Source organism: Roseateles violae (genome assembly GCF_030410485.1).
Lineage (GTDB): Bacteria > Pseudomonadota > Gammaproteobacteria > Burkholderiales > Burkholderiaceae_C > Roseateles_D > Roseateles_D violae.
Genome location: NZ_JAUHHC010000006.1, coordinates 166907 through 222140, shown reverse-complemented (window position 1 = coordinate 222140; position 55234 = coordinate 166907). Strand labels below are relative to the sequence as shown.

At 68.6% G+C, this 55234-nt stretch carries 55 protein-coding genes (2 of these 55 cut by a window edge); 11 read left to right on the top strand and 44 right to left on the bottom strand.

What is annotated here, in order from left to right; translation table 11 throughout:
* The 11 genes from QWJ38_RS21610 to QWJ38_RS21560 all read right to left on the bottom strand — a co-directional run.
* Nucleotides 1-518 carry the 5' portion of a DUF3313 family protein gene (locus tag QWJ38_RS21610; RefSeq protein WP_290361209.1) on the bottom strand. Its footprint begins 187 nt before the window's first position, so the window shows 518 of its 705 coding nt (coding positions 1-518); its start codon is at nucleotides 516-518; its stop codon lies beyond the left edge, outside the window.
* A 158-nt stretch (nucleotides 519-676) separates the two neighbouring features.
* Nucleotides 677-2329, bottom strand: coding sequence for an isovaleryl-CoA dehydrogenase (locus QWJ38_RS21605; RefSeq protein WP_290361208.1), 1653 nt, complete (start codon nucleotides 2327-2329; stop codon nucleotides 677-679).
* Nucleotides 2330-2406: 77 nt separating this feature from the next.
* The gene (locus QWJ38_RS21600) at nucleotides 2407-4809 is read right to left on the bottom strand and encodes a TonB-dependent receptor (protein WP_290361207.1); all 2403 of its coding nucleotides are present in this window, start codon (nucleotides 4807-4809) and stop codon (nucleotides 2407-2409) included.
* A 28-nt stretch (nucleotides 4810-4837) separates the two neighbouring features.
* Nucleotides 4838-5992: an SO2930 family diheme c-type cytochrome gene (locus QWJ38_RS21595; protein WP_290361206.1), complete on the bottom strand. Its 1155-nt coding sequence runs from the start codon at nucleotides 5990-5992 to the stop codon at nucleotides 4838-4840.
* Nucleotides 5993-6008: 16 nt separating this feature from the next.
* On the bottom strand, nucleotides 6009-7268 hold the full coding sequence (locus tag QWJ38_RS21590; RefSeq protein ID WP_290361205.1) for a parallel beta-helix domain-containing protein: 1260 nt from the start codon (nucleotides 7266-7268) through the stop codon (nucleotides 6009-6011).
* Nucleotides 7269-7534: 266 nt separating this feature from the next.
* Complete coding sequence (locus QWJ38_RS21585) at nucleotides 7535-8815, bottom strand: TIGR03862 family flavoprotein (RefSeq protein WP_290361204.1); 1281 nt, start codon at nucleotides 8813-8815, stop codon at nucleotides 7535-7537.
* A 41-nt stretch (nucleotides 8816-8856) separates the two neighbouring features.
* Complete coding sequence (locus QWJ38_RS21580) at nucleotides 8857-10566, bottom strand: ATP-binding protein (RefSeq protein WP_290361203.1); 1710 nt, start codon at nucleotides 10564-10566, stop codon at nucleotides 8857-8859.
* Nucleotides 10567-10597: 31 nt separating this feature from the next.
* The gene (locus QWJ38_RS21575) at nucleotides 10598-11497 is read right to left on the bottom strand and encodes an SDR family oxidoreductase (protein ID WP_290361202.1); all 900 of its coding nucleotides are present in this window, start codon (nucleotides 11495-11497) and stop codon (nucleotides 10598-10600) included.
* On the bottom strand, nucleotides 11494-12444 hold the full coding sequence (locus tag QWJ38_RS21570; RefSeq protein WP_290361201.1) for a glutathione S-transferase family protein: 951 nt from the start codon (nucleotides 12442-12444) through the stop codon (nucleotides 11494-11496). The genes QWJ38_RS21575 and QWJ38_RS21570 overlap by 4 nt, the downstream gene beginning before the upstream one ends.
* Entirely contained in the window at nucleotides 12441-12917 is a 477-nt protein-coding gene (locus QWJ38_RS21565; protein ID WP_290361200.1) for a GNAT family N-acetyltransferase, read from the bottom strand. Before QWJ38_RS21565 ends, QWJ38_RS21570 begins: the two co-directional genes overlap by 4 nt.
* 12 nt (nucleotides 12918-12929) lie before the next feature.
* Nucleotides 12930-13946: an NADP-dependent oxidoreductase gene (locus tag QWJ38_RS21560; RefSeq protein ID WP_290361199.1), complete on the bottom strand. Its 1017-nt coding sequence runs from the start codon at nucleotides 13944-13946 to the stop codon at nucleotides 12930-12932.
* A gap of 138 nt (nucleotides 13947-14084) precedes the next feature.
* Here QWJ38_RS21560 and QWJ38_RS21555 point away from each other — a divergent pair, with 138 nt between their 5' ends.
* Nucleotides 14085-14900 (top strand): acyl-CoA thioesterase, encoded by an 816-nt coding sequence (locus tag QWJ38_RS21555; protein ID WP_290361198.1) that lies wholly within the window; start codon nucleotides 14085-14087, stop codon nucleotides 14898-14900.
* Here the strand turns inward: QWJ38_RS21555 and QWJ38_RS21550 are convergent.
* The 15 genes from QWJ38_RS21550 to QWJ38_RS21480 form a co-directional block, all read right to left on the bottom strand.
* Complete coding sequence (locus tag QWJ38_RS21550; protein WP_290361197.1) at nucleotides 14885-15361, bottom strand: PaaI family thioesterase; 477 nt, start codon at nucleotides 15359-15361, stop codon at nucleotides 14885-14887. The genes QWJ38_RS21555 and QWJ38_RS21550 overlap by 16 nt on opposite strands.
* A 2-nt stretch (nucleotides 15362-15363) precedes the next feature.
* Nucleotides 15364-16158 (bottom strand): SDR family oxidoreductase, encoded by a 795-nt coding sequence (locus tag QWJ38_RS21545; RefSeq protein ID WP_290361196.1) that lies wholly within the window; start codon nucleotides 16156-16158, stop codon nucleotides 15364-15366.
* Nucleotides 16159-16177: 19 nt separating this feature from the next.
* Entirely contained in the window at nucleotides 16178-16405 is a 228-nt protein-coding gene (locus QWJ38_RS21540) for a hypothetical protein (RefSeq protein ID WP_290361195.1), read from the bottom strand.
* Nucleotides 16392-18197, bottom strand: coding sequence for an acyl-CoA dehydrogenase (locus QWJ38_RS21535; RefSeq protein ID WP_290361194.1), 1806 nt, complete (start codon nucleotides 18195-18197; stop codon nucleotides 16392-16394). The genes QWJ38_RS21540 and QWJ38_RS21535 overlap by 14 nt, the downstream gene beginning before the upstream one ends.
* 16 nt (nucleotides 18198-18213) lie before the next feature.
* Nucleotides 18214-18645: a PaaI family thioesterase gene (locus tag QWJ38_RS21530; RefSeq protein ID WP_290361193.1), complete on the bottom strand. Its 432-nt coding sequence runs from the start codon at nucleotides 18643-18645 to the stop codon at nucleotides 18214-18216.
* 10 nt (nucleotides 18646-18655) lie between these two features.
* The gene (locus QWJ38_RS21525) at nucleotides 18656-19501 is read right to left on the bottom strand and encodes an SEL1-like repeat protein (RefSeq protein WP_290361192.1); all 846 of its coding nucleotides are present in this window, start codon (nucleotides 19499-19501) and stop codon (nucleotides 18656-18658) included.
* A complete protein-coding gene (locus QWJ38_RS21520; protein WP_290361191.1) occupies nucleotides 19498-20673 on the bottom strand; it encodes an acetyl-CoA C-acyltransferase in 1176 nt (391 codons plus the stop codon). The genes QWJ38_RS21525 and QWJ38_RS21520 overlap by 4 nt, the downstream gene beginning before the upstream one ends.
* Before the next feature lie 29 nt (nucleotides 20674-20702).
* Nucleotides 20703-22796: a 3-hydroxyacyl-CoA dehydrogenase NAD-binding domain-containing protein gene (locus QWJ38_RS21515; RefSeq protein ID WP_290361190.1), complete on the bottom strand. Its 2094-nt coding sequence runs from the start codon at nucleotides 22794-22796 to the stop codon at nucleotides 20703-20705.
* Between the two features lie 244 nt (nucleotides 22797-23040).
* Complete coding sequence (locus QWJ38_RS21510; RefSeq protein WP_290361189.1) at nucleotides 23041-23436, bottom strand: hypothetical protein; 396 nt, start codon at nucleotides 23434-23436, stop codon at nucleotides 23041-23043.
* Between the two features lie 108 nt (nucleotides 23437-23544).
* Nucleotides 23545-24240: an ABC transporter ATP-binding protein gene (locus QWJ38_RS21505; protein WP_290361310.1), complete on the bottom strand. Its 696-nt coding sequence runs from the start codon at nucleotides 24238-24240 to the stop codon at nucleotides 23545-23547.
* An 11-nt stretch (nucleotides 24241-24251) separates the two neighbouring features.
* Nucleotides 24252-25013, bottom strand: a complete 762-nt coding sequence (locus QWJ38_RS21500; protein WP_290361188.1) for an ABC transporter ATP-binding protein — start codon at nucleotides 25011-25013, stop codon at nucleotides 24252-24254.
* Nucleotides 25010-26311 (bottom strand): branched-chain amino acid ABC transporter permease, encoded by a 1302-nt coding sequence (locus QWJ38_RS21495; RefSeq protein WP_290361187.1) that lies wholly within the window; start codon nucleotides 26309-26311, stop codon nucleotides 25010-25012. Before QWJ38_RS21495 ends, QWJ38_RS21500 begins: the two co-directional genes overlap by 4 nt.
* A gap of 4 nt (nucleotides 26312-26315) precedes the next feature.
* Nucleotides 26316-27275, bottom strand: coding sequence for a branched-chain amino acid ABC transporter permease (locus tag QWJ38_RS21490; RefSeq protein WP_434064018.1), 960 nt, complete (start codon nucleotides 27273-27275; stop codon nucleotides 26316-26318).
* A 166-nt stretch (nucleotides 27276-27441) separates the two neighbouring features.
* Entirely contained in the window at nucleotides 27442-28680 is a 1239-nt protein-coding gene (locus tag QWJ38_RS21485) for a branched-chain amino acid ABC transporter substrate-binding protein (RefSeq protein WP_290361185.1), read from the bottom strand.
* Between the two features lie 119 nt (nucleotides 28681-28799).
* On the bottom strand, nucleotides 28800-30446 hold the full coding sequence (locus QWJ38_RS21480; protein WP_290361184.1) for a 3-(methylthio)propionyl-CoA ligase: 1647 nt from the start codon (nucleotides 30444-30446) through the stop codon (nucleotides 28800-28802).
* 247 nt (nucleotides 30447-30693) lie between these two features.
* On the opposite strand from QWJ38_RS21480, the gene QWJ38_RS21475 reads away from it, so the two are divergent.
* The 5 genes from QWJ38_RS21475 (at nucleotide 30694) to QWJ38_RS21455 (ending at nucleotide 34399) form a co-directional block, all read left to right on the top strand.
* Entirely contained in the window at nucleotides 30694-32178 is a 1485-nt protein-coding gene (locus QWJ38_RS21475) for a protein adenylyltransferase SelO (RefSeq protein WP_290361183.1), read from the top strand.
* Nucleotides 32175-32591: a peptide-methionine (R)-S-oxide reductase MsrB gene (msrB, locus tag QWJ38_RS21470; protein ID WP_290361182.1), complete on the top strand. Its 417-nt coding sequence runs from the start codon at nucleotides 32175-32177 to the stop codon at nucleotides 32589-32591. The genes QWJ38_RS21475 and msrB overlap by 4 nt, the downstream gene beginning before the upstream one ends.
* A 10-nt stretch (nucleotides 32592-32601) precedes the next feature.
* The gene (locus tag QWJ38_RS21465) at nucleotides 32602-33255 is read left to right on the top strand and encodes a septation protein A (protein WP_290361181.1); all 654 of its coding nucleotides are present in this window, start codon (nucleotides 32602-32604) and stop codon (nucleotides 33253-33255) included.
* Complete coding sequence (locus QWJ38_RS21460; RefSeq protein WP_290361180.1) at nucleotides 33252-33515, top strand: BolA family protein; 264 nt, start codon at nucleotides 33252-33254, stop codon at nucleotides 33513-33515. Before QWJ38_RS21465 ends, QWJ38_RS21460 begins: the two co-directional genes overlap by 4 nt.
* Before the next feature lie 74 nt (nucleotides 33516-33589).
* Nucleotides 33590-34399 (top strand): peptidylprolyl isomerase, encoded by an 810-nt coding sequence (locus QWJ38_RS21455; protein ID WP_290361179.1) that lies wholly within the window; start codon nucleotides 33590-33592, stop codon nucleotides 34397-34399.
* A 309-nt stretch (nucleotides 34400-34708) separates the two neighbouring features.
* On the opposite strand, the gene QWJ38_RS21450 is transcribed toward QWJ38_RS21455, so the two are convergent.
* Both QWJ38_RS21450 and QWJ38_RS21445 read right to left on the bottom strand, forming a co-directional pair.
* Complete coding sequence (locus QWJ38_RS21450; protein WP_290361178.1) at nucleotides 34709-35101, bottom strand: hypothetical protein; 393 nt, start codon at nucleotides 35099-35101, stop codon at nucleotides 34709-34711.
* Nucleotides 35098-35775 (bottom strand): ABC transporter ATP-binding protein, encoded by a 678-nt coding sequence (locus QWJ38_RS21445; RefSeq protein ID WP_290361177.1) that lies wholly within the window; start codon nucleotides 35773-35775, stop codon nucleotides 35098-35100. The genes QWJ38_RS21450 and QWJ38_RS21445 overlap by 4 nt, the downstream gene beginning before the upstream one ends.
* Before the next feature lie 13 nt (nucleotides 35776-35788).
* Between QWJ38_RS21445 and QWJ38_RS21440 the strand changes: the two genes are divergently transcribed.
* Nucleotides 35789-36481, top strand: a complete 693-nt coding sequence (locus tag QWJ38_RS21440; RefSeq protein WP_290361176.1) for an arylesterase — start codon at nucleotides 35789-35791, stop codon at nucleotides 36479-36481.
* Between the two features lie 28 nt (nucleotides 36482-36509).
* Here QWJ38_RS21440 and QWJ38_RS21435 read toward each other — a convergent pair whose 3' ends face one another.
* Both QWJ38_RS21435 and def read right to left on the bottom strand, forming a co-directional pair.
* Nucleotides 36510-38660, bottom strand: coding sequence for a DUF6600 domain-containing protein (locus QWJ38_RS21435; protein WP_290361175.1), 2151 nt, complete (start codon nucleotides 38658-38660; stop codon nucleotides 36510-36512).
* Nucleotides 38661-38769: 109 nt separating this feature from the next.
* Entirely contained in the window at nucleotides 38770-39312 is a 543-nt protein-coding gene (gene def / locus QWJ38_RS21430) for a peptide deformylase (RefSeq protein ID WP_290361174.1), read from the bottom strand.
* Nucleotides 39313-39368: 56 nt separating this feature from the next.
* Between def and QWJ38_RS21425 the strand changes: the two genes are divergently transcribed.
* A complete protein-coding gene (locus QWJ38_RS21425; protein ID WP_290361173.1) occupies nucleotides 39369-40304 on the top strand; it encodes an MBL fold metallo-hydrolase in 936 nt (311 codons plus the stop codon).
* A gap of 30 nt (nucleotides 40305-40334) precedes the next feature.
* The gene (locus tag QWJ38_RS21420) at nucleotides 40335-40853 is read left to right on the top strand and encodes a hypothetical protein (protein ID WP_290361172.1); all 519 of its coding nucleotides are present in this window, start codon (nucleotides 40335-40337) and stop codon (nucleotides 40851-40853) included.
* A gap of 325 nt (nucleotides 40854-41178) precedes the next feature.
* Here the strand turns inward: QWJ38_RS21420 and QWJ38_RS21415 are convergent, their stop codons facing one another.
* The 11 genes from QWJ38_RS21415 to QWJ38_RS21365 form a co-directional block, all read right to left on the bottom strand.
* Nucleotides 41179-41640 (bottom strand): GNAT family N-acetyltransferase, encoded by a 462-nt coding sequence (locus QWJ38_RS21415; RefSeq protein WP_290361171.1) that lies wholly within the window; start codon nucleotides 41638-41640, stop codon nucleotides 41179-41181.
* Nucleotides 41641-41780: 140 nt separating this feature from the next.
* Complete coding sequence (gene ntrC / locus QWJ38_RS21410; RefSeq protein ID WP_290361170.1) at nucleotides 41781-43271, bottom strand: nitrogen regulation protein NR(I); 1491 nt, start codon at nucleotides 43269-43271, stop codon at nucleotides 41781-41783.
* A 33-nt stretch (nucleotides 43272-43304) separates the two neighbouring features.
* Nucleotides 43305-44411, bottom strand: coding sequence for a nitrogen regulation protein NR(II) (gene glnL / locus QWJ38_RS21405; RefSeq protein ID WP_290361169.1), 1107 nt, complete (start codon nucleotides 44409-44411; stop codon nucleotides 43305-43307).
* Nucleotides 44412-44453: 42 nt separating this feature from the next.
* Nucleotides 44454-44975, bottom strand: a complete 522-nt coding sequence (locus tag QWJ38_RS21400; RefSeq protein WP_290361168.1) for a hypothetical protein — start codon at nucleotides 44973-44975, stop codon at nucleotides 44454-44456.
* 123 nt (nucleotides 44976-45098) lie between these two features.
* Nucleotides 45099-46514, bottom strand: coding sequence for a type I glutamate--ammonia ligase (glnA, locus tag QWJ38_RS21395; protein WP_290361167.1), 1416 nt, complete (start codon nucleotides 46512-46514; stop codon nucleotides 45099-45101).
* Nucleotides 46515-46736: 222 nt separating this feature from the next.
* The gene (locus QWJ38_RS21390; protein WP_290361166.1) at nucleotides 46737-47528 is read right to left on the bottom strand and encodes a competence/damage-inducible protein A; all 792 of its coding nucleotides are present in this window, start codon (nucleotides 47526-47528) and stop codon (nucleotides 46737-46739) included.
* Nucleotides 47529-47539: 11 nt separating this feature from the next.
* On the bottom strand, nucleotides 47540-48445 hold the full coding sequence (locus QWJ38_RS21385; RefSeq protein ID WP_290361165.1) for an EI24 domain-containing protein: 906 nt from the start codon (nucleotides 48443-48445) through the stop codon (nucleotides 47540-47542).
* A gap of 1 nt (nucleotide 48446) precedes the next feature.
* Nucleotides 48447-49418, bottom strand: a complete 972-nt coding sequence (locus QWJ38_RS21380; protein ID WP_290361164.1) for a sterol desaturase family protein — start codon at nucleotides 49416-49418, stop codon at nucleotides 48447-48449.
* The gene (locus tag QWJ38_RS21375) at nucleotides 49418-50230 is read right to left on the bottom strand and encodes a polysaccharide deacetylase family protein (RefSeq protein WP_434064014.1); all 813 of its coding nucleotides are present in this window, start codon (nucleotides 50228-50230) and stop codon (nucleotides 49418-49420) included. The genes QWJ38_RS21380 and QWJ38_RS21375 overlap by 1 nt, the downstream gene beginning before the upstream one ends.
* 11 nt (nucleotides 50231-50241) lie before the next feature.
* Complete coding sequence (locus QWJ38_RS21370) at nucleotides 50242-51246, bottom strand: YncE family protein (protein ID WP_290361163.1); 1005 nt, start codon at nucleotides 51244-51246, stop codon at nucleotides 50242-50244.
* Between the two features lie 68 nt (nucleotides 51247-51314).
* Nucleotides 51315-52130 (bottom strand): TIGR00266 family protein, encoded by an 816-nt coding sequence (locus QWJ38_RS21365; protein ID WP_290361162.1) that lies wholly within the window; start codon nucleotides 52128-52130, stop codon nucleotides 51315-51317.
* A gap of 73 nt (nucleotides 52131-52203) precedes the next feature.
* On the opposite strand from QWJ38_RS21365, the gene QWJ38_RS21360 reads away from it, so the two are divergent.
* Nucleotides 52204-53004: an IclR family transcriptional regulator gene (locus tag QWJ38_RS21360; RefSeq protein WP_290361161.1), complete on the top strand. Its 801-nt coding sequence runs from the start codon at nucleotides 52204-52206 to the stop codon at nucleotides 53002-53004.
* Nucleotides 53005-53014: 10 nt separating this feature from the next.
* Complete coding sequence (locus tag QWJ38_RS21355) at nucleotides 53015-53794, top strand: crotonase/enoyl-CoA hydratase family protein (protein ID WP_290361160.1); 780 nt, start codon at nucleotides 53015-53017, stop codon at nucleotides 53792-53794.
* Here the strand turns inward: QWJ38_RS21355 and QWJ38_RS21350 are convergent.
* The 3 genes from QWJ38_RS21350 to QWJ38_RS21340 all read right to left on the bottom strand — a co-directional run.
* On the bottom strand, nucleotides 53791-54249 hold the full coding sequence (locus QWJ38_RS21350) for a cupin domain-containing protein (protein WP_290361159.1): 459 nt from the start codon (nucleotides 54247-54249) through the stop codon (nucleotides 53791-53793). The genes QWJ38_RS21355 and QWJ38_RS21350 overlap by 4 nt on opposite strands.
* A gap of 97 nt (nucleotides 54250-54346) precedes the next feature.
* A complete protein-coding gene (gene phbB / locus QWJ38_RS21345; protein WP_290361158.1) occupies nucleotides 54347-55087 on the bottom strand; it encodes an acetoacetyl-CoA reductase in 741 nt (246 codons plus the stop codon).
* 143 nt (nucleotides 55088-55230) lie between these two features.
* Nucleotides 55231-55234, bottom strand: the 3' portion of a protein-coding gene (locus QWJ38_RS21340; protein WP_290361157.1) for an acetyl-CoA C-acetyltransferase. 1175 nt of this gene lie beyond the right edge of the window; only the last 4 of its 1179 coding nucleotides appear in the window; the start codon falls outside the window, past its right edge; the stop codon is at nucleotides 55231-55233.

The following is a 55234-nucleotide window of genomic DNA, read 5'->3' as shown; positions in this document are numbered from 1 at the left end:
ACCTCCAGCACCAGCGTCATCTCGCCGGCCGAGTCGGTGTAGGAACGGCTGCGCGGCGGCATGCCGACGTCGGGCGCGTTGATGTAGAGATTGGCGATGACGATGCGCAGCAGCAGCGCGTCGGGCGCCGGCTGGTCGACGACCGGGTAGCCGTCCTTGGCCCCCAGCGTTTCGACAAAGGCCTCGCGCACCCGCTGCGCGACGCCGCTGCGGATCTCCTCCCGCTCCGAGCTGCTGATCTTGAGATTGCTGCCGACGCGCTTCGGGTCCCAGCTCTTCGAGAAGGCCACCTCGACCGGGTTGATGATCACCTTGTTGTAGGCGGCCAGCGAGGCGCCCGGACGGGCGTAGAGCACGCCAACCGCCTTGGTGTCCACCTTCTTCAGGCCGTCGTGGCTGAGGATCTCGTCGGCCGAGCGGCCGCCGCCTTCGGCGGCATGGACGACCGGGGCGGCCACGCCCAGGGCCAGGAACAGGGCGGCGACCATTGCGCTGCGGATGCGGAAGCTGCTACTCATCGAATGACTCCTCGTTGCCATTGATCGGAGATAGTTCTGCTGCGCCTGCGCCGGCGCACCGCGATCGGGCGCAGGGTCAGGTGATGACGATTCTGGCGCTATCGGCGGCGCAGCGCCAGCCCGTGTGGTGCCCGGCCACCGCTACCCGCGTTTGCGGTTCAGCCGGGAAAGGCGCGCTGCAGCAGTGCATCGACCCGCAGCCCGCGCGTGTCCAGGCCGCCGGCCACATGGCCCCAGCGGCTGTCGAAGCGGCTGGCGATGAAGGCCTCGGCGACAAGATCCGGCGCGTCGCGGCGCAGCAGCGCGGCCTGGGCCAGCAGCACCAGGCGCTCGGCCAGCCGGCGGCCCAGGCCCTCCAGCTGCGCCGGCGGCGTGGCCAGCAGCGCACGCAGCTCGGCCAGCTCGGCACGCAGCAGCGGCTCCTCGCCGGCCTGCTCGCCCAGTTCGTCGAGCAGGGCCATGAAGGCCTGCGGCTCGCGCGCGATGGCGCGCAGCAGGTCCAGGCACATCACATTGCCCGAGCCTTCCCAGATCGAGTTGACCGGCGCCTCGCGGAACAGGCGCGCCATGATGCCGTCGTCGATATAGCCGTTGCCGCCCAGCACCTCCATCGCCTCGCCGGTCAGCTCGACCGCCCGCTTGCAGACCCAGAACTTCGCCGCCGGCGTCATCATGCGCACCCAGGCACGCTCGCCGGCGTCCTCATGCTGGCGCTCGAAGGCACGCGCCAGCCGCATCATCAGCGCCACGGCGGCCTCGCTCTCCAGGGCCAGATCGGCCAGCACCGCGCGCATCAGCGGCTGTTCGACCAACAGGCGGCCGAAGGCCTGGCGATGGCGCGCGTAATGCAGCGCCTGCACCAGCGCCTGGCGCAGCATCGCCGCGCTGCCGACCACGCAGTTCAGCCGCGTGGTGGTGGCCATCTCGATGATGGTGGGGATGCCGCGGCCCTCCTCGCCCATCAGGATGCCGTAGGCGTCCTGGAACTCGACTTCGGAGCTCGAGTTGCTGCGGTTGCCGAGCTTGTTCTTCAGGCGCTGGATCTGCACCGGGTTCTTTGTGCCGTCGGGCCGCCAGCGCGGCACGAAGAAGCAGCTGGGCGCCCCGTCGGCCGTCTTGGCGACGACCAGGTGCGCGTCGCACATCGGCGCCGAGAAGAACCATTTGTGGCCGCGCAGCCGGTATTCGCCGCCACGCCCGCCGGCGCCGGTCGGCGTGGCCGCCGTCGTGTTGGCGCGCACGTCCGAGCCGCCCTGCTTCTCGGTCATGCCCATGCCCAGCCAGATCGAGCGCTTCTGCACCAGCGGCAGGTCGCGCGGGTCGTAGTCCTTCGACAGCAGCTGATCCCGCAGCTGCGCCCACAGCGCCGGTTCCTTTTGCAGCACCGGAATCGCCGCCTGCGTCATCGTTGCCGGACACAGGGTGCCGGCCTCGATCTGGCCATGCAGATAGAAGCCCGCCGCCCAGGCCGACCAGCGCCCCGGCCGCGCATCGGCAAAGGGCAGCGCGACCAGGCCCTGGCGGCGGTACAGCGCCAGCAACTGATGCCAGCTCGGATGGAAGTCGACGCGGTCGATGCGCCGGCCGCGCTTGTCGAAGCTGTTCAGCTCCGGCGTCAGCCGGTTCGCCGTCTCGGCCAGCGCATAGCTCTCGGCGCGGCCCAGTTCGGCGCCATAGGCCGCCAGCCCCGGCTCGAAGGCCTGCGCCCCGGCATGCGCGAGCGCCTCGCGCAGCGGCAGGTCGGTGTCGAGCAGCCGGTAGTCGCTCAGCTCGTCGACCTGGTTGCCGATTTCATGGGTTTGCCAGTTCATCGCCATCTCCTTGCCGAAGTCTAGGCAAAAAAAAGGCGCCGGGCAGCAGCTGCCCGGCGCCCCTGGACCCCGCCCGCTCAGAGCTTGGCGCTGATCTCGATGCTGATCTGCCGCGGCGGTGTCACCGACGCATAGGGCGCGCCGAAGGGGGCGCCGGTCGTGCTGGCCGCGCTGACGTACTGCTTGTCGGTCAGGTTGTTGATCAGCAGGGCCACGCCCCAGCGCTGCTGCGGCGCCTCCCAGCCGATGCGGGCGTCGACGCGCAGGCGGGCCTCGCCGATGTCCAGCGTCGCCGTCTTGATGCAACCGCCCTGCGCCTGCGAGTCGTCGTTGCAGCGCTGGGCGCCGCTGTAGGCCCAGTTGAGGTTGAAGCGCGCCCGGCCCTGGGCCAGCGGCACGACCGCCTCGCCGCCCAGGGTGGCCGTCCACTTCGGCGTGCCCACCGGCTGGCCGGCGAGGTTCTTGCCGCCGCCCGGCGTGCTGAAGTGCTTGTAGGTCTGGTCGATGTACTCGGCCGCGCCGTTGATGCGCCAGGTCTTGTCGATCTGCCACTGGGCTTCCAGGTCCAGGCCGATCGCGGTCTGGTCGCTGACGGTGACCTGGTAGGAGGGCACGCCCGCCGGCGTGCTGGCCGGCACCAGGGTCAGGCTTTGCAGATTGGTGAAGTCGTAGTGGAACAGCGAGCTGGTGTAGAACAGGCCCGTGCCCTCGACGCGGCCCTTGGCGCCGATCTCGTAGTTGGTGACGCGCTCGGGCTCGTACTGGCCGCCGACGCTCAGCGCGTTGAAGCCGCCGGCCTGGTAGCCGCGCGTCACCGATCCGAACAGCATGGTGTTCTTGTCCAGATGGTGGTCCAGCACCAGGCGCGGGCTGACGTCGTTCCAGGAGGTCTTGGTCTTCAGCGGGGTGCTGGCCGAGCGCGGGTCGTTGAACTCCAGATTGCTCGTCATCAGGTACTGCAGCGCACCGGCCTCCTCGGGGCTCATCGCGCCCATCGCCACCAGGCCGGGGAAGAAGCCGGCCTTGTCCAGCGCGGCCAGCTGGGCGTCCAGCCCCGGCGCGATGCGGTTCGGGCTCAGCCAGGAGAATTCCTTCTCGTCGCGGGTGAAGCGGATGCCGCCGGTCAGATTGGTCGCGTCGCCGAGCTTCCAGATCACGTCGCCATAGGCGGCAACCGCCTTGTAGACGCCCTGCGCATTCATGTTCTCCTGCCAGGTCTGGCCCAGCAGATTGACGCCCGGGATGCCCAGCATCTGCGTGATGCCGGTCACCGTCGCGTAGGGCGCCAGGCCGGCGGCCGGGTTGTGCAGCAGCAGGGTGTCCAGCGAGTCGGTGTAGGCATTGACCTGGCTGGTCTGCTTGGCCTTCTCGTAATAGGCCGACACGCCGGCCACCCAGTTCAGCTTGTCGGTCTTGCCGTTCAGGCGGAACTCCTGCTGCCAGGTGGTGTTCTGCTCGACATTGCCCGTCATCAGGTAATGCGCGCGCAGGGCCGTGCCGTCGTTGTCCTGGAAGTTGTGGGCATCGAAATGGCGCCAGGCGGTCAGGCTGGTCAGCTCGCCGATCGGCGTCGTGTGCTCGATCTTCAGCGTCACGCCGTCGAACTTGCGCGCCTCCGAGTTCGGCTGCGGGTCATTGGCCAGGGTCTTGCCGCGCGGATCCTGCCAGTTGGACGGGTCGACCGGGAAGCTCGGCTGCGCAGGCAGCAGGAAGACCGGACGCGCCGGCTGGTCGAGCTTCTCATGCTCCCAGCTGAGCAGCACCGAGGTCTCCTCGCCGGCCCAGCGCAGCGCCATGCGCGTGCCCCAGTCGTCGGCGCCGCCCATCTTCTTGCCGTCGAAGCTGTTGGTCAGCCAGCCGTCCTGGTGGTGGCCGACGGCGCTGATGCGAAAGGCCGTGCTGTCGTTGATGGCGTTGTTGTACAGCGCCTCGATATGGCGCGTGCCCCGGTCGCCCAGGCGCAGCGTGCCGCTGGCCTCCTGGCGGTTGGCCGGGTCGTTGTTGACGATGGAGATCGCGCCGCCAGCGGCATTGCGGCCGAACAGCGTGCCCTGCGGGCCGCGCAGCACCTCGATGCGCTTGACGTCGTTGAAGTTCAGGAGCGCGCCGCCGGTCTTGCCGGTGTAGACGCCGTTCAGATAGACGCCCACCGGCGCGTCGGTGCCGATGCCGAAGTCGCCGGTGCCGATGCCGCGCATCGAGTAGCTGGGCTGGGTCGGCTGGGTGGCGCTGACGCTCAGGCCGGGCACATAGCCGTCGAGCTGGCCGATGTTGACGGCGCCCAGCGACTTCACCTTGTCGGCGCCGACCACGCTCATCGTGATCGGCACGTCCTGCAGCTGCTGGACGCGGCTCTGGCCGGTCACCTCGACGACGCCCAGATTGTTGACGGGCGCGCTGTCCTGCGCATGAGCCACGCCGGCCAGCAGGGCGGCAGCGCAGGCCAGGGCGACGGGCGTCGGGCTCGGTCTCTTCTTCATCGCTCTTGTCTCCTCGTGATCGTTCCAGTCAGTGGGTGGCTTCGTTGCAGCGGCCGGGCAAGGCCGCGATCCACTCGCGTATCAGCTGCATGCCCTCTTCATGCACGGTGCTGCGGCCCAGCTCGGGCATCATCACGCCGCCTTCCTGGGAGGCCAGGCGGAAGCTCATGATCGATTCGTCCGGCTTGCCGGGCACGATGCCGAACAGGCGGTCGCCGGTGCCCTTGCCGGCCGCCACCGGCGGCTTGCACAGGCCCAGATGACGGTCCGGCGCCAGGAAGGGCTCCAGGTTCAGCGCCGTGTTGCTGGCCGGGCCGCGCGGGTTGTGGCAATGCGCGCAGTTGATGTCCAGGTAGGCGCGTGCGCGGGCCTCCAGTGGCTGGGTCTTGTCCAGCCAGTTGGCGGCCTTCTGCACGCCGGCCAGGTCCTCGGGCAGGCCGCCCAGGTAGCCCGCCTTGACCATATGGGCAAGCTGGTTCTCGCTGCTGCCTTGATAAACGAAGTCGCGGTTCAGATGGCGCGCCTTGAGGCCGATCGGCTGCACTTCCTTGCTCTTGAGCTTGACCATATGGCAGCTCGCGCACTGGTTCTCGTTCGGCACCACATAGGGGAAGCTCTGGCGCTTGCCGGCCGCGTCCTGCAGCGTCAGCTGGAGCTGATCGCCGGTGCGGGCGAGCTCGGCCTCGGTCTGCTCGGCGTTCCAGACATAGGGCAAGGCGGCCCAGCCATCCGCGCGCCGCACCAGGATGCGCGTCTCGACCAGGCGCACCCGGCTCAGATCCAGCGCGCCGTCCTTCAGCTCGGCGCTGCTGTCCGAATGCGTCTGCAGCAGGGTCTGGCCCTCGCCCTTCGGGTAGTAGAAGGTCTTGGAGATGATGGTGCCGACGGGCAAGTCGAACACCTCCAGCTCGGAGAACTTGGCCCGCTGACCCTGCGGCATCCAGACCGTGCGCAGCTTGTGCGCATGGTCGGAGAACAGCGGCGTGTTCAGCTCGTAGGGCATCACGCCGGTGTTGAGCTTGAGCTTGCCGCCATCGGCACGCAGCACATGCCAGTCGCTCAGCTTGGCCGGACGGCCCTCGGCGATGAAGGCGACCGGCTCGGGGGGCTTGCTGCAGGCGGCCAGGCCGGACAGCGCCAGCGCACCCAGCAGGGAGCGCCAGCCATACAAAGACTTCAACATCGGAAACGGATTTGACTCAGCTGCGGCCGGCCAGCACGACCGGGTTCAGACGCGGCAATTCGCAGTCATGCGGCTTGCTCGCATCGATCTGCGGGTTCTTGTACTTGTTCGGGCCGTCGGCATTGAGCACCTGCGACTCGCCGTTGCGCACGCAGATGCGCTCCTCCGGCTTGCCGGCGCTCTTGGCATCGGCATAGCCGTCCCACAGCACATCGGGGAAGCGGCCGTTGATGCCGAACATCACCGTCTTCAGGGTCTTCAGGTCCAGGCCGTCCGGCGAGTCGCCGCCACCGCTGAAGCGGTTGCCCGTGACCAGGATGGCGCGCGGATAGGGGTCGTAGCTGGGCTCCACGCCCTCCTTGGAGAAATAGCCGGTCGAGTAGTAGCTCGAGATGATCACATTGCCGGTCTGGTTGTCGGCAATGTCGTTGTCGAAGATCTCGACCTTGGAGTTCGAGTTGATGACGATGCCGGAGCCGGCCGGCACGCTGGCGACCGCCGTGCCCTTGGCGCCGAAGTTGGCGCGGTTGTTCTTCACCGCCTTGTTCTTGTAGACCCGGGTGCTGTGGCCGGGCTGCGAGAGATTGGGCATGTTGAAGACCAGGATGCCGCCGGTGTTGTCGGTCGCCAGGTTGTCGTAGACATCGGCGTTGACGGTGTTCTCGATCTCGATGCCGGCGACGTTCTGCTCGGCGCGGTTGCGGCGCACGATCACGCCGGTCGACTGGCCGACATAGATGCCGGCGTCCGAGGCGCCATAGGCCTCGCAGTCCTCGATCAGCACATTGCGGGTCTTGACCGGGTAGATGCCGTAGGCACCGTTGCTGGTCTTGGCCTCGCCGCTCCAGCGCACGCGCACCTTGCGCACGGTGATGTTCTCGCCGTCGTTGATCTTGACCGCATCGCCCTTGCTGTCCTCGATCGTCAGGCCTTCCAGCGTGAAGTCGTTGGCGTAGACGATCAGCCCTTCGGGGCCGCTGGTCTGGCCCTTGAAGGAGATGATGGTCTTGTCGATGCCGGCGCCGCGGATGGTCACGCCATTGCCGCGCAGCGAGAGGCCGCGGTCGAAATGGAAATTGCCGGCCGGGATCTCGACGACGCTGCCGGGCTTGGCATCGAGCAGCTGCTCCTGGATCTTCTTCTGCAGCTCGGCATCGACCTTGGCCTCGCCCAGCGGCGTGGCCGTCTTCGAACAGGCGCACAGGGCGGCGGCCGCGAGCAGGGTGAACAGGAGTTTTCCGCACGCCAGCGGGCGCGGGAAATCGTGGGGTCGCATCAGCTCGGTCTCCTCAGAATCTTCTTCTTGCGCGCGCTTGCCGCGGAACGCAGGGGGCGAATGTACGCAAGGCGGGAGCGCGCCCTGCCCCGGGTTTGCCCAGCTCCGCGCCAAGCAATCGTCAGGTCTGCGGCCATCGTCGATTGGTTCCTTCGCGCTGCGCCTCGATGCGGCCGACTGTAGGGCCGGCTCCGTGCGCGACGGGGGGTGCAATGCGGCCTGAATGCGGGTGGCGCAAGGCCAGCCTCGCCCCTGGTTTTCCCCAGTCAGCGCCGCGCGAGGCAATGGGCCGCGGCGCCCTCGCCGGCCACGCGGCCGCTGGCCATCGAAGCCGTCAGCAGATAGCCGCCGGTCGGCGCCTCCCAGTCCAGCATCTCGCCGGCGCAGAACACGCCGGGCAGCGCCTTCAGCTGCAGCTCCGGCGTCAGCGCCTCGAAGCGCACGCCGCCGGCCGTGCTGATCGCCTCGGCCACCGGGCGCGCGGCCAGCAGGGTCAGCGGCAGGCGCTTCAGCGTCGCGGCCAGCCGCGCCGGATCCTGGTAGGCGCTCTTGTCCAGCACCTCGTGCAAGAGGCCGGCCTTGAGGCCCTCAATGCCCAGCCGGCTCTTCAGATGGGTGGACATCGAGCGCGTGCCGCGCGGCCGCGCGACCTCGGCGGCGACGAAGTCGGCCGTGCGATCGGGCAGCAGGTCCAGCTGCACCGTCGCCGAACCGAACTCGGCGATCTCCTCGCGGATCAGGCTCGCGGCCGCATAGACCAGCGAGCCCTCGATGCCGGTCGCGGTGATGACGAACTCGCCGCGGCGCTCGAAACGCCGGCCGCCCCGCCCTTGCAAATGCAGGGCGACCGGCTTGACCGGCTGGCCGGCAAAGCGCTCGGCGAAGACGGTGCTCCAGCCCGGCGCCGCGGCCTCGGCCCGCGTCGCGCCAAGGTCGAAGCCGCAGTTAGCCGCGCGCAGCGGCGCGATCTCGACACCGCGCGCCGCCAGCCTGTCGACCCAGGCACCGTCGGAGCCCAGCTGCGGCCAGGAGGCGCCGCCCAGGGCCAGCACGGTGGCGGCCGGCCGCAGGCGCAGCTCGCCCTCGGGGCCGGTCAGGCGCAAGGCGCCATCGGCATCCCAGTCCAGCCAGCGCCTGCGCATATGAAAGCGCACGCCCGCCTCGCGCAGCCGGTGCAGCCAGGCGCGGAGCAGCGGCGCCGCCTTCATATCGCTCGGGAACACGCGGCCCGAAGTGCCGACGAAGGTGCTGACGCCCAGGCCCGCGGCCCAGTCGCGCAGGCCCGGGCCGTCGAGCCGGCGCAGCAGCGGCTCGATCTGGGCCGCGCGCTCGCCGAAGCGGCCGAGGAAGGGCTCGAAGGCTTCCGAATGGGTCAGGTTCAGCCCGCCCTTGCCGGCCAGCAGGAACTTGCGGCCCACCGAGGCCATCGCGTCATAGACCTCGACCTGCAGCCCGGCCTCGGCCAGGGTCTCGGCCGCCATCAGGCCGGCCGGGCCGCCGCCGATGACGGCGACCTGGGGGGCGGAGGGGGCGGGAGCAGCGGACATGGCGGACGGCGATTCGAAGGGAGCGGCAGTGTGCCAGAAGCTCAGACCGCCGCCGCGGCCTGCAGCTCCAGCGTGAAGCGGCTGCCCTCGCCGGCCTCGCTGTGCACCCGGATGCGGCCGCCCATGCGCTCCGTCAGCTGCTTGCAGATGACCAGGCCGATGCCGGTGCCCTCGGTGGTCGCGCCGCGGCCCAGGCGGTTGAAGGGCTGGAACAGCTGCGACTGCTGCTCGGCGCTGAGGCCCAGGCCGCCATCGGCGACCTCGATGCAGAACAGCGCCGGCTCGCGCGGCCCGGCGCTGACGCTGACCCAGCTGCCGCGCCGGTTGTACTTGATCGCATTGGACAGCAGGTTGTGCAGCACCTGCTCCAGCCGCACCGGATCGGCCAGCGCCATCCGCTGCTGCGTGTCGGGCGCATAGCGCAGCGCGATGCCGGCCGCCTGCGCCGCCGGCATCGCCAGCTCGACGCAGCGCTGCACGACCGGGCCGGCATCCAGCGGCCGCGGCTCGACGGCCAGGCTGCCCGACTCCAGCCGCGAGAAGCTCATCATGTCCTCGATCAGCACCAGCAGGTGGCGGGCGGCGCTCTCGATGTGCGCGATGCGCTGGCGCTGGGTCGCGTCCAGCGGCCGCGCCGCGTCGTTCTCCAGCAGTTGCGCAAAGCCCAGCACCGCGTTCAGCGGCGTGCGCAGCTCATGGCTGGCCTGCGACATGAACTCGGTCTTGGCGCGGTTGGCCAGCTCGGCCACCGCGCGCGCATGGTCGGCGTCCTGCAGGCGCCGGCGCTCGGCCAGCTCCTGGCGCAATTGCTCGGTGCGCGCGACGACCTGGCGGCGCAGCGCGCGGTTCCACGCATAGAGCAGGCCGACGGCGGCCAGGCCCAGGGCCAGCACGCCGGTGGCGGCGATGACGACCTCGCGCCGCAGGCCGGCACTGTCGCGGTCCAGCGGGATCCAGCGGTCGGCGATTTTCTGGCGTTCGTCGGCACCGATCTGGTCCAGGCCCTTCTGCAGGATGCGGCCCAGCATCGGCCAGTCGCGCCGGTAGCCGATGCCCAGGTCGTAGGCAAAGCCGATGTCCGCGACGACACGCACATTGCCGATGCCGTCGCTGCGCATCAGAAAGGTCGCGCTGGCCAGGTCGGCAACGCCGGCCCCGATCTCGCCGCCGGCCAGGCGGCGCAGCAGATTGCGGTCGTCGCTCTCGATCTGCAGCGGATTGCCGGGGAAGCGCTCGGCCAGGAAGCCACCGACCGCATAGCCGCGGCTGACCGAGACCGGCTCGCCGGGCGCGAGCTCGCCGGCCTCGGCGCCCGCCGCGCCGGCGACGCGGCGGCGCAGCAGCACTGCCGGCACCGAGATATAGGGCCGCGTGAAGGCGAGGAACTCGCGCCGCTCGGGCGCGTCGCGCAGCGACATCATCATGTCCAGCCGACCGCCCCTGAGCGCCTGCATGGAGTCGGCGAACGGCGCCGGCGGCATCAGCTGCAGTTGCAGCCCGGTCAGCTGCTGCAGCCGGGTCGCATAGTCGATCGAGAGCCCGCGCACCGCGCCGCCGGCATCGACGAAGGTGAAGGGCCCGTAGCTCCTCGAGCTGGCGACGCGCAGGACCGGGTGCTCGGCGATCCAGGCGCGCTCCTCGGCGCTCAGCGCCAGGCCGTTGGCGCGCGCGGCGCTGGCCAGCAGAAGCAGGGCAAGACCCGGGCACCAGAGACCAAACCGGCGAATCGAGCGGATGAGGATGCGGATCACCCCCCGATTGTGCCCCCGCGGGGGGCGGGTCTCAGCCCTCGCGCAGCGCCGCCTTCAGCTTCGCGCCGATCTCGGGGCGATCCTTGAATGGATCGGTCGGATTGCGCAAGAGCATCACATCCTCCAGCCGCGTCTGCACGCCGGCCAGCGCATGCGGGTGGCTGAACACATAGAAGCGCTCTTCGTCCATCGCGGCGAAGACCATGGCCGCGACCTCGGCCGCCGTCAGCTTGCCGGAGGACACCGCCTTGTCGCTCATGGCCTGGCCGATCAGCTGGCTCTTGGTGGGCTTGGCGGCCGGCGCGTCGGCGGGCCGGTTGCGATGGCTTTGCGAGATGCCGGTCGGCACGAAGAAGGGGCACAGCACCGAGGCCCGGATCTGCTCGGTGACCAGGGCCAGGTCTTGATGAAGCGTCTCGCTCAGCGAGACCACCGCATGCTTGGAGACGTTGTAGACCCCCATATTCGGCGCGTTGAGCATGCCGGCCATGGAGGCGGTGTTGACGATATGCCCCTCGTAGCCGGGATCGGCGGCGGCCGCCTCCAGCATCATCGGCGTGAACAGGCGCACGCCGTGGACCACGCCCATCAGATTGACGCCCAGCACCCATTCCCAGTCGGCCAGCGTGTTCTCCCAGATCAGGCCGCCCGAGCCGACGCCGGCATTGTTGAAGACGACGTGCGGGGCGCCGAAGCGGGCCTTGACCGCCGCAGCCAGCGCCTCCATCTCGGCGGCCTTGGCCACGTCGACCTTACGCGCCAGCACGGGCACGCGGCCCTCGAACTCGGCCGCGGCCTTGTCCAGTGCATCGCTCTGCACATCGCAGAGCACCAGGTTCATGCCGCGCGCGGCGGCGATGCGGGCGACCTCGAGGCCGAAGCCCGAGCCGGCGCCGGTGATGACGGCGGTCCTGCCTTGGTAGTTCTTCATGCTTGCTTGCTTTCCTGTTCTGCCTTGCGCAAGGCATAGCCGATGCGCGGGAAATGGACGTGGACGATGCCGGCACGCTCGTCGCGGCGGCGCAGGGTGACGCTGTCGTTCGTCAGGCCGACCAGCTCGCCGGCCACCGGATCGAAGGCGTAGTCGAGCGGCGTGACGGTCAGCGCCTGGCCGGGCTCGAAGCCCAGGCCGGGCATCACCTCGACCTCGGCGTGCCGGTTCGCCGCGGCGGCCAGCGCGATCGCCTCCTCGCTGCTCATTGCCGTGCTCTGGCCATGGCCGAAGGCGCGCACGCGCTCGTACCAGGCGGCCAGGCGCTCGTGCGGCGCCATGATGGCGGCCAGCGGGCCGGCGCGGCGGATGAACCAGAGGCAGTGGACGACGGCGAAGTCGGCAATGCTGGGCAGGCCGCCGCAAAGGAAGTCCCGGCCATCGGCCAGCATCTGTTCCAGCCAGAGCAGATAGCTTGTCAGCGCCGCCGTCGCATCGGCCAGCGGCGCACGCCTGACGCCGGCCGACATGGCCATGCGGTCAGCGCCAAAGGCCTTGATCACCTCGGGCGGCACGCCGGCAAAGACGGTCGCGATGCCGGCCGGCTGCATCGTGTAGGGCGCGGCGGCCCAGAACAGATCGGTGTCGGCCCATTGCGCGATCAGCGCGGCCGTGCCGCCGGCCTCGCGCGGGTAAAGCGTCGGCGTCGGCGCGAGCCGGTCGATGCGCTGGCACATCAGCGCCGTGTCGCAATAGATGTCGGCGCCGATCTGCAGAAAAGGCGTGCGGCGGTAGCCGCCGGTCAGCGCGAGCACATCGGGCTTGGGCAGGATCACCGGCACGGTGACGCTGCGCCAGGCCAGGCCCTTGTAGCCCAGCACCAGGCGCACCTTCTCCGAGAACGGCGAGCCGGCGTAATGGTGCAGGATCAATGCTGGATCGCTCATGCGGCGGGTCTCCTCATATCCAGATGCGGGATGCCGTCCTCGTCGTAGAGCGCCGAGAGCGGCTCGAAGCCGAGGCTGGCGTAGAAGCGCTGCAGATAAGCCTGGGCGCCGATGTCGATCGGCAGGCCCGGCCAGCGCCGCGTGCATTCGGCGATCGCGCGCTCCATCAGCCGCCGGCCCAGGCCCTGCCCGCGCGCCGCCGGCGCATTGACGACGCGGCTGATCATCGGGTGGACCTGCCGCGCGCCCTTGATGCCCGGCGCCAAGAGCCGCGCGCAGACCATCAGGTCGCCCTGCCCGTCATGGCCCAGCAACTGCCAGGCGCCTGGCCGCAGATCCAGGCCATCGGGGTCAAGGAACACGCAGTGCTGCTCGACGACGAAGACCTGCGCGCGCAGCGCCAGCGCCTGGTACAGCGCGCTCGTGCTCAGCTCGGCCGCCGGCGCGCAGGTCCAGCGCAGCGGATCAGTCATTGCCGATCCGGCTCAGATCAGCTTGACCAATTGCTTGCCGAAGTTCTTGCCCTTGAGCAAGCCCAGGAAGGCCTCCGGCGCGCTGGCGATGCCGTCCGCCACCGTCTCGCGGTACTTGAACTTGCCGGTGGCAACCAGGGTGCCGAGTTCCTTCAGCGCCTCGGGCCAGACCTCCATGTGCTCGCTGACGATGAAGCCCTCGATCTTCATCCGGTTGGAGAGGATCAGCTGCGGGTACTGCATCGGGATCGGCTCGCCGTTGTAGCCGGAAATCATGCCGCACATGGCGATGCGGCTGAAGGCATTGGCGCGCAGCATCACCGCGTCGAGGATGATGCCGCCGACGTTCTCGAAATAGCCGTCGATGCCCTTCGGGCAGGCTTCCTTCAGCGCGGTCGACAGGCTCTTCACGTCCGGGTGCTGCTTGTAGTCGATGCAGGCGTCGAAGCCCAGCTCCTCGACCACCTGGCGGCATTTGTCCGGGCCGCCGGCCAGGCCGACCGCGCGCGCGCCGCGGGCCTTGGCCAGCTGGCCGACCGCGCCGCCGACGGCGCCCGAGGCGGCGCTGACGACGACCGTCTCGCCCGGCTTCGGATCGATGATCTTCACCAGGCCGTACCAGCCGGTGACGCCGGGCATGCCGACGGCGCCCAGATAGGCCGACAGCGGGATGTGCGTCGTGTCCACCTTCTGCAGCACGCCGCGCTGGTTCGCATCGACCAACTGGTACTCCTGCCAGCCGCCCATGCCGACCACCTTGTCGCCGACCTTGAAGTGATCGTTCTTGGAGTCGACGACCTCGCCGACGGTGCCGCCGATCATCACCGCGTCCAGCGGCTGCGGCGCCGCATAGCTCTTGCCCTCGTTCATGCGGCCGCGCATATAGGGATCCAGGCTCAGGTAATGGTTGCGCACCAAGACCTGACCCTCGGTCAGCGCCGGCACGGCGGCTTCCACGAGCTTGAAGTTGGCGGCGCTGGGTTCGCCCTGGGGGCGCGAGACGAGGTGGATCTGGCGATTGACGGTCATCGGAGTCTCCTGCGTGATGTTCGAGAGGAATGCCGCATTGAAGCATGGCATGCCCGGCAGGGGGAGTCTCGTCGGCGACAGAAAAGCACGGTCGTTCTTTTTTAGACTGAGGCCCCGCCGTCCATCGAATCCCGAGCCATGCAACATCCTTTCGACGCCGCCATCGCACTCACGCCCCTGCCCGGCGACGCCGGCCATCGCGGCGCCACCAGCCCCGCCTACGCCAATATGGTCGGCCCCTTCGGCGGCGTCACCGCCGCCACCCTGCTGCAGGCGGCGCTGGTCCATCCGGCGCGGCTCGGCGAGCCGATCGCGCTGACGGTGAACTTCGCCGCCGCGCTGGCCGAGGGCGGCTTCGAAGTCATCGCGCGGCCGGTGCGCAGCAACCGCTCGACCCAGCACTGGCTGATCGAGCTGAGCCAGGGCGGCGAGACGGCCGCGACGGCCAGCGCCGTGTTCGCGCTGCGGCGCGAGACCTGGTCGAGCGCCGAGGCCCAGATGCCGGCGGAGGTGCCGTCGGCCGCGAGCCTGGCACCGGCCCGCGCTCGCTTCGGCGCACCGGCCTGGGTGCAGCGCTACGACATGCGCTTTGTGGACGGCGGCATGCCCGAGGCCTTCGACGGCCGCGAGCAGCCGGCCTCGCAAAGCCGGCTCTGGCTGCGCGACGAGCCGCCGCGGCCGCTGGACTTCGCCTCGCTGGCGGCGATCTGCGACAGCTTCTTCCCGCGCATCTTCCTGCGCCGCCGCCAGCTGGCGCCCATCGGCACGGTAACGCTGACGACCTATTTCCATGCCGACGCGGCCCTGCTCGCGGCGCAAGGCGAGCGGCCGGTGCTGGGCTGCGCGCGCGGCGTGAACTTCCGCAATGGCTATTTCGACCAGAGCGCCGAGGTCTGGAGCGATGCCGGCCAGCTGCTGGCCAGCACGCACCAGATGGTCTACTTCAAGGGCTGAGCAGGATCCTCGCCCTTGTTCTGCAGCGGCTTGAGCGCCCGGTCGCGCGCCGGCAGCGCCTTGATGAACTTGAAGGTGCCGGTCGCGTGGGCGCACAAGCGCCCCTGCTCGTCGAGCACCGAGCCTTCGCAGAAGGCCATCGTCGCCGTGCGGTGCAGCAGCTTGCCCAGGCCGCGCAGCCGGCCTTCGCCGGGTCGCATGAAGCTCGTCTTCATCTCCACGGTGACGACGCCGGGCCCGTAGCCCTCGCCGCTGCGCTGCGGACTGCGCGCGGCAATCGCCATCGCCACGTCCAGCAAGGTCATCACGACGCCGCCATGGGCCACGGCCCAGGAGTTCATGTGCGCGTCGGTCAGGTTCACCGACAGCTCCGACTCACCGCCGCCGGCGGCAAGCAGCTCGAAGCCGAGCTGTTCGACGAAAGGGATATGGACCGGAAAACTCAGCGGCGGCGTGCTCAAAATCAGCCTCCAACGAGGGCGCTGACGCCGCCGTCGACGGCCAGGATCTGGCCGGTGATGTGCTTGCCGGCGCGGCTGGCGAACAGCAGCACGGCGCCCTTCAGGTCCTCGTCGTCGCCGAGCCGGTTCAGCGGCGCATGGGCCGCCATATTCTTCTCGCCGACCGCGGCCAAGAGGCCCTTGGTCATCTTGCTGGGGAAGAAGCCCGGCGCGATCGCGTTGACGGTGATGCCGTGCTGGCCCCACTCGCCGGCCAAGGCGCGCGTGAAGTTGACCGCCGCGCCCTTGCTGGTGTTGTAGGCGATCGTCTTCATCATCACCGGGTTGCCGCCCAGGCCGGCGATCGAGGCGATATTGATGATGCGGCCGCTCTTGCGCGGGATCATGCTCTGCCGCGCCACTTCCTGGGCGACGACGAAGAGGCTGCGGATGTTCAGGTTCATCACCTTGTCCCAGGCCTCGATCGTGTGCTCCTCGGCCGGCGCGCCCCAGGTGGCGCCGGCGTTGTTGACCAGGATGTCGATGCGGCCCAGGCGCTCCATCGTCTGCGTCACCAGCGCGCGCGCCTGGGCCTCATCGGACGCGTCGGTGGCAATCCAGCGTGCGTCGATGCCGCGATCCTGCAGATGGGCAACCGCCTCTTCGAGGTCGGCGGCCTTGCGCGAGCTGAGCATGATCTTGGCGCCGGCCTCGCCCAGCGCCTCGGCCATCTGCAGGCCCAGGCCGCGCGAGCCGCCGGTCACCAGGGCCACCTGGCCGCTCAGGTCGAACAGGTCTTGAACTTTCGTCGTTGTCATCGGGATGTCTCCATTGAATTCAGGGGAAGCGCGAGCGGATCCAGATCAGCACCACGCCGACGGCCGCCGCGATGCCGCCCTTGACCATCAGCACATAGCCGAGCACATGGCCCTCGGGCGCCCCCAGGCGAAGGAACAGGCCCAGCGAGGCGGCCAGCAGGCCGGCATAGATCAGGATCCAGACCAGGCGCTCGATCCACAGCAGCGCCTTGGCCGAGAGCGGCTTGCGCGCATCAGAACCAGGCATCTTGCATCTCCCGGCACAGCGGCTCGCGGCTGGCAACGACGGCCAGCCAGGCATCGATCTTGGGCAGCTCGTAGGCGAAGAAATAGCGCGCCGCCGCCTGCTTGCCGCGGGCGAAGTCGCTCTCTCCCTCCGCCGCCAGCGCCAGCTCCAGCCAGATCCAGGCCAGCACCAGATGACCGAAGGCCTGCAGATAGGGCGTGGCATTGGCCAGCGCCTCCTCGGGCGCGCCGGTGGCCCAGGCGCTCTTGGTCGCGCGGCCGATCTTGGCCAGCGCGGCGGCCAGCTCGTTGACTCGTTCGGCCAGCGCCGGCCGTGGCAAGGCCCGCTCGATCGTCGCATTGATGCGCGCGGCCAGCAGTTGCAGCGCGCGGCCGCCGTCCATCACCACCTTGCGGCCCAAGAGGTCCAGGCCCTGGATGCCGTGCGTGCCCTCGTGGATCATGTTCAGGCGGTTGTCGCGCCAGTGCTGCTCGACCGGGAAGTCGCGCGTGTAGCCATAGCCGCCCAGCACCTGGATGGCCAGCGAGTTGGCCTCCAGGCACCATTCGCTGGGCCAGCTCTTGGCGATCGGGGTCAGCACCTCCAGCAGCAGCGTCGCCTCGGCGGCCGCATCGGCGTCGCCGGTGTTGGCCTCGTCGACCAGGCGCGCGCAGAACAGCTCCAGGGCCAGGCCACCCTCGACATAGCTCTTCTGCGCCAAGAGCATGCGCTTGACGTCGGCATGCTCGATGATGGGCCGCTGCGGCTGGGCGGCGTCCTTGCCGCCGGGGCCGATCGCGCGGCCCTGCGGCCGCTGGCGCGCGTACTCGAGGCTGGCCTCGTAGCCGGCATAACCCAGCATCACCGCACCGAGGCCGACGCCGATGCGCGCCTCGTTCATCATGTGGAACATGCATTTCAGGCCTTCGCCGGGCTTGCCCACGAGATAGCCGACCGCACCCGCCTTGCCGCCCGGCTTGAAGCGGCCCTCGCCGAAGTTCAGGAGGCAGTTGGTCGTGCCGCGGTAGCCGAGCTTGTGGTTGAGGCCGGCCAGCGCAACGTCGTTGCGCTCGCCGCTGAGCTCGCCCGCGGGCGTGACCAGCTTCTTCGGCACGACGAACAGTGAGATGCCGCGCGTGCCGGGCACCAGCTTGCCGTCCGGGCCGGGGATCTTGGCCAGCACCAGATGGATGATGTTCTCGGTCATCTCGTGCTCGCCGCCCGAGATCCACATCTTGTTGCCCTTGAGCCGGTAGCGCGGGCCCAGCGGATCGGCCGCGTCCTCCGGCTCGGCGCGCGTCGCCACGTCCGAGAGGGACGAGCCGGCCTGCGGCTCGGAGAGGCACATGGTGCCGAACCAGCGGCCGGCGAACTCGTTCTTGGCGAAGACCTCGCGCTGCGCCTCGCTGCCATGCGCCATCAAGAGATTCGCATTGCCCTTGGTCAGCATCGCATAGCCGCTCATCGCGACGCTGGCCTTGCTGATGAAGGCCTTGCCGGCCATCTCGATCACGCAGGGCAGCTGCATGCCGCCGAGTTCGTAGTCCTGGCTGCCGGCCAGCAGGCCCGCGTCGACGAAGGCGCGCATCGCCTCGTGCGTGGCCTGGGGCAGATGGACCTGCTCGCCGTCGAAATGCGGCTCCTCGGTATCGGCCAGGCGGTTGAAGGGCGCAAACTTCTCGCGCGCCAGGCGCTCGCAGGTGTCCAGCACCGCGCCGAAGGTCTCGGCATTGTGGTCGGCAAAGCGCTCGCGCGCGCTGAGCTCACCAACCCGGAGCCAGTCGTTCAGCAGGAAGTCCAGGGTCTCGCGCATATCGCTACTCGCTTTGTCATTTCGCTTGGGTGACGGCCATCGTGCCCGAGGCCTTGACGACCAGTTGGCGCTGCTGCTCATCCCCCTCGCCCGAGATCGCATGGACCTCGGCCTCGGTGAACATGATCTGCCGGCCGGGCTTGAGCACCCAGGCCTCGCAGACGAGTTTGTCGCCGCGCGAGCCGCGCAGCAGATTGGTCTTGAATTCGGCGGTCAGGATCCAGTGCCCCTCGGGCGCCAGCGTCTGCGCCGCCGCGCCCATCGAGTGATCGGCCAGCGAGGCCAGCACGCCGGCATGGGCCACGCCGGTGTGCTGCAGATGCTTGCGTTCGAGCGTCAGCTCGGTCCTCACCCGCCCCGGCTCGACCGCCATCGGCCTCACACCCAGTTCGACCATGAAGGGCGCGCTGGCGAAGAAGCGGCGCAGGCTGTCGAGGTCAGCATCCATGGCCCGCTGCCTATTCCTGCTGTAGCTGGAAGGCGTAGACCTGTTCCACGCGCCAGGCCGGATCGATGCCCTCGGGGCGCGGATACCGTTTCAGCACGCCGGCGGCCACCTCGTCCAGATAGCTGCGGAAGCTGTCCTTGACCCAGCGGCTGTCGCGGTCGCGCACCGCATCGCCGTTCATCGCGCCGGTCATCTGCCGCATCTCCAGCTTCAGCGGCGTCCATTCGATCGTGCCGGCGGCCGGCTTGAAGCTCATCTGCAACTCGCCGTCGAGCGAGAACTGCACGCCCTTGCTCGGGTACTCGACCTCGCCGGCCAGGGCGGCGGTGACGCCCAGCACATAGACACAGGCGCGCAGCCGACCGGCCGGCCAGGCGCGCAAGGCCTCGACAAAGGCCTCGGGCTGGTCGACCAGAGACTTGGCCGAGGCGCATTCGGGCAGCAGGTTCTGCGGCCAATGCTTGGACGCCCACCACAGCGCCGCCGCCGGGTCGCGGCCCGGGGCGGCGTAGCCGGCGACCAGGCGCTGGGCGCCGGCATCGTGGCCGGCCTCATGGGCCATCAGGTACATGCGTGCGGCGCGGTCCCAGTCGGGCTTCAGGCACAGGCCCTGCTCGTACATGGTGCCGGCCATCAGGTAGATGCCGGCGTACTTGCGGGCCATGCCCTCGTTCAGCCGCGCGGCCGCCAGCTTGCAGTCGCGGTGCTGCAGCGCGACCAGCACATCGTCGATCGCCTGGGTTTCCAGCCGGGTGGGCGCCGGCCGCTGCTCGGCGGCCGGCGCTGCCACCGGCGCCAGCAGCAACAGGCCGCCCAGCAGCGACAGCGTCGGCCCAGCCGATCGCAGCCGCCTCACAGCACCTCGAACACGCCGGCCGCGCCCATGCCGCCGCCGATGCACATCGTGACGACCACCTTCTTGGCGCCGCGGCGACGGCCTTCGATCAGCGCATGGCCGGTCAGGCGCTGGCCCGACACGCCGTAGGGGTGGCCGACGGCGATCGCGCCGCCGTTCACGTTGAGCCGGTCCATCGGGATGCCCAGGGTGTCGGCGCAGTACAGCACCTGCACGGCGAAGGCCTCGTTCAGCTCCCACAGATCGATGTCGGCGACGGTGAGGCCCAGCTTCTTCAAGACCTTGGGCACGGCGAAGACGGGACCGATGCCCATCTCGTCGGGCTCGCAACCGGCGACTGCGAAGCCGAGGAAGCGGCCCAGCGGCTTCAGATCGTGCTTGGCCGCATAGTCCTCGCTGACGACGACGCAGGCGCCGGCGCCGTCGCTGAACTGGCTGGCATTGCCGGCCGAGATCAGGCCGCCCGGCAGCGCCGAGCGCAGGTCCTTGATGCCCTCATAGGTCGTGCCTTCGCGCAGGCCCTCGTCGGCCGAGATCGTCACTTCCTTGGTCATCAGGCCCATGACCTTGTCGGCCACGCCCATCGTCGTCGTCACCGAGATCATCTCGTCGGCGAACTTGCCCGCCGCCTGGGCGGCGCAGGCCTTCTGCTGGCTGGCGGCGCCGTACTGGTCCATGCGCTCGCGCGAGATGTTGTAGCGCTTGGCGACCTGCTCGGCCGTCTGCAGCATGCTCCAGTAGATCTCGGGCTTGTTCTTGACCAGCCAGGGGTCGGCGTACATATGGCGGTTCGCCTCGTTCTGCACGCAGGAGATGCTCTCGACGCCGCCGGCGACATAGACATCGCCCTCGCCGGCGATGACGCGCTGCGCGGCCATCGCGATCGTCTGCAGGCCCGAGGAACAGAAGCGGTTGATGGTGACGCCGCTGACCGAGATCGGCAGGCCGGCGCGCAGCGCGATCTGGCGCGCGATATTGCCGCCGGTCGCGCCCTCGGGCGTCGCGCAGCCCATCAGCACGTCCTCGATATGGCCGGCCTCGACGCCGGCGCGCTCGACCGCGGCCTTGACCGCGTGGCCACCCAGGGTCGCGCCATGGGTCATGTTGAAGGCGCCCTTCCAGCTCTTGGCCAGGGGGGTGCGGGCGGTGGAAACAATGACTGCTTTGCTCATGATGTGTGTCTCGCTAGATGTTGTCGGCTTCAGGAGAAGGACTTGCCTTCGGCAACCAGGCGCTTGATCAGCGGCGCGGGCTCCCAGAACTTGGCGTCATCGAGCGGATTCTTGGCAAAGCGCTTCATCGCCTGCACGACATTGAACAGACCCACCGTGTCGGCATAGCACATCGGGCCGCCGCGCCACAGCGGGAAGCCGTAGCCGGTCAGGTAGACCATGTCGACGTCCGAGGCGCGCTGGGCAATGCCCTCCTCCAGCAGGTGAGCGGCCTCGTTGACCAGGGCGAACACGAGGCGGTGGACGATCTCCTCGTCGCTGATCTCGCGGGCCTTGATGCCCAGATCGGCGCGGTGCTTCTCCAGCAGCTCGGCGACCACCGGTGAGGGGATCGCGTCGCGCTTGCCGGCCTGGTAGTCGTACCAGCCGGCGCCGGTCTTCTGGCCGAAGCGGCCCAGCTCGCAGAGCTTGTCGGCCGTCTTCGAGTAATGCATGTTCGGCCGCTCCTGCGCGCGGCGCTTGCGGATCGCCCAGCCGATGTCGTTGCCAGCCAGATCGCCCATGCGGAACGGCCCCATCGCGAAGCCGAACTTCTCGGCCGCCTTGTCCACCTGCTGCGGGCTGGCGCCCTCGTCGAGCAGGAAGCCGGCCTGGCGCGAGTACTGCTCGATCATGCGGTTGCCGATGAAGCCGTCGCAGACGCCCGAGACCACCGCCGTCTTCTTGATCTTCTTGGCCAACTGCATCACGGTGGCCAGCACGTCCTTGGCGGTCTTCTCGCCGCGCACGACCTCCAGCAGCTTCATCACGTTGGCCGGGCTGAAGAAGTGCAGGCCGACGACGTCCTGCGGACGCTTGGTGAAGTTCGCGATCTTGTTCAGGTCCAGCGTCGAGGTGTTGGAGGCCAGGATCGCGCCGGGCTTCATCACCTCGTCGAGCTGCTTGAACACCGACTCCTTGACACCGAGTTCCTCGAACACCGCCTCGATGACCAGATCGGCCGAGCCGATGTCGGCGTAGTTCAGCGTCGTCGACAGCAGGGCCATGCGCTGCTGGTACTTGTCTTCCTTCAGCTTGCCCTTCTTGACCTGGGCCTCGTAGTTCTTCTTGATCGTCGCGATGCCGCGGTCCAGCGCCTCCTGCTTGGTTTCCAGAATGACGACCGGGATGCCGGCGTTCAGGAAGTTCATGCTGATGCCGCCACCCATGGTGCCGGCGCCGATCACGGCGACCTTCTCGATCTTGCGCACGGGCGTGTCCTCGGGCACGTCGCCGATCTTGCTGGCGGCGCGCTCGGCGAAGAAGGCATGGCGCAGCGCCTTCGACTCGGGCGTCTGCATCAGCGCCAGGAAACCCTCGCGCTCGGCCTTCATGCCGTCCTCGAACTTCTTCGTCACCGAGGCGGCCACGGCCTCCAGGCAGCGCAGCGGCGCCGGGAAGTTCTTGCTCATGCCGCCGACCATATTGCGGGCGAACTGGAAGTAGGCATCCGGGTTTCCGTGGCGCGCCTTCAGTTCGCGCACCTTGGGCAGCGGCCGCTTGTCGGCCACGTCCTGCGCGAAGGCGATCGCGCCCTCCATCAGATCGCCGTCGACGATCTTCTGGAACAGCTGCTGGCCCGGCACCTGGGCCAGCAGTTCGCTGTTGACCGGCTCGCCGCTGACGATCATGTTCAGCGCGGGCTCGACGCCCAGCGCGCGCGGCAGGCGCTGCGTGCCGCCGGCACCGGGCAGCAGGCCCAGCTTCACCTCCGGCAGCGCGATCTTGGCGCCCGGCGACGCGACGCGGTAATGGCAGCCCAGCGCCAGCTCCAGGCCACCGCCCATGCAGACGGAGTGGATCGCGGCGACGACCGGCTTCGTGCAGTTCTCGACCACGGCGATCAGGCTGTGCAGGGTCGGCTCGGTCAGCGCCTTGGGGCTGTTGAACTCGCGGATGTCGGCGCCGCCGGAGAAGGCCTTGCCGGCGCCGGTGATGACGACGGCCTTGACGGTCGCATCGTCCTCGGCCTTGGCAATACCCTCGGCCGCGGCCTTGCGCGTTTCGAGGCCAAGGCCGTTGACCGGCGGATTGTTCAGCGTGATGACGGCGATATTGCCGCGGACTTCGTAGGTGGCTGACATGCTTGCTTACCCCTTGATGGCGGGCGGTTGAGATGCCCGGACGGTACAAACCCGCCCCGGCGCGGAATAAATAGAACGATCGTTCGATTCTAGGCAGCGGCGCCGCAGCGACGATGTCCCTGTCGTGACAAAGGACCTTGCTGTTTTGCAGAGGTCGGGCGCGGCGCGGCCTCGGCATGATCGCGTCTATCCTATCCGCAGGCTGCGGCTCGCATGGCGCCTTCGAAGGCCGCCGCCGCGCGTGTCAGTGCCGGAACTGGAACTGCTGTGTCGGCGCGAAGTCATCTCCGCGGCTCAGGGGCAGCAGCTGCGTGGCCACGAAGCCATCATCGGCCGGCTCAGCCTCGCTCGGCGGGTCGGGCTGCAAGGCGGGCGCCGCCTGCCGGACCGGTGCCTGGCCTTGGGCCGCGCGGCCGGCCGCCTGCGACCGCAGCGCGGCCAGTTCCTGCTGCACCTGCTCGAGCTGGCGGCGCGCCTGCGTGTTCTGCTGGCTCAGCAACTGGCGGGCCGCCTCGAGCTGGGCCTGGCGCCACTTGGCGCCGGCCAGCTCGCGCCCCAGTTTCCAGGCCAGCAATCCGGCGCCCAGCGCCGCCCCGATGGCCAGACCTCCCAGCCCCGCACCCAGCTGACCGATGTCCATCGCTGCACCTCCGGCGTCGTTGCGCCCATGGTGCACCGCTTCGGCCGTCTTGTGGGCGCGCACGCACACCCTGGATGAGGGAATCGCCGGCGGCCGACGCGCGCTGGATCAGACCTCCAGCCACTCCTTGCGGATATAGCTGTTCGCGCGCAGCTCGCCCGGCGCGCCCTCGAAGACGATGCGGCCATGGCCCATCACATAGCAGCGCTCGGAGATCTCCAGCGCGATCGCCAGCTTCTGCTCGACCAGCAGCACGGCGATGCCGCGGCGCTTCAGCTCCTTCAGGTACTCGGCGACCAGCTCGACGATCTTGGGCGCCAGGCCCTCGGTCGGCTCGTCGATCATGATCAGGTCCGGGTCGCCCATCAGGGTGCGGCACAGGGTCAGCATCTGCTGCTCGCCGCCCGAGAGCACGCCGGCCTCGGTGTGCTGGCGCTCCTTCAGGCGCGGGAACATGGTGTACATATCGTCGAAGCTCCAGCGCGGCCTCGATGCGCCGCGCTTCTGGCCCAGCATCAGGTTCTGGTGCACGGTCAGCTTGGGGAAGATGTCGCGGTTCTCCGGGACATAGCCGACGCCATCGTGCGCGATCTCGTAGGCCTTGCGGCCCAAGAGCGCCTTGTCGCCGAAGCTGATGCTGCCCTGCGCGTCGACCTGGCCCATGATGGTCTTCACCGTCGTCGAGCGGCCCGAGCCGTTGCGGCCCAAGAGGCTGACGATCTCGCCCGGGCGCACCTCCATCGTCACGCCATGCAGCACATGGCTCTTGCCGTAGAAAGCGTGGACGTTGTCGAGTTTGAGAATACGGTCACTCATCAGTGCGACTCCGCGAGCACAGAGCCCAGATAAGCCTCCTGCACGCGCGCATTGGCGCGCACCGCATCGGGCGTGTCGAAGGCAATCACCTCCCCATAGACCAGCACGGCGATCTTGTCGGCCAGGCCGAAGACGACGCCCATATCGTGCTCGACGGTCAAGAGCGTCTTGCCCTCGGTGACCTCACGGATCAGCTGGATGAAGCGCTTGGTCTCGCTCTTGCTCATGCCGGCGGTCGGCTCGTCCAGCAGGATCACGCTGGAGCCGCCGGCGATCGTGATGCCGATCTCCAACGCGCGCGCCTCGGCATAGGTCAGGTTCATCGCCAGCACGTCGCGCTTCTTGTCGAGCTTGATCATCTCCAGCACGGCTTCAGCCCGCTCATTGGCGTCCGTCAGGTCGGCCAGGAACTTCCAGAAGGCATAGCGGTGGCCCATCGACCAGAGCACGGCGCAGCGGATGTTCTCGAACACCGACAGGCGCGTGAACAGATTGGAGACCTGGAAGCTGCGCGACAGGCCCAGGCGGTTGATCTCGTAGGGCTTCTTGCCGTCGATGCGCGCGCCATGCAGATTGATCTGGCCGCTGGAAAGGCCGAAGCGGCCGCTGATCAGATTGAACAGGGTCGACTTGCCGGCGCCGTTGGGCCCGATGATGGCGACGCGCTCGCCGGCCTTCACCTGCAGCTGGGCGCCGCGGATGATTTCGGTCTTGCCGAAGCTCTTGCGCACGTCCAGCAATTCAAGTGCGTAGCTGCTCACAGCGACTCCCTCCGCTTGATTTCCTTTTCGATCTCTTCCTGCACCTCGCTCCACTCGCGCCGGTACTGACGCCGCGCCAGCTCGAACAGGCCCACGCCGACGAGCAGCACCAAACCGGCACCGAACCAGGCATCCAGCCCGCGCGCGTTGATCGTCGCGCCCATGAAGCTCATCTGCGGGCCCAGGGCCTCGTTGAGCTTCAGGTGGTAGAGCATCTCGACCATCGCGCCGCCGCCGAACAGGATCGTCAGCGCCGTCACGCCCAGGGCCAGGTAGGAGGTCCAGAGCTGCTTGAGCTTGCCGAAGGCGGCCACGCGCAGATTCATCATCACCAGGCTGGCGATGCCCCCCGGTGCGTACATGACCATGAACAGGAAGACCAGGCCCAGGTAGAGCAGCCAGGCCTTGGTCAGCTCCGACAGCAGCACCAGGGCCACGACCATCAGCACCGCGCCGATGATGGGGCCGAAGAAGAAGGTGGCGCCGCCGAGGAAGGTGAACAGCAGGTAGGCGCCCGAGCGCGCGGCGCCGACGACCTCGGCGGTGACGATCTCGGTGTTGATTGCGCTCAAGCCCCCCGCGATGCCGGCGAAGAAACCCGAGATCATGAAGGCCAGGTAGCGCACCCAGCGGGTGTCGTAGCCGACGAACTCGACCCGCTCCGGGTTGTCGCGCACCGCATTGAGCATGCGGCCCAGCGGCGTGCGCGTCAGCGCGAACATCGCCGCCGTACAGATGAAGCAGTAGATGGCGATCAGGTAGTAGACCTGGATCTGCGGGCCGAAGTTGATGCCCATCACCGCCTTGCCGACGACCCGGTTGCCCGAGACGCCGCCCTCGCCGCCGAAGAACTCCGGCAGCATCAGCGACATCGACCAGACCAGCTCGCCGATGCCCATCGTGATCATCGCGAAGGTGGTGCCGGCTTTCTTGGTCGACACATAGCCCAGCAGCGCGGCGAAGAAGAGCCCCGTGACGCCGCCGACCAGGGGCACCAGGCTGACCGGGATGTTCCAGCTGCCGGCCGCCGCGGCGTTCAGCGAGTGGATCGCCAGATAGGCGCCGAAGCCGCTGTAGACCGCATGGCCGAAGCTGAGCATGCCGCCCTGACCCAGCAGCATGTTGTAGGCCAGGCAGGCGATGATTCCGATGCCGATCTGCGTCAGCATGGTCTGCGCCAAACCGCTGGTCCACAGCAGCGGCGCGACGAGCAGCACCAGGGCAAACAGGCCCCAGACGAACCAGCGTCCGACGTTGTGTGGCTTGAAGTGAAAGTGATGTGCGGAGGAACTGGTCATGGCATCAGTCCTCGCGCGTACCGAAGAGGCCCTTGGGCCGGAAGATCAGGATCAGCACCATCAGCAGATAGGGCAGGATGGGCGCCACCTGGGCCAGGGTCAGGCGCAGGATGGGATAGCCCGGGGTGTCGGGCGTCACCGTCGCGCCCATATGGCCCAGCAGGCTGGCCAGCGAGCCGTCGACGGTCAGCGGCAGCGTCTGCAGCAGGCCGATCAGCAGCGAGCCGACAAAAGCGCCCAGCAGCGAGCCGAAGCCGCCGACGACGACGACGACGAAGATGATGCTGCCCACCAGCACGGCCATGGTCGGCTCGGTCACGAAGGTCATGCCGCCGATCACGCCGGCCAGGCCGGCCAGCGCGCAGCCGCTGCCGAAGACCAGCATGAAGACGGCCGGCACGTTGTGGCCCAAGGCCTCGACCATCTCCGGGTGCGTCAGCGCGGCCTGGATCACCAGGCCGATGCGGGTGCGCGTCAAGAGCAGCCACAGGGCCAGCAGCATCAAGAGGGCCACGCCCATCATGAACACGCGGGTCAGCGGGAACTTGGAGCAGGAGGCCGCCGCGCACATCTCGGCCGGCGCCGAGCCGAACACCAGCGACAGGCCGCTGCTGGGGCTCTGCACGAAGGTGAAGGCCGAGCCCTGCAAGGCTGCCGGCGGCGTGAAGGGCACCGCCGTCAGGCCGAAGACCAGCTGCACCAGCTCGAGGATCACATAGCTGAGGCCGAAGGTGATCAAGAGCTCGGGCACATGGCCGAACTTGTGCACCCGGCGCAGCGCCAGGCGCTCGAACAGCGCACCGGCCAGACCCACGAACAGCGGCGCCAGCAGCAGCGCCGGCCAGAAGCCGACCAGGCCGGTGAAGCTGTAGGCGAAATAGGCGCCCAGCATGTAGAAGCTGGCATGGGCGAAATTCAGCACGCCCATCATGCTGAAGATCAGCGTCAGGCCGGAGCTGAGCATGAACAGCAGCAGCCCGGAGGACAGGCCGTTCAGCAGATTGATCAGGATTTGGTCCACGGGGTCGTCATGAGAGAACGGCGGCGGCCGCGTGTGGAGGGAAGAGACGGCAGGATGGGCGGCAGCGCCCATCCTCCGTTCAGGCAGTATCGGGAAGCGTGCGCCTTGCTTACGAAGGCCGCTTCATCTGGCAGCTCGTCGGCGTGCTCGAGACATAGGACTCGTAGGTCTTCACCGGCACCAGGGTGGAACCGCTGTTCTCGGGCGAGTAGTTGTACTTGGCGTCGGTCTTCTGCCAGACGGTCATGTACAGCGGCTGCTGCAGCTGGTGGTCGGCCTTGCGCATCTCGACCTCGCCGTTGAAGCTCTTGAACTTCAGGCCTTCCATTGCCGCGGCCACCTTGACCGGGTCGGTGCTCTTGGCCTTGGCCATCGCCGTCGTCAGCGCCTCGTAGACGTGGATGAAGCTGCCGGTGTAGAAGTCGTCGTTGAAGCGCTTCTTGAACTCGGTCTGCCACTGCTCCATCTGGCCGCCCATGTAGTAGTTGTTGTAGGAGACCTGGAAGATGCGGCCATGGCCGTTGGCGCCCAGCGCCGCCGGCGTGCCGGTCACGCCGGTGTAGTAGGTGAAGAACTTGCCGTTGTAGCCGGCCTCGTTGGCGGCCTTGACCAGCAGGGACAGGTCCGAGCCCCAGTTGCCGGTGATCACGGTGTCGGCGCCGCTGGCCTTGATCTTGGCGATATAGGGCGCGAAGTCGCGCACCTGGGCCAGCGGGTGCAGGTCCTCGCCGGCGATCTGGATGTCCGGGCGCTTGCGGGCCAGCATCTCCTTGGCGTACTTGGCGACCTGGTGGCCGTGCGCGTAGTTCTGGTTCAGCAGGTAGACCTTCTTGACGTCGGCCTGGTCCTTCATGAAGGTCGTGATCGCCTCCATCTTCATCGAGGTGTCGGCGTCGAAGCGGAAGTGCCAGTAGCTGCACTTGCTATTGGTCAGATCGGGATCGACGGCGGCCGTGTTCAGGTAGACGACCTCCTTGCCCGGGTTGCGCTCGTTGTGCTTGGCGACCGCGTCGGACAGCGCCAGCGCGACGCTGGAGCCATTGCCCTGCACGATGTAGCGCACGTTCTGGTCGATCGCCGACTTCAGCGCGTTCAGCGACTCGGCGGGGCTGAGCTTGTTGTCGATCGTGATGATCTCGAACTTCACGCCGGCCGGATTGCTCTTGTTGAACTTCTCGGCAAAGAACTGCAGGCTCTTGACCTGGTTCTGGCCGACCGGGCCCATCAGGCCGGACAGCGGGTCGATCCAGGCGATCTTGACCGTCTCGCCCTTCTGGGCAAAGGCGGCGGCTCCGCTGACGAGCAGGGCGGCGGCCAGGGCGGTCTTCAGGGGCTTGCTGCTGTACATCGTTGTCTCCTTTTGGTTTGCAAGGCGTGTAAGCGGTGTGTGCTTGTTGGCGCCGGCCACAGTAATGGACGCCGGCGTCCGTCAGCTTGGGGATTTACCCCGAAGCGCCACGGATTCGATCAGGTGCCCGGCAGGCGGTGGCTCTTGAACTGCTCGCGCAGCCTGAGCTTCTGGATCTTGCCGGTGGCCGTGTGCGGAATCTCGGTGACGAAAACGACGTCGTCGGGGATCTGCCATTTGGCGATGCGGCCATCGAAGAAGGCCAGCATCTGCTCACGCGTCAGCTCGGCATCGGGCTTCTTGACGACCACCAGCAGCGGTCGCTCGTCCCACTTCGGATGCGGGCTGGCGATCGCCGCCGCCTCGAAGACGGCCGGGTGCGCCATCGCGATGTTCTCGAGGTCGATCGAGCTGATCCACTCGCCGCCGGACTTGATCACGTCCTTGCTGCGGTCGGTGATCTGCATGAAGCCGTACTCGTCGATCGTCGCCACATCGCCGGTCGGGAACCAGCCGGGCCGTCCGTCCAGCGCGACCAGCGGCGAATCCGTGTGGCCGAAGTAGCGCGCGATCACCCAGTGCCCGCGCACCAGCAGATTGCCGGAACTCGCACCGTCCCAGGGCAGCTCGCGGCCCTCGTCGTCGGCGACCGCCATGTCGACGCCGTAGATCACCTTGCCCTGCTTCTCCAGCGCGCGTTGCTGCTGCTCGGCGGGCAACTCGAGCTGGCGCGAGGTCAGCTTGGCCAGGGTGCCCAAAGGCGACATCTCGGTCATGCCCCAGGCATGGATGACCTCGACGCCATAGTCCTCCTGCAAGGTCTTCATCATCGCCGGGGGGCAGGCCGAGCCGCCGATCACCGTGCGCTTGAAGGTGGAGAACTTCAGGCCGTTGGCCTTGACGTAGTTCAGCAGGCCCAGCCAGACCGTCGGCACGCCGGCGCTGAAGGAGACCTTCTCGGTCTCGAACAGCTCGTACAGCGACTTGCCATCCAGGTACGGGCCCGGCATCACCAGCTTGCAGCCGACCAGGGCGCCGCTGTAGGGGATGCCCCAGGCATTGACGTGGAACATCGGCACGACCGGCAGCACGACGTCGCGCGCCGAGCAGTCCATCGCATCGGGCAGCGCCGCGGCGAAGGCATGCAGCAGGGTCGAGCGGTGGCTGTAGACGGCGCCCTTGGGGTTGCCGGTGGTGCCCGAGGTGTAGCAGATGCTGGACGCGGTGTTCTCGTCGAAATCGGGCCAGGCGTAGTTTCCGTCCTCGGCCTCGACCAGCTCCTCGTAGCAGAGCAGATTCGCGATCGAGCTCTCGGCCGGCATGTGTGCGCGGTCTGTCATCGCGATGAAGTGGCGCACGCTCTTCAGCTGCGGCGCCAGCCTCTCGACCAGGGGCAGAAACGTCAGGTCGAAGCACAGCACGCTGTCCTGCGCGTCGTTGCCTATCCAGGCGATCTGCTCGGGGAAGAGCCGCGGGTTGATCGTGTGGCAGACCAGCTCGGAGCCGGAGCTGCCGTAATAGATCTCCAGATGGCGGTAGCCGTTCCAGGCCAGGGTGCCGATGCGATCGCCGGGGCGGCAGCCGAGCCGGGCGAAGGCCTGGGCCAGCTTGCGGGCGCGCAGCTCGGCGTCGCGCCAGCCATAGCGGTGGATGTCGCCCTCGACGCGCTTGCTGACGATCTCGGTCTCGCCGGAATGCCGGGCCGCATGCTTGATCAGCGACGAGATCAACAAGGGGCTCGCCATCATCTGACCCATCAACGCCATCTGCCGTCTCCTGTTCTGTGGGCCGTCGAGCGGCCTGTCCGAACCAGTCTAATGCAGCGCTCCAGGCGCTCATAGTCACCCTCGTTACACCGCGCAGGCCACCGGGCCTAGGGTATTCACTGCAGAGCGCACCGAGATGGTGTCCTCGGCCGCCGCACGCGCTCCGGCGGATGAACGACAGCCCGGTGTAGCGCGTCGGAGAAGCCCCGCCCCGGCGCGGCCGGGAGCCGCTGGCTACACTGGTTCGATGAATGCGCCCGATCTCCGCCCGCTGCCTACGGCCTGGCTCAATCGCTTTGCCGGCCTGGGCGCGGATTTCTATACCGAGCTGGCCGCCAGCGGCATGCCGGCACCGCACTGGGTGGCACAAAGCCCGGCCTGCGCCGAGTTGCTGGGCTGGCCCGCCGACTGGGCGAGCCGGCCCGACTGGAATGCGCTCCATGTGCTCAGCGGCAACGCCAGCTGGCTCGGCATGCGGCCGCTGGCCAGCGTCTACAGCGGCCACCAGTTCGGCGTCTGGGCCGGCCAGCTGGGCGACGGCCGCGCGCTGCTGCTGGGCGAGCTCGACACGCCGAACGGCCCGCAGGAACTGCAGCTGAAGGGCGCCGGGCTGACGCCCTACTCCCGCATGGGCGACGGCCGCGCGGTGCTGCGCTCGTCGATCCGCGAATTCCTCTGCTCGGAGGCGATGGCCGCCCTGGGCATCCCGACCACGCGCGCCTTGGCCATCACCGGTTCGGCGCTGCCGGTGCGGCGTGAGACCATCGAGACGGCCGCCGTGGTCACCCGCGTCGCGCCGAGCTTCATCCGCTTCGGGCATTTCGAGCATTTCGCCCACAGCGACCAGCATGCGGCGCTGCGCCGCCTGGCCGATTTCTTCATCGAGCAGCATGCGCCGGACTGCCTGGAGGCCGAGAACCGCTACGTCGCCCTGCTCGAGAAGGTCGCGGCCCAGACGGCCGAGCTGATCGCCGCCTGGCAGGCGGTCGGCTTCTGCCATGGCGTGATGAATACCGACAATATGTCGATGCTGGGCCTGACCATCGACTACGGCCCCTTCGGCTTCCTCGACGGCTTCGATCCCGGCCATGTCTGCAACCACTCGGACCACCAGGGCCGCTACGCCTACGCACGCCAGCCGAACATCGCCTTCTGGAATCTGCATGCGCTGGCGCAGGCGATGCTGCCGCTGCTGGACGAGCCGCCCGAGGCCGCCGGCGAACGGCTGATCGCCGCGCTGGATGCCTACAAGAGCGTGTTCCCGGCCGCGCTGATGGCGCGGCTGCGCGCCAAGCTGGGCCTGGTCCAGGCGCTGGACGGCGATCAGGCGCTGATCGACGACTGGCTGAAGCTGCTGGCCGCCGGCCGCAGTGACTTCACGATCGCGCACCGGCGCCTGGCCGAGTTCGGTGCGGCGCCCGAGCCGCTGCGCGACCTCTTCCTTGACCGCGCGGCCTTCGACGCCTGGGCCGAGCGCTACCGCGCGCGGCTGGCCGCCGAGGCCAGCGTCGATGCGGAGCGCGCGCTGCGGATGAAGACCGTCAACCCGGCCGTCGTGCTGCGCAACCACCTCGCCGAGGGCGCGATCCGCGCGGCCCAGGGCGGTGATTTCGGCGAGATCGCGCGGCTGCTGAAAGTTTTGCAGCGCCCCTTCGACGAACCGGAGTTGGCATCGGACGCCGACTTCCCGCCCGACTGGGCTCAAACCCTGGAGGTCTCCTGTTCATCATGAGCGCACACGACGACAAGAAATACCCGGTCCAGAAAAGCGACGCCGAATGGCGCGCCGAGCTGGACCCCATGCAATACCAGGTGGCCCGCCACGCCGCCACCGAGCGCGCCTTCACCGGCAAGTACTGGGACCATTGGGACGCCGGCCAGTACAAATGCGTCGGTTGCGGCACGCCGCTGTTCGAGGCCGACACCAAGTTCGACGCCGGCTGCGGCTGGCCCAGCTACTGGGCGCCCGTGAACAGCGAGGTGATCGAGCGCGTCGTCGACAAGAGCCACGGCATGGTGCGGGTCGAGGTGCGCTGCAATAACTGCGGCTCGCACCTGGGCCATGTCTTCCCCGACGGCCCCGAGCCGACCGGCGAGCGCTTCTGCATTAACTCGGCCGCGATAGACTTCGCGCCGAAACCCTGATCCCCGACCGATGAAGCTATTGCTCGACTTCCTGCCGCTGATCCTGTTCTTCGGCGCCTTCAAGTATGCGGAATCGCATGCCGCCTGGGCCGCCAGCTTTGCCAGCACCCATTTCGGCTTCCTGGTCTCGGGCGGCGTGGTCGGCAGCGAGGAGGCGCCGGTGCTGCTGGCGACCCTGGTCGTGATGATCGCGACCCTGGCGCAGGCGCTGATCGTCAAGCTGCGCGGCCAGAAGATCGACCTGATGCTGTGGATCAGCCTGGGCCTGGTCGTCACCCTGGGCGGCGCGACGGTCTGGTTCCACAACGAGACCTTCATCAAGTGGAAGCCCAGCGGCCTGTACTGGGCGATGGCGCTGGTGTTCTGGGCCAGCGCGGCCTTCTTCGGCAAGAACCTGATCCGCGCGATGCTGGGCGGCGAGCTGCAGCTGCCCGATCCGATCTGGGCGCGGCTGAACCGTGCCTGGGTGCTGTTCTTCGGCGCTCTGGGCATCGTCAATCTCTACGTCGCCTACAACTTCTCGACCTCGGCCTGGGCCAACTTCAAGGTCTTCGGCGTGACCGGCCTGATCCTGCTCTTCACCCTGGCGCAAGGCGTCTATCTGAGCCGCCACCTGCCCGAGCCCGAGGCCGAGAACGCCGGCGACGAGGCCGCCAAGCCATGAGCCTGGCGCAGACGATCGAGCAGCGCCTGCGCGAGGGCCTGCAGCCGCTGGCGCTGAGCGTGCAGGACGACAGCCATCTGCACGCGGGCCATGCCGGCGCTCGCGAGGGCGCGCATTTCAGCGTCGCCATCGTCAGCGCGCGCTTTACAGGTCTTCACCGAGTGGCCCGCCACCGGCTCGTATATCATTGCTTGGCCGAGTTGATGCAGCAGGGCATCCATGCGCTGGCCATCGATGCCCGCGCACCGGACGAAGGCTGAGTCTTCCGCGAACACCTCCATAGAGACAAGCGCCACGCTGGCGCCATTTTTTTACCCCTAGCTGCTCCCCATCCATGAAGAAGATTGTGCTTGCCGCCGCTGCCGCGGCCCTGTCCGCCGCCGCGCTGCTGCCGATGTCGGCCAGTGCGCAGAACGTCGCCATCGTCAACGGCAAGCCGGTGCCGAAGTCGCGCGTCGACCTGCTGATCGGCCAGGTCACCAAGAGCGGCCAGCCGCGCACCCCGGAGCTGGAGGCCAAGGTCAAGGACGAGGTCGTGCTGCGCGAGATCTTCATGCAGGAAGCGGCCCGCCGCGGCATCCCCGCCAGCGCCGACTACCAGGCCCAGCTCGAGCTGACCAAGCAGTCGCTGATGATCCGTGAGCTGTTCGCCGACTACGCGAAGAAGAACCCGGTGTCGGATGCCGAGGCGCAGGCCGAGTACGACAAGTTCAAGGCCGCCAACTCGGGCACCGAGTACCGCGCCAGCCACATCCTGGTGGAGAAGGAAGAGGACGCCAAGAACCTGATCGCCCAAATCAAGGGCGGCAGCAAGTTCGAGGACGTCGCGAAGAAGAACTCCAAGGATCCGGGCTCGGGCGCCAACGGCGGCGACCTGGACTGGTCCGCCCCGAACAACTACGTCAAGGAATTCAGCGACGCGCTGGTCAAGCTGCAAAAGGGCGAGATGACGGCCGAGCCGGTCAAGAGCCAGTTCGGCTACCACATCATCCGCCTGGACGACACCCGCCCGCAGACCTTCCCGGCCTTCGAGGACGTCAAGGGCCAGATCATCCAGCGCATGGGCCAGCAAAAGCTCGCCGCCTTCCAGGAAGAGCTGCGCGCCAAGGCCAAGACCGACTACAAGTTCGGCAACCAGCAGTAAAGCCGGCCGGCTTTCGGCAAGACCGCGCGGCGCCATCGGCTCGCGCGGTTTTTTCTTGCCCGCGCGATCGCCGGCAGGAAGCTGCTATGGGTTACATCGGCCGCCCGGCGTGCCGCCAGGCGGCCTGCGCTCGCTAGTATGGGCGCCCCACCCTGCCGCACAAGGAGCCGTCGCCATGTCCGCCAAGACCGGCGACAGCGCGGCAATCTGGACCGGATGCGGGCCTTGCTGGACGTGTTCAGCCCGGAGCTCGGCGTCACCGATCCGGTCTCCGGCCACTCGATCTTCGACACGGCCGGCCGGGCCTGATCAGAGCCAGCCATAGACGTGGATCCGGAAGTCCTGCGGCTGCGGCGGCAGGTCCGGAATGAGGAGCCGGCTGCGGTGCAGGCAGTTGCAGCCGGTGGCCACGCCGTCGCCCGGGGCGCGGTAGCGCGCGCGCACGAACAGATGGCCGCCCAGGCGCTGCACCGCGGCGCTGTCCAGCACGTCGGCGCAGTTCTGCGTCTGCTCGATCAGCAGCTCGTAGCGCGTGCCGGACCAGGCGCCGCGTGCCGGCGCCGCGGTCGTCGGCTCGAAGCGGCAGGCCTCGGGCATCACTTCGACGCCGGGCAGCGCCAGTGGCGTCCAGCGGAAGAAGACAAAGGTCAGCGCCAGCAGGCCCAGGAGCGCCAGCGCCGCCGAGCGCAGCCGGCGCCTCATTGCAGCGGGGACAGGGTGCCGGCCTCGATATGCAGCTGCCGCTCGCAGCGCTGCGCGATCGCCGGGTCGTGGGTGACCAGCACCAGGGTCGTGCCGGCCTCGCGGTTCATCTCGAACATCAGCGCCATCACCTGGGCGCCGGTGGCGAAGTCGAGGCTGCCGGTCGGTTCATCGGCCAGCAAGAGCGCCGGCCGCTGGACGAAGGCGCGCGCCAGCGCGACCCGCTGCTGCTCGCCGCCGGACAGCACGCGCGGGTAATGGCCCAGGCGCTGGCCGAGGCCGACGCGCTCCAGCATCCGCGTCGCCAGCGCCTTGGCCTCGCGCTCGCCGCGCAACTCCAGCGGCAGCATCACGTTCTCCAGCGCGTTCAGGTTCGGCAGCAGCTGGAAGCTCTGGAACACGAAGCCGAGCTCGGCGCCGCGCACGGCGGCGCGCTGGTCTTCGCTGAGCGCGAACAGGTCCTGGCCGCGCAGGCGCACGGTGCCGCTGCTGGGCCGGTCCAGCCCGGCCAGGATGGCCAGCAAGGTGCTCTTGCCCGAGCCGGAGGCGCCGACGATGGCAACCGACTCGCGTTCGCGCAGGCCGAAGCTGATGTCATGCAGAATCGTCAGCTCGCCGGTGGCGTCCTGCACCTTCTTGCTGACGGCGTCGACTTCGATCAGATGGACGGACATGGACAGGATGGTGATGAAGCGTGATGGTCGTGGAGCGCCTGGAGCGCCGCCGAATCGGCGAGGATACCTGCTGCACTGTAGCGCCTTGGCGCTGGCCCTCACGGTGCCAGGTCTTGCCAGCGCCGCGGCGGCCAAGCAGGCAGCGTCGGCAGGGCCGCTGATCCTGGTCCTCGGCGACAGCCTGTCGGCCGAGTACGGCCTGCCGCGCGGCCAGGGCTGGGTCGCGCTGCTCGAGCAGCGGCTGGCGCAGCAAAAGCGCCCGCAGCAGCTGCTCAATGCCAGCATCAGCGGCGACACGACGGCCGGCGGACGCGCGCGGCTGCCGGCGCTGCTGCAGCAGCGCAAGCCGGCCATCGTCATCATCGAGCTGGGCGGCAACGACGCCCTGCGCGGCCTGCCGCTGAAGAGCAGCGAGGACAATCTGCTGGCGATGGTGAAGGCCGCCAAGGCGGCCGGCGCCAAGGTGCTGCTGCTGGGCATGCAACTGCCGCCGAATTACGGCGCCAGCTACGGGCGCGACTTCGCGGCGCTGTACGAGCGGGTCGCCCAGACGGAGAAGGTCGCCCTCGTGCCCTTTCTGCTGAAGGGCGTGGCCGACCGGCCCGACGCCGAGGCCTGGTTCCAGGCCGACCGCATCCACCCGCTGGCGCGGGCGCATCCGCAGATGCTGGACAATGTCTGGCCGGCGCTGCAGCCGCTGCTCTGAGCGAGCGGCGGGCATGGCCCCCTGACGCTCAGCGCTCCTGCTGGCCGGCGCGGCCGGAGCGCGAGCCGCGGTTGCCGTCGTCGTTGCTGTCGCCGCCGCGGCCGCGGTGTTGTTGCTGCGGCGACGGCTGTTGCGGCTGCGGTGGCGGCGCGATCACCGGCTGCGGCATCGCCTGCTGCTGAGGCTGCGCCTGCGCAGCGCGCGGCGGCTCGACCGGACGCGAATAGGGCTGCGGCTGCTGCTGGATCTGCGGCCGGATGCCTTGCGGGGCCTGCTGCTGCTCCTGGCGTTGCTGCTCCTGGCGTTGCTGCTGCTGTTCCTGTTGCTGCTGCTGCATGCGCTCGGCCTGGTGGCGCCGCCAGCCTTGCTCCTGCCTCTGCTCCTGCCGCTGCGGCTGCTGTTCGGCGCTGCGTTCCTGCAGCCGCTCCTGGGCACGCTCCATCTGGCGCTGCGCATTGGGCGTCATGAGGTCGACGGCGCCGTTCGGCGGCATCGCGCGCGGCACGACGGTCGGGGCCTCGCGCTGCGGCTGCGGCTGCTGATCGCCGCGGCCGGCCTGCCAGGGCCGCTGCTGTTGCGGCACCGGTTGCGCTTGCGGTTGCTGCGCCTGCTGCTGCGGCAGCAGCCCGCGCTGCGCACGCTCGGGAAGCGACATCGGCGGCAGCTCCTGCTGGGGCTGTTGCGGCTGGACCTGCAGCTGCTGGGCCGGCGGCGTGCGCTCGGGGCGCGGCGGGCCCGCGCGCTCGCCACGATCGCGATCACCACGGCGGCCGCCCGGTTCGTTGCTGCGCCAGCCCATAGTCGGCGGCGCCGGGCGGGCATTGCCGGCATCGGGCCGTGCCATGCCGACGAATTCATTGCGCGGCGGCGGAGCCGGCATCGGACGCAGCTGCTCCCTTGGCACGGCCTGCGGCGGCAGCGGCCGCGCCGGACCGGTGTGCGCCGGCAGGTAGCTGATCGCGCCGGCGACGTCGCGGTTGCGGTGCGGGCGCTCGACCGTCACCGGATCATGGTCGCCGTTGATGCGGCGCATATAGGTCGGCGTATGGCGGTAGGCCGGCACATAGTTCTCGCGCGGGGCCAGCGGATACCAGCCATAGCGCGGCGGCGGCGGGCGGCCGCCGACGCTGACGCCGACACTGACCGCGCCGGTGCCCACCCAGGCGACCAGGGCCGGCGAGTAGACCGGCCGCGCCACATAGCGGCCCGGCGCCCAGCACCAGCGACCGCCCCACATGACCCAGCGGCCATAGTGGAACGGCGCGAAGCCCCAGGGCGCGTCGTCGACCCAGGCCCAGCCCCAGTAGCGCGTCCAGGCCCAGTGGCCATAGCGATAGGGGGCCCAGTCGACGGCGACCTGGTAAGGCGTCCAGACGGCGCCGTACTCGGGCGACTGCTCCCAGCGGCCGTGGCGATCGAGTTCCTCGGCGCCGGTCATCTCCGGCGACACATAGCGCTGGCTCTCGGCGACGGCAATGCCGGCCTCGCGCTGGTCCTGGCTCAGCATCCAGTCGGCGAAGCCGTCGTTGTTGCCCTCGATGCGCTGGCGCTCGACGCGCGGACCGCCGGCCCACCAGAACTCGGCCTGCTCGCCGGGTTCCAGCAGGGTCGGGGCAATCTCGCTGCCGCGCGACGATTCGAAGCGCAGCCGCCCCGCCCAGGCGAAGGCGCGCGCGCCGCGGTCGATCTGCTCGATCCGGTACAGGCCCTTGTTCTCGGGAATCAGCGTGCCCTCGCGGGTGCGGATCTTGTAGTCGGTCGCCGCATCCGGCGAGCGCAGGCGCAGGCCCAGATCGCCCTTGTCCAGCGACAGCAGCACCTGGCCCTCGTCGAGCAGGGTGAACTCCAGATCGCTGCGCTCGTCCAGCCAGACGCTGGTCGAGCCGATGCGCAGCGCGACGCGCGAGCGCTCGTCGGTGCGCAGGCGATCGCCCTGGCCAATGGTCTGGTTGCGGGAGACGCGCACCCAGTCCTTGGCCTCGGTATCGAACAGCCAGGCATCGCCATAGACCTCGGCAATGCGGCCGACGCGCGCCGGCGGGTCGGCCATCTGCAGCTCGCTCTGCGCGGCGGCCGGGCGGGCCAGGCCTATCAGCAGGGCCAGCGCCAGCTGGAACCAGAGCGCGCGGCGCCAGAGGCCGGCAATTCGGTGCGATGTTTGGGGGGCGGCTGCGTTCATGCGGCGTTGGTGGGCAAAGGGGGCTCCTCGGTTGGGATACAACGCCCGAGCGCCGCCCGCCGCCGACCGTCTTACAAAACTTTTCAACAGCCGGCCGGCACCATCCCGCTCAATCGTCGCTGTTCGGATCGAGTTCGGGGAACAGCACCGAGGTGAAGCCGAAGCGGCTGAAGTCCTTCACCCGCATCGGGTAGAGCAGGCCCAGCAGGTGGTCGCATTCATGCTGGACCACGCGGGCGTGGAAGCCCTCGGCCTCGCGCTCGATAGGCCGGCCGTCGGCGTCGAAGCCGCTGTAGCGCAGCCGCGCATGGCGCTCGACAACGCCGCGCAGGCCGGGCACCGAGAGGCAGCCTTCCCAGCCCTCCTCCATCCGCTCGTCCAGCGGCGTGATGACCGGGTTGATCAGCACGGTCGGCGGCACCGGTGGCGCGTCCGGATAGCGCACATTGCGCTCATAGCCGAAGATCACCAGCTGCAGATCGACGCCAATCTGCGGCGCGGCCAGGCCGGCGCCATTGGCGGCCACCATGGTCTCGAACATATCGGCGATCAGCGTCTTCAGCGCCGGCGAGCCGAAGTCGCTCGCGGGCACCGGCTTGGCCACCCGCAAGAGCCGCGGGTCGCCCATCTTCAGAATCTCGTGCACGGCCATTCGCTCGTCTCCCTGCGCTATCGTTGCTGCCGCATTCTAAGAAGGAGACGGACGGCATGGACTTCATCGAGGATCTCGGCCATGGCCTCTACGCGATCGACACCGGCTTCCAGCGCCCGCGCTTCGACGCCGCCTATCTCGTCGTCGAGAACGGCCGCGCCGCCTTCATCGACACCGGCACCAACCATGCCGTGCCGCGGCTGCTGGCGGCGCTCGACCGGCTGGGCCTGGCGCCGGACGGCGTCGACTGGGTGATCCCGACCCATGTGCACCTCGACCATGCCGGCGGCGTCGGCCTGCTGATGCAGTCGCTGCCCACCGCGCGCCTGCTGGTGCATCCGCGCGGCCTGCGCCATATGGTCGATCCGCGCGCGCTGTGGGACGGCGCGCTGGCCGTCTATGGCGAGCAGGAGATGCAGCGCTCCTATGGCGAGCTGGTCCCGGTGCCGGCCGAACGCGTCGAGGCGAGCCGTGATGGCCAGGTGATCGAGCTGGCCGGCCGGCCGCTGCTGATCCTCGACACGCCGGGCCATGCGCGGCATCACCATTGCATCTGGGACGCGCAAAGCCGCGGCTGCTTCACCGGCGACACCTTCGGCCTGTCCTACCGCGAGTTCGACACGCGGCAAGGTCCCTGGATCCTGCCGACCAGCACGCCGGTGCAGTTCGACCCGCCGGCGCTGAAGGCCTCGATCGCGCGGCTGCTGGGCCTCGGCCCCCAGTCCATGTATCTGACGCACTACGGCCGCGTCGGCGAGGTCGAGCGCCTGGCCGCGCTGCTGCTGGGCCAGATCGACGAGATGGTGGCGCTGGCGCTGGCGCTGAAGGATGCGGACGAGCGCCACGAACGGCTGAAGGCCGGCCTGGCGGCGATCTATCTGGAACGCCTGCGTGCCCATGGCTCGATGCTGGCGCCGGAGCGGCAGCTGCAGCTGCTGGCGATGGACATCGAGCTGAATGCGCAGGGGCTGGCGGTCTGGCTGGACCGGTGACTCACTCGGAAGCCGCTGCAGATAGCGCAGTTGCTCCTGCGCAGCAAGGGTCAGGTGCGGCGCGCTATCCCGCTTTTGAATGAGTACCAGCTGATAGTCAACGATCTCCGGCAATCCCGCCACAGCCCGCAACCGTTCTCCCTGCGAGCGGAGTCCCTCGAATCGCTGCCTCGCCGCATCGAAGTAGCGCAGGCGGCGTTCGAGATCGCCGGCGACCATCTCGTCCGTCAGACGCTCAAGGTTGTCAACGCTGGAGCGCTGCAACGCAAGGGTGAAAGCGGCCAGGGCCGCTCTGGCTCTGGGTCGATAAGCCGCCTCGTCCCCGGCCTGCCAGCTGGCGTGCAACAAGTCATAGCGCAAATCCTGCTCCCGCGCCCCCATCGCTCGGCGCAGCCAAATCTGCAATTCATGCCGATCGACTTCCGAACGCAGGCGCTGATACTCGCTGGACGCGACCAAGCCCCTGAGCCGCGAAAGTTCTTGTTTGCTGAACTTTTCCTTGTAAAGGACAAAACCATTGCCTGGGCACTGCGGTGCTCTTGCTACTAGACGCGGCGGGATACCCCAGTGCCGTCCATCCAGGTAGGCGTTGACACCGCCGGCGGCGAAATCAGGCCGTTCGCCCCGCGCCCCAGGGTACTCACTGACACTGCTGAAGCGTTCGCCGTCCAGCGGGCATACCCAGTCGAAGATAAACGGAATGTGGGCATGGACCCGCATGCAGAACAAGAGGGCCAGCGCCCCGACGGCACGATGCAAATTGAGCAGGCACATCATGGAGCCAGTAGTCGGTTCGCCCCATGTTAGCGGCCCTCTCAGGCATCTAGGCCTGCACCTGAATTTAATGCCTAACTGCCGCGGTCATGGTCCGCTATCAGCGCAGCGCCAGTGTCATGAACACGCTGAACGGGTCCGGCTTGTAGTCGGCGAACGGTCCGCAGTCCTCGAAGCCGAAGCTGCGGTAGAGCCGATGCGCCGCCTCGAAGCCGCCGTCGGCCGGGCCGGTCTCCAGGCTCAGCCGCTCATAGCCGCGCTCACGGGCGACGGCGACGATATGGCTCAGCACCGCGCGGCCGGCGCCACGGCGGCGCAGCTGCTGAGGTGTGCGCATCGACTTGATCTCGCCATGGCGCTTGTCCAGCTCCTTCAGCGCGCCGCAGCCGAGCAGTTGCTCGCCGTCCCAGACGCTCCAGAAGCTGATCTCGGGCCGGCGCAGCTTGGACAGGTCCAATGCATGGACGCTCTCCGGCGGCGACAGCTCGTACATGCTTTGCAGGTGTTCGTTCAGCAGCGCGTGGATCTGCGGGCGGCTCAGGTCGTCGAGTTCGATTTTCAAGATGTCTTGGTCTGCGTTTTACGGGCCGAGCGCCGGACCGCTCCCAAGCCGGCCCGCGTGGCGATGTGCGAGCGGGGCATTCCCCGCGAGCATCGCCGTCCCCTCGGGGGACCGCCCAAGGTACTCCTTGGACGAGGGGCTCAAGGCTCCAGCCCGAGCTCCTGAATCTTGCGCGTGATCGTGTTGCGACCGATGCCCAGCTTCTGCGCGGCCTCGATGCGGCGACCGCGGGTGACGTCGAGCGCGGTCAGGATCAGGCTGGCCTCGAAGCGGCGAGTCAGCGCATCCCAGACATCGGGCTCGCCGGCGGCCAGCAGGCGGCGCGCCTCGCGGGCCATCTCGGCCACCCAGGCGTCGGGGCCGGCGCCGAAGCTGGGCAGCGCGGGCGCCGCCGAGCTCAGCGGCGCCTGCGGCGCCTCGGCAAGCGGCGCAGCGGCCGGGGCGGCCACACCGGCCGGGCCGGCAACGGGCGTCGGCGCCACCATCAGCTCCTGCGGCAGGTCCTTGGCCTCGATCAGCTGGCTGGGTGCCATCACGCTGAGCCAGTGGCAGATGTTCTCCAGCTGCCGCACATTGCCGGGGAAGTCGAAGCCGACCATGCGCGCCAGCGCGGCGTCGGACAGGCGCTTGGCTTCGACGCCCAGCTCGGTCGCGCTGCGCTGCAGGAAGTAGCGCGCCAGCATCGGGATGTCCTCGCGCCGCTCGCGCAGCGGTGGCAGGCGCAGGCGGATCACGTTCAGCCGGTGGAACAGGTCCTCGCGGAAGGCGCCCTGGCGCACCCGCTCCTCCAGGTTCTGGTGCGTCGCCGCGATCACCCGCACATTGCTGCGCAAGGGGCTGTGGCCGCCGACACGGTAGAACTGGCCGTCGGACAGCACGCGCAGCAAGCGCGTCTGCAGGTCCAGCGGCATGTCGCCGATCTCGTCGAGGAAGAGCGTGCCGCCGTCGGCCTGCTCGAAGCGGCCGCGCCGGGTCGCCTGCGCGCCGGTGAAGGCGCCGCGCTCGTGGCCGAAGAGCTCGCTTTCCAGCAGGTCCTTGGGGATGGCCGCGGTATTGATCGCCACAAAGGGGCCATCGGCGCGCGGGCTGTGCTTGTGCAGCGCGCGCGCGACCAGTTCCTTGCCGCTGCCCGACTCGCCGGTGATCATCACCGTTACATTGCTCTGGCTGAGCCGGCCGATCGCGCGGAACACGTCCTGCATCGCCGGTGCCTGGCCCAGCATCTCGGGCACCTGCGCGGCGGCCTCCTCCGCCACGGCCTCGCGCTGGCTCTCCTCCTGCGCGCGGCGGATCAGCTCGACCGCGCGCGGCAGGTCGAAGGGCTTGGGCAGGTATTCGAAGGCGCCGCCCTGGAAGGCCGAGACGGCGCTGTCGAGGTCCGAATAGGCGGTCATGATGATGACCGGCAGGCCGGGCAGCTTCTCCTTGACCTTGGCCAGCAGGTCCAGGCCCGAGCCGCCGGGCATGCGGATGTCGGAGACCAGCACCTGCGGGCTGTCGCCCTCGTCCAGCGCGGCCAGCAGATCGCGGCCATTGCTGAAGCTGCGCACCGGCAGGCCTTCGCGGCTGAGCGCCTTCTCGAGCACAAAGCGGATCGAATGGTCGTCGTCAACAACCCAGATGGATTTCATCAATCAATGCTCCCCTTCGCGGCCGCCATGCGGCTAGGGCAAAGGCAGGGTAATTCGAAAATCGGTCCGGCCCGGTTCGCTCTCGCAGTCGATCATGCCTTGGTGCTGCTGGACGATGGTCTGCGACAGCGTCAAGCCCAGACCGGAACCGCCATCGCGTCCGGAGACGAGCGGATAGAAGATGCGGTCGAAGATCTCCGCCGGCACACCGGGGCCGTTGTCCTCCACATGCAATTCCAGTGCCAAGCGCCAGCGCTGTTTGCCGATGGTGACCTGGCGTGCGACCCGGGTGCGCAGCACGATGCGCGCGCCGCCTTCGGCGATCTGGCGCTGCAGCGCCTGGGCCGCGTTCTGCACGATGTTCAGCACCGCCTGGATCAGCTGTTCGCGATCGCCGCGGAAATCCGGCAGCGAGGTGTCGTAGTCGCGCTCGATGGCCAGGCCGCGCGGGTATTCGGCCAGGATCAGCGAACGCACCCGCTCGCAGATCTCATGGATGTTGACGTCGGCCACGACCTGCGCGTGGCGGTGCGGCGCCAGCAGGCGGTCGACCAGCGACTGCAGTCGGTCGACCTCGTGGATGATGACCTGCGTGTATTCGGCCAGCTCGGGCCCATATTCATCGGCCGGGAGCTCCATCGCCAATAACTGCGCGGCACCGCGGATGCCGCCCAGCGGGTTCTTGATCTCGTGCGCCAGATTGCGCGTCAGCTCCTTGGTCGCCTGCACCTGGTCCAGGCTGCGCTCCTCGCGGTCCTGCCGCGCCTGCTGCGCGTTCTCGATCAGCTCGACCAGCACGTCCCCACCCGGGCCGTCCATCTGCGAGACGATCACATGGACCGGCAGCAGTTCCTCCTGCGGCCGCGCGCCGCAGCGCAGCAAGGCGTCGAAGCGGCTGCTCGAATAGGTGTTGGCGGCGACGCCGGCGACCGTGTCGCTGAGCCGGCCGGCATCCTGGAACCAGTCGAACAGATTGCCGCGCTGCACCGCGCGGCGCGAGAGCCGCAGCACGTTCTCGAAGGCGGCGTTGGCAAACACGCATTCGCCGCCCGGGTGGACGACGGCCACCATCGTGGCCAGCATGTCCAGCGCCTCGTAGCGCGCGCTGTCGCGCGGTTTGCTTTCTTGGTCTTCGCTCATCGGGGCTGACCGGCCGCCCCGACGCGAGAGGGTGCCGCCGCCTCAGGGCAGCTTGCTGATCTCGCGCTTGAGCGCCTGGATATCGGTTTCCTGGCGATTGATGCTGGCCTTGAGTTCGGCCATGCGGTCCAGGTATTTCTGGTAGTTGCGGCTTTCGTCGCCGCGCTTCTCGCCACTGCCGCCGGCGTATTCGGCCTGGGCCGTGGCCAGCCGCGCTTCGGCCTCGCGCAGCTCGGTCTCGAGCACGCGGCGGCGCTCGTTGTCGCGCTGGCGCTGCTGCTGCGGATCGATGCGTGCATCAGCGCCACCCGCCGAAGCGCGCGCCTCGCCGCCATTGAGCGGCGCGCCGTTCGGCGCGCTGCCGGCCGGGCGTGGCCGCGGCGCCGACATCACCGTGATCGGCGTGCCCTCGATCGTGCGGCAGCCCTTGTCCTGCGCCTCCTTGGCCGACAGCGCATCGGTGTAGAGCACCGGCGGGCCAGGGCAGCGGTAGACCGCGGCCTGGGCCGTGGCCGCCGTCGCGGCCAGCAAGATCGTCGTCAATGCGGTACGAGGAATCGGCATGGCGCGATTGTGGCCCATCCGGGCAGCAGGCCGCCGCAAGCAAAAGGGACGGCCGAGGCCGTCCCTTGCATGCAGCGAGGCAGGGGCGCGCCGCGAGAAGCACCCGCGCGCCGCCCATTGCCATCAGAGCGCGTAGTACATATCGAACTCGACCGGGTGCGTGGCCATGCGGAAGCGGGTCACCTCCTGCATCTTCAGCTCGATATAGGCATCGATGTAAGCATCGGTGAACACGCCGCCCTTCGTGAGGAATGCACGGTCCTTGTCCAGGTAGTCCAGCGCCTGGTCCAGGCTGTGGCAGACGGTCGGGATCTTCGCGTCCTCTTCCGGCGGCAGGTGGTAGAGGTCCTTGGTGGCGGCCTCGCCCGGATGGATCTTGTTCTCGACGCCGTCCAGACCGGCCATTAGCAGCGCGCTGAAGGCCAGGTAGGGGTTGGCGGAAGGATCGGGGAAGCGCGCCTCGATGCGGCGGCCCTTGGGGTTCGCCACATAGGGGATGCGAATCGAGGCCGAACGGTTCTTGGCCGAGTAGGCCAGCTTGACCGGGGCTTCGAAGCCGGGCACCAGACGCTTGTACGAGTTCGTGCCGGGGTTGGTGATCGCGTTCAGCGCGCGGGCATGCTTGATGATGCCGCCGATGTAGTACAGCGCGAACTCCGACAGGCCCGCATAGCCGTCGCCGGCGAACAGGTTCTTGCCGTCCTTCCAGACCGACTGGTGCACATGCATGCCGCTGCCGTTGTCGCCGACGATGGGCTTGGGCATGAAGGTCGCGGTCTTGCCATAGGCATGGGCGACGTTGACGATGATGTACTTCTGCAGTTGCAGCCAGTCGGCGCGCTGGACCAGCGAGCTGAACTTGGTGCCGATCTCCATCTGGCCGGCGTTCGCCACTTCGTGGTGATGGACCTCGACCGGGATGCCGCACTGCTCGAGGATCAGGCTCATCTCCGAGCGCATGTCCTGGAAGGAATCGACCGGCGGCACCGGGAAGTAGCCGCCCTTGACGCTGGGACGGTAGCCGGTGTTGCCGTGCTCGTATTCCTTGCCGGTGTTCCAGGCAGCTTCTTCGGATTCGATCTTGAAGAAGGAGCCGGCCATATCGTTGGCCCAGCGCACGCTGTCGAAGACGAAGAACTCGGGCTCGGGGCCGAAGAAGGCGGTGTCGCCCAGGCCGCTGCTCTTCAGATAGGCCTCGGCGCGCTTGGCCAGCGAGCGCGGATCGCGCTCATAGGCCTTGCCGTCGGCGGGGTCGACGACGTCGCAGGTAAGGATCAGGGTCGGCTCTTCGAAGAAGGGGTCGATATTGGCCGTGTTCGGATCCGGCATCAGCAGCATGTCCGAGGCTTCGATGCCCTTCCAACCGGCGATCGAGGAGCCGTCGAAGGCGTGGCCCGACGTGAACTTGTCATCGTCGAAATGCGACACGGGCACGGTGACGTGCTGCTCCTTGCCACGGGTATCGGTGAAGCGGAAGTCAACGAACTTGACTTCGTTTTCCTTCACCATGTTCATCACGTCGGCGACGGTCTTGGCCATCAATAACTCCTAGCGGGGAAAGGCTGTGAATTTGGTTCGAATTCGGCACGCGCTCGATCAACAAGGCGCCGCTGTCCGTGTAAGCAGAACTTGTGCCAACCCGGCTCCATCAGGCTCCGTCACGGTGCATCGCCGATTCGCCGCGGCATTATGCGCCGGCATGGGGCCGGCGATGGCTGGCCCAAGCTCGCAATGCACCGCTCGAGTGCCTGGACCGCCGGACTATCGCACCATTTCAGTGCTTATGACAGCACCGAATTGAAGCACGCCGGCCTTCAGCGCGGCGTAGGCCGCGTCCAACTGGGCCGCCTCGCCCTTGACGCCCAGCTCGATATGCCGGCCCCAGCGCGGGTGGTCGACGCTGGGCAGGCTGAACACCTTGATGCCGGCAAAGTCCGCCTCGATGCGTTCCATCAGCGGGGTCAGGCTGGCTTCCATCGCGCCCTGCACGATCAGCGAGCGCTCGATCACGCCGACAGGCCGGTGCAGCGCCGCATGGCGGTCGAGCACCCATTCCATCATCGGATGCGCCATCACCGGAAAGCCGGGCACGAAGTAGACGCTGCCGACCGAGAAGCCGGGGATCTTGTTGTAAGGGTTCGGCACGATCTCGGCGCCGGCCGGGAACACGCCCATCTCCAGCCGCCGCAAGGTGTCCGGATGATCGGGCTCGGCGCTGCTGCCCTGCTCGGCGGCCATCTGCAGGATGCGCTGCCAGATCAGCTCGCGCGCCTCGGGGTGCAGCACCAGTTCTCGGTCCAGCGCCGCGGCGGCGGCCTGGCGCGTGTGGTCATCCGGCGTCGCGCCGATGCCGCCGCAGCAGACCACCAGATCGCCGCTGGCAAAGGCCAGGCGCAATTGCGCGGCGATGTGCTCGCGCTCGTCGCCCAGGTACTGCGCCCAGGACAGGCTCAGGCCGCGCGCGGACAGCAGCTCGATGAACCGGGCCAGATGACGGTCCTCGCGCTTGCCGGACAGGATCTCGTCGCCAATGATGATCAGACCAATCTTCATGGGCAGGGCCCTCAGATCGGCGGCAGCAGCGGCGAGGGCGGCGCGGCCGGATCCAGCACCTCGGCCAGCGGCGGAATCTCGCCCGCGGCGGCGGGCTTGACCGCCTCGCCCTGCCGCGCCCGCAGTTCCTGCAGCGCGGCCAGCGCGTAATGGGCGAACCACAAGGTCGAGAAGGCGAACACCAGCGTGTAGAGCCAGATCGAGACCAGCACCAGGAAGGGGGCCAGCGCGATCGCGATCACGTTCAGCGCCCAGATCATGGCCGGTGCCGCGCCCAGATAGCCGGTCACCAGGCCAAGCATCATCAGCGGCAGCCGGTGCTCGCGCATCAGGCGGCGGCGCTCGACCACCGAGGCATGCTCGGCCAGCACGTCGAAGGTGAAGACGCGATAGCCCAACCAGCCCCAGATCACCGGCGGCAGGATCAGCACCAGCGGCGGGATCAGCCAGAAGGGCAGGCTGACCAGCAGCGCCAACAGGGCCAGCAAGGCGTTCCACAGCGACCAGGCCGCGCCCTGCCACCAGGCGGCACCCTGCTTGCGCTCCAACTGCGGGAAGCGCCGCGCCGTCACCAGGCGCACCAGCGAGGGCGTCATCATCAGCGCGACCAGCAGCAGGCTCAGCACCACCAGCACCGGCAGCGAGAGCACCAGCACCAGCACCGGTGCCAGGGCCGAGCGGAACTCGTTGGCGCCGATGAAGTTGAACCAACCCAGCATGGTGTCGATCAGGCGCCAGGAGTCCAGGGTCGCCCGCACCGCGTCGATCGCCGGCTCCCAGAAGAAATAGCCGAGGCCGATCGCCAGGCCGGAGGCCAGCAGCAGCGGCAACAGCGACAGCGCGATCACGCGCGGATGCAGGCAGTAGGCGGCTGCGCGCCAGAAGGCATCGGCCACGCGGCCCATCGAGGTCACCATATCAGCTCATCCTCCGGTATCCGGCCAGGCGCTTCAGGCCCAGCCATTGCTGGGCCCAGAAGCCGCGGCCATAGTCGCGCCCGCCCTCCTCGGCCAGCTGGTCGCGCACGCCGGTCGGGTCCCAGCGCAGCGCGAAGTCGGCGGTGCCGAAGAGGATGTCCCAGATCGGGAACAGCACGGCGAAATTGTGCCCGCCCAGCGTACCGCGTCCGCCCGACTCATGGCCGATGCCGATCGAGTGATGGCGGCGGTGAAAGCGCGGGCTGACCAGCACACGCTCCAGCCAGGGTCCGAACCAGAGCCGCACATTGGCATGCTGCAGGCTCTCCAGCAGCTGCGTCAGCGCGACCAGCGCGACGAACTGCCCGGGGCCGACGCCCAGCAGCCGCGCCAGCAGCACGAAGGCTGCATCGATCAGCACCGAGTCGAGCAGGTGGTTGCGGTTGTCGCTCCACATCGTCATCTGGCGCTGGCTATGGTGCAGCGCATGCAGCTGCCACCACCAGGCGAGGCCATGCTGGGCGCGGTGCAGCCAGTAGTTGACGAAGTCGAACAGCAGCAGGTACAGCCCGAAGCTGACCCAGGGAATGTCGCTGACGCCGGGCCAGACGGCGTCGAGCTGCCAGGTCGGCAGACCGGCCATGCGCAGCTCGCCGGCCAGCCAGTCCCAGAGCGGGTCGATGCTGAAGAACATCGCCAGCCGGAACAGGCCCAGCCGGTGGATCAGGGTGTAGATCATGTCCACGCGCACGGCCGCCCGATCGGCCAGCGGCTCGACCGGCCGCCAGCGCTCCAGCGCGCGGAAGACCAGCAGCATCACCGCGATCTGCAGGAGGCCCACCAGCAGCCAGCCGGTCGCATCGAAGGCGTCCTCGAGCAGATTGCCGCCGCCCAGGCCGAACACCAGCGGCTGCACCAGGCTCTCGTAAAGCCACAGCTGCAGCTCGGCAAAGCCGTCGGCCAGCCAGTCCATCACGGCTTGCGCCCCCTGGCCGCCCATTCGCGGAAGACCGGCGCATAGCGCGGATGCTCGCGCAGCGGCGCGAAGCAGAAGCCGCGCTCCTTGAGCCCCTGCAGCAGCGGCTCCAGCACGGCCGGCGCCCAGGGATCCTGGCGCGACCAGATGCCCAGATGCGCCATCAGGATGTCGCCCGGCTTGATCGTGCGCAGCGCCTTGTCCAGCAGCTGCGCATTCGGATAGCGATCGCTGGGCAGTTCGTCGCCGAGGAAGCCGGCCGCACTCCAGCCGACATGGTGGAAACCGCAGCGCTGGGCCGCCGCCAGCAGGGCCTTCGAGGTCTTGCCGGCCGGCGCGCGGAAGATCGGCCCCAGCGGCTTGCCGGTCATCTCCTGAAAGCGCTGCGCCACATGCTGCAGGCTCTCGCAGTACTGCTCGGCGCTGAGCTCGCGGATGCGCGGCTCCTGCTGGCCGGCGACGGTACGGAATTTGAAGCGGGACTTGCCGTCCACATCCGGCAGGTCTTCCAGCCAAATGTCGTGCTCCCAGGTATGGGCGCCGAAATCATGGCCCTCGGCCGCGCGCTCGCGCCACCAGGGCGCCCATTGCTCGTCCAGGGTCGTGCCGCCGCTCAGGGTCGGCTCGTTGGCCAGGAAGAAGGTGGCCTTGGCATCGAACTTCTTCAGCGTCTCGGCGATCAGCGGCGCGACGCCCATATGGCCGGTGTCGAAGCTCAGATAGACCGGCTTGTCGCAGCTCTGCGCGCCGGACATCAACGGCGCCAGCGCCATCAGGGCCACCAGCGCCAGAACGGCACGCCGATGCACGATGGTCCTCCTCACTGCCGCGGCATGTGGTCCAGCGTCCACACGCCATGCGGCGACTTGCCGACCTTGACCTGGCGCACGATCTTGTGCGTCGTGGTGTCGATCATCGTCAGCTTGCCGGCCCAGCGCGAGGTCACCAGCAGGGTGCGGCCGTCGCCCAGCAGTTCCATATCGTCGGGGCCGCTGGGCGCAGGATAGCGGTCGACCACCGACAGGGACTGCAGATCGATCTTGCTGATCGAGTTGCCGGCGCGGTTGCTGACCAGCACATGGCGCTTGTCGCCCCAGGCGCGGAAGGAATGCGCGCCGTCGCCGGTGGCGATGCGCTTGACCAGCTTGGGCGCGGCGCCCGACACATCGTAGACCTCGACCTCGCTGCCGCCGGTCAGGCCGACCAGCAGGTGCTTGTCGTCCGGCGCCAGATAGATGTCGGCCGGCATCTTGCCGACCGGCGTCTTCCAGCGCGGCGCCTGCGTGGCCAGATCGATGGCCAGCAGCTCGTCACTGTCCTGCAGGCTCACATAGAGCGTCGTGCTCTTGCTGTCGATATAGAGGTGGCTGGGCGTCTTCGGCGCCGGGATGCGCTTGACCAGCTGTAGCGGTTCGGCCTGGTTCTGCGGCTGCCAGCGGTACAGGGCCACATGATCGAGCCGGTTCGCCGCGGTGACGAACCACTTCATGTCCGGCGAGAAGCGCAGGTGGTAGGGATCGCTGATGCCGCGCAGCACGCGCTGCACCTCGGCCGTGGCCGGGTTGACGAAGGTCAGCGAATCGCCCAGCGCATTGGCGACGACCAGCGACTTCTCGTCCGGCGTCAGGTACAGATGGTGCGGTTCCTTGCCGGTCGGGATGCGGCGGACCTGCTTAAACGTGACCGGGTCCACGACGCTGATGTCGGCATCCAGCGAATTCAGCACGAAGATCGGCGGCTTGGCGTCGGCGGCGAGCGCAGAAATTGCGGCGCCGGCGCTCAGCGCCAGCGTGGCGGCCAGACGCGGCCAGGACGAGGAAGGCATCGACAACATCCTTGAAGCATGAAAAAAGGCGGCTCGCTCGCCGCCTTCGCTAGTGTAGTGCCCGGACCTTATTCGTCGTCGCCACCGAGGATTCCGCCCAGCAGGCCACCGCCGGCGAAGCCGCCCAGCACCGAGCCCTCCTCGCGACCGCGCCCGCCCATCTGCGGCGCGGCGGCGAAGATGCGCGAGGCCAGGCGCGAGAAGGGCAGGCTCTGCAGCCAGATCTCGCCCGGGCCGGTCAGCTTGGCCAGGAACAGGCCCTCGCCGCCGAACAGCGCCGTCTTGATCTTGCCGACATACTGGATCTCGAAATCGACGCCGGGCGTGTAGGCGACCACGCAGCCGGTGTCCACCATCAGGGTCTGGCCCGGCTGCAGCGTGCGGCGCACGACGGTGCCGCCGGCATGGACGAAGGCCAGGCCGTCGCCGTCGAGCTTTTGCATGATGAAGCCCTCGCCGCCGAAGAAGCCGGTCGACAGCCGCTGCTGCACCGCGATGCCCAGCGAGACGCCACGCGCGGCGCACAAAAAGGCGTCCTTCTGGCAGATCAGCGTGCCGCCCAGCTGGCGCAGGTCCATCGGCAGGATCTTGCCGGCATAGGGCGCGGCAAAGGCGACGCGCTGCTTGCTCGGCGCCTGGTTGGTGTAGATGGTCGTGAACAGCGACTCGCCGGTGACCAGGCGCTTGCCGGCGCCGAGCAGCTTGCCGAAGAAGCCGCCCTGGTTGGCCGAGCCGTCGCCGAACACCGTGTCCATCGCGATGCCGGCGTCCATGAACATCATGCTGCCGGCCTCGCCGATCGCCGCCTCGCCGGGGTCGAGTTCGACCTCGACGAACTGCATCTCGCTGCCCTTGATCTCGTAGTCGACCACGTCCATTGCCATTGCTGCTCTCCGATACGGCACAAAAAGAAACGGCGCGAATATTAGCGAACTTCGCCTGCCTATACTGCGTCGCATGAGTGGTCCCCTTGAAGCCGGTGGCGAGGCGCTGAAACCGGGCGACAGCTATGTGCAATCCTTCGCCCGCGGCCTGTCGGTGATACGCGCTTTCGATGCCGATGCGCCGCGTCAGACCCTGACCGAGGTCGCCAAGCGCTGCGGCCTGACCCGCGCCGGCGCGCGCCGCATCCTGCTAACCCTGCAGACCCTGGGCTATGTGAAAAGCGACGGCCGGCTGTTCGCGCTGACCCCCAAGATCCTCGACCTCGGCTTCGCCTATCTGTCCACGCAGCCGCTGTGGCAATTCGCCGAGCCGGTGATGCAGTCGCTGGCCGCCGAGCTGCGCGAGTCCTGCTCGGCCGCCGTGCTGGAAGGCCAGGACATCGTCTATGTGCTGCGCGTGCCGGCGCGCAAGATCATGAGCATCAATCTGGGCCTGGGCAGCCGGCTCCCGGCCTGGTGCACCTCGATGGGCCGCGTGCTGCTGGCCGGCCTGCCGCCGGAGGAGCTGGAGGCGCAGTTGGCACAGGTCCGGCTGCAGGCCCATACCGGCCGCACGGTGGCGCGGCTCGATGATCTGCGCGCGCGCATCGAGCAGGTGCGCCGCCAGGGCTGGTGCCTGGTCAACCAGGAACTCGAGGAAGGCCTGGTCTCGCTGGCCGCGCCCCTGGTCGATCGCAGCGGCCAGACGATTGCCGCGCTAAACGTCAGCGGCCAGGTCAACCGCACGCCGCCCGAGGCGATGCTGCAGGACTGCCTGCCCAAGCTGGTCGAGGCCGCGCATGCTATCTCGCGGCTCTTGCAGATCAAGTCCTAGGAGAAGCGCGATGGCCGACCGCCCCGCCGTGCAGTTCGACCGCGCCGGCGCGGTCGCCACCATCACGCTGGACCGCCCGGCGCGCCGCAATGCGGTCGACGGACCGACCGCGCGAGCGCTGCGCCAGGCCTTCGAGCGCTTCGAGGCCGATGCCGAGCTGCATGTGGCGGTGCTCACCGGCGCCGGCGGCCATTTCTGCGCCGGCGCCGATCTGGCCGCGATGGCCGATCCGGCGCTGCGCAACGAGCTCGAGCCCAGCGGCAGCGCGCCCGGCCCGATGGGCCCGACGCGGATCGCCTTCGGCAAGCCGGTGATCGCCGCGATCGAGGGCTATGCGGTCGCCGGCGGCTTGGAGCTGGCCCTGATGTGCGATCTGCGCGTGGCCGCGCGCGGTGCCAGCTTCGGCGTGTTCTGCCGCCGCTGGGGCGTACCGCTGATCGACGGCGGCACGGTGCGCCTGCCGCGGCTGATCGGCCAGAGCCGCGCGCTGGATCTGATCCTGACCGGCCGCCCGGTCGAAGCCGAGGAGGCGCTGGCGATCGGCCTGGTCAACCGTCTCGTCGAGGACGGCCAGGCGCTCGCGGCCGCGCAGCAGCTGGCGGGCCAGATCGCCGCCTTCCCGCAGGCCTGCCTGCGCGCCGACCGTGCCTCGGCCATCGCGCAATGGGAGCTGCCGCTGGCCGAGGCCCTGCGCCAGGAAGGCGCCGCCGGCTTCGCCGTCCTGGAGGCCGAAGGCCTGGCCGGCGCCGCCCGCTTCGCCGCCGGCGCGGGGCGGCACGGCGAGTTCTAAGCAGCCGGGTGGGTCGGGTCGACCCAGCGCACATCCTCCGGCGGCTCGGCCGGCTCGATATCCAGATTGATCGCCACCGCCTCGCCGTCGCTGCGCACCAGCACGCATTCGAGCACCTCGCTCGGGCTGGCGTTGATCTCCTGGTGCGGCACGAAGGGCGGCACATAGATGAAGTCGCCCGGGCCGGCCTCGGCGCTGAACTCGAGCCGCTCGCCCCAGCGCATGCGCGCGCGGCCGCGCACGATGTAGATCACGCTTTCCAGCGGCCCATGGTGGTGGGCGCCGGTCTTCGCGTTCGGATGGATGTGCACGGTGCCGGCCCAGAGCTTTTGCGCGCCGACGCGGGCGAAGTTGATCGCCGCCTTGCGGTCCATGCCGGGCGTCTGGGCGGTGTTCGGGTCGAGCCGGTCGGCGGGAACGACGCGGACGCCGTCGTGTTTCCAGCTTTCGCTCATCGCTCTGCTCCGGCTTGGCTGCACCGGGCCTTGGGCCTGCAGGCCCAAGGCTTGATGCGGGCGAGCCGACAGCCGCGGGGCTGTCGGCTACCCCGGATCACCCCATGTGCAGACCGCCGTTGCAGCTGAAGTCCGCGCCGGTAGTGAAACCGGAATCGGGGCCGGCCAGCCAGGCGACGATGGCGGCGATCTCCTCGGGCGTGCCCAGGCGCTTGACCGGGATCGTCTGGACGATCTTCTCGAGCACGTCGGCGCGGATCGCGCGGACCATGTCGGTGCCGATATAGCCGGGGCTGACCGTGTTGACCGTCACGCCCTTGGACGCGACCTCCTGCGCCAGCGCCATCGTGAAGCCGTGCATGCCGGCCTTGGCGGCCGAGTAGTTGGTCTGGCCGAACTGGCCCTTCTCGCCGTTGACCGAGGAGATGTTGATGATGCGGCCCCAGCCGCGGTCCAGCATATCGTCGATCACCTGCTTGGTGACATTGAACATGCTGTCCAGATTGGTGTTCATCACCGCGTCCCAGTCACCCTTGCTCATCTTGCGGAACACGCTGTCGCGGGTGATGCCGGCGTTGTTGACCAGCACGTCGACCGGGCCATGCTCGGCCTTGACCTTGGCAAAGGCCTGCACCGTCGAATCCCAATCGCCAACATTGCCGACCGAGGCGTAGAAGGCGTAACCCAGCGCGGCCTGCTCGCTGAGCCATTTGCCGTAGTCGCGGCTCGGTCCGCAGCCGGCGATCACCTTGAAGCCTTCCTTGTGCAGGCGCTGGCACATGGCCGTTCCGATGCCACCCATGCCGCCGGTGACGTAGGCCACTTTTTTGTCGCTCATCTGAATCTCCTTCAAGCCGGCTCCTGCGCCGCGTCCTACGCGCCGGGCCGGACTCTGGGTCTTGGTATCGAAGAAGACGCGTCTTGAGCCTCCCGCAAGCCCTACCGATGGTCAAGCGGGTTGCCCCTAGCTTTGCCCCGTTGTCAG

Coding starts and splice junctions, on each gene's coding strand:
- QWJ38_RS21480 (WP_290361184.1), bottom strand. CDS start 30,446: ATGGCGTTGATGGGTCAGATGATGGCGAGCCCCTTGTTGATCTCGTCG.
- QWJ38_RS21555 (WP_290361198.1), top strand. CDS start 14,085: ATGCAACATCCTTTCGACGCCGCCATCGCACTCACGCCCCTGCCCGGC.
- QWJ38_RS21370 (WP_290361163.1), bottom strand. CDS start 51,246: ATGCCTTCCTCGTCCTGGCCGCGTCTGGCCGCCACGCTGGCGCTGAGC.
- QWJ38_RS21445 (WP_290361177.1), bottom strand. CDS start 35,775: ATGTCCGTCCATCTGATCGAAGTCGACGCCGTCAGCAAGAAGGTGCAG.
- QWJ38_RS21490 (WP_434064018.1), bottom strand. CDS start 27,275: ATGCTCAGCTCCGGCCTGACGCTGATCTTCAGCATGATGGGCGTGCTG.
- QWJ38_RS21560 (WP_290361199.1), bottom strand. CDS start 13,946: ATGACCGTCAATCGCCAGATCCACCTCGTCTCGCGCCCCCAGGGCGAA.
- phbB (WP_290361158.1), bottom strand. CDS start 55,087: ATGAGCGACAAAAAAGTGGCCTACGTCACCGGCGGCATGGGTGGCATC.
- QWJ38_RS21605 (WP_290361208.1), bottom strand. CDS start 2,329: ATGAACTGGCAAACCCATGAAATCGGCAACCAGGTCGACGAGCTGAGC.
- QWJ38_RS21540 (WP_290361195.1), bottom strand. CDS start 16,405: ATGCCTGGTTCTGATGCGCGCAAGCCGCTCTCGGCCAAGGCGCTGCTG.
- QWJ38_RS21390 (WP_290361166.1), bottom strand. CDS start 47,528: ATGAAGATTGGTCTGATCATCATTGGCGACGAGATCCTGTCCGGCAAG.
- QWJ38_RS21455 (WP_290361179.1), top strand. CDS start 33,590: ATGAAGAAGATTGTGCTTGCCGCCGCTGCCGCGGCCCTGTCCGCCGCC.
- QWJ38_RS21575 (WP_290361202.1), bottom strand. CDS start 11,497: ATGAAGAACTACCAAGGCAGGACCGCCGTCATCACCGGCGCCGGCTCG.
- QWJ38_RS21595 (WP_290361206.1), bottom strand. CDS start 5,992: ATGTTGAAGTCTTTGTATGGCTGGCGCTCCCTGCTGGGTGCGCTGGCG.
- QWJ38_RS21475 (WP_290361183.1), top strand. CDS start 30,694: ATGAATGCGCCCGATCTCCGCCCGCTGCCTACGGCCTGGCTCAATCGC.
- QWJ38_RS21465 (WP_290361181.1), top strand. CDS start 32,602: ATGAAGCTATTGCTCGACTTCCTGCCGCTGATCCTGTTCTTCGGCGCC.
- QWJ38_RS21365 (WP_290361162.1), bottom strand. CDS start 52,130: ATGGCAATGGACGTGGTCGACTACGAGATCAAGGGCAGCGAGATGCAG.
- QWJ38_RS21510 (WP_290361189.1), bottom strand. CDS start 23,436: ATGGACATCGGTCAGCTGGGTGCGGGGCTGGGAGGTCTGGCCATCGGG.
- QWJ38_RS21570 (WP_290361201.1), bottom strand. CDS start 12,444: ATGAGCGATCCAGCATTGATCCTGCACCATTACGCCGGCTCGCCGTTC.
- QWJ38_RS21530 (WP_290361193.1), bottom strand. CDS start 18,645: ATGGATGCTGACCTCGACAGCCTGCGCCGCTTCTTCGCCAGCGCGCCC.
- QWJ38_RS21460 (WP_290361180.1), top strand. CDS start 33,252: ATGAGCCTGGCGCAGACGATCGAGCAGCGCCTGCGCGAGGGCCTGCAG.
- QWJ38_RS21385 (WP_290361165.1), bottom strand. CDS start 48,445: ATGGTGACCTCGATGGGCCGCGTGGCCGATGCCTTCTGGCGCGCAGCC.
- QWJ38_RS21355 (WP_290361160.1), top strand. CDS start 53,015: ATGGCCGACCGCCCCGCCGTGCAGTTCGACCGCGCCGGCGCGGTCGCC.
- QWJ38_RS21435 (WP_290361175.1), bottom strand. CDS start 38,660: ATGAACGCAGCCGCCCCCCAAACATCGCACCGAATTGCCGGCCTCTGG.
- QWJ38_RS21590 (WP_290361205.1), bottom strand. CDS start 7,268: ATGCGACCCCACGATTTCCCGCGCCCGCTGGCGTGCGGAAAACTCCTG.
- QWJ38_RS21450 (WP_290361178.1), bottom strand. CDS start 35,101: ATGAGGCGCCGGCTGCGCTCGGCGGCGCTGGCGCTCCTGGGCCTGCTG.
- QWJ38_RS21515 (WP_290361190.1), bottom strand. CDS start 22,796: ATGTCAGCCACCTACGAAGTCCGCGGCAATATCGCCGTCATCACGCTG.
- glnL (WP_290361169.1), bottom strand. CDS start 44,411: ATGAGCGAAGACCAAGAAAGCAAACCGCGCGACAGCGCGCGCTACGAG.
- QWJ38_RS21495 (WP_290361187.1), bottom strand. CDS start 26,311: ATGACCAGTTCCTCCGCACATCACTTTCACTTCAAGCCACACAACGTC.
- QWJ38_RS21565 (WP_290361200.1), bottom strand. CDS start 12,917: ATGACTGATCCGCTGCGCTGGACCTGCGCGCCGGCGGCCGAGCTGAGC.
- glnA (WP_290361167.1), bottom strand. CDS start 46,514: ATGGCCAAGACCGTCGCCGACGTGATGAACATGGTGAAGGAAAACGAA.
- QWJ38_RS21380 (WP_290361164.1), bottom strand. CDS start 49,418: ATGGACTGGCTGGCCGACGGCTTTGCCGAGCTGCAGCTGTGGCTTTAC.
- QWJ38_RS21485 (WP_290361185.1), bottom strand. CDS start 28,680: ATGTACAGCAGCAAGCCCCTGAAGACCGCCCTGGCCGCCGCCCTGCTC.
- QWJ38_RS21350 (WP_290361159.1), bottom strand. CDS start 54,249: ATGAGCGAAAGCTGGAAACACGACGGCGTCCGCGTCGTTCCCGCCGAC.
- QWJ38_RS21585 (WP_290361204.1), bottom strand. CDS start 8,815: ATGTCCGCTGCTCCCGCCCCCTCCGCCCCCCAGGTCGCCGTCATCGGC.
- QWJ38_RS21360 (WP_290361161.1), top strand. CDS start 52,204: ATGAGTGGTCCCCTTGAAGCCGGTGGCGAGGCGCTGAAACCGGGCGAC.
- msrB (WP_290361182.1), top strand. CDS start 32,175: ATGAGCGCACACGACGACAAGAAATACCCGGTCCAGAAAAGCGACGCC.
- QWJ38_RS21520 (WP_290361191.1), bottom strand. CDS start 20,673: ATGAGCAAAGCAGTCATTGTTTCCACCGCCCGCACCCCCCTGGCCAAG.
- QWJ38_RS21440 (WP_290361176.1), top strand. CDS start 35,789: ATGAAGCGTGATGGTCGTGGAGCGCCTGGAGCGCCGCCGAATCGGCGA.
- QWJ38_RS21600 (WP_290361207.1), bottom strand. CDS start 4,809: ATGAAGAAGAGACCGAGCCCGACGCCCGTCGCCCTGGCCTGCGCTGCC.
- QWJ38_RS21545 (WP_290361196.1), bottom strand. CDS start 16,158: ATGACAACGACGAAAGTTCAAGACCTGTTCGACCTGAGCGGCCAGGTG.
- QWJ38_RS21535 (WP_290361194.1), bottom strand. CDS start 18,197: ATGCGCGAGACCCTGGACTTCCTGCTGAACGACTGGCTCCGGGTTGGT.
- ntrC (WP_290361170.1), bottom strand. CDS start 43,271: ATGAAATCCATCTGGGTTGTTGACGACGACCATTCGATCCGCTTTGTG.
- QWJ38_RS21425 (WP_290361173.1), top strand. CDS start 39,369: ATGGACTTCATCGAGGATCTCGGCCATGGCCTCTACGCGATCGACACC.
- def (WP_290361174.1), bottom strand. CDS start 39,312: ATGGCCGTGCACGAGATTCTGAAGATGGGCGACCCGCGGCTCTTGCGG.
- QWJ38_RS21400 (WP_290361168.1), bottom strand. CDS start 44,975: ATGCCGATTCCTCGTACCGCATTGACGACGATCTTGCTGGCCGCGACG.